This window comes from Stenotrophomonas sp. SAU14A_NAIMI4_5 (assembly GCF_003086795.1).
GTDB lineage: Bacteria > Pseudomonadota > Gammaproteobacteria > Xanthomonadales > Xanthomonadaceae > Stenotrophomonas.
In genome coordinates this window covers 1,712,246-1,768,672 of sequence record NZ_CP026003.1, presented here as the reverse complement: position 1 = coordinate 1,768,672, position 56,427 = coordinate 1,712,246, and the positions used below count along the sequence as shown (strand labels likewise).

Below are 56,427 nucleotides of genomic sequence, written 5' to 3'. Positions count from 1 at the left end.
GTGAAGGACAGCCGCCGGCCGCGCCGCAGGCCCACGGCCAGCGCCTGTGCCGCCGTTGCCCAACGCGTGGCCACGTCGCCTGCCTTGTCTTCGATCCAGCTGGTCAGCTGGCGGCCACCCTGCGGCAGATACAGCTGCAGGCGGCCTTCGCCGATCACCACCATCGCACCGGCCCGGCGCACCGGACGCGGCCCGGCGATGGGCTGGGGCCACGGCAGCAGGCTGCCGAACGGATTGGCGGGATCCAGCGCCGACAGCGCAACCCAGCCGTCAGGTCCACGTGTCTGCTCGGCGCTGGCACGCAGGCGGTCGATGTCGTCGCGCTGGGCGAACTGGGCACCGCCCATGCCTTCCACGAAGCGACCGCGCAGCAGCTGGCCCGCATCCTCCATGCTGCGCAGCACCGGGCGCAGTGCCGGAAATCCACCGGCCACGGCTTCGCTCATCGCTGCGCTACGGGTGACCACCGTGTAGCGGTCCAGCAGCGCCTCGGTCTGCGCCAGCGCGCGCAGGGTGTCACTGGCGCGCTCGCGCGGCAGCAGCGACCAGCGTCCCGCCAGCGTCGGCCCCGTGCTGCTGGCCAGCTCCAGTCCTGCGGTGTCCGTCGTCAGCGGAACGAAGGCAAAGCCGCGACGGCGGCGCGACACCGGCGTCGGCCGCGCCCGTGCAGGCCGCGCTCCGCCCAGCGCACGCAGCGGCGCCCACAGGTCACTGCTGATCTGTCCACGCCAGGCCAGCTGCCACAGCGCCGTCTGGAAGTCCTCACCCGCCGTGTCTGCACCGGCCAGTCGCGGCTGTACCTGCATCGCCAGTTGCCGGGCGAAGAACGCACCGCCGTCGGCCAGCACCTGCAGGATGGCCTGCTGCATCGGTGAGTCTTCGACCTGCACCGGTGTGACCGGCAGGGTTTCAGCGGCACGCTCACGCAGGTGCAACGACACCAGTCCATCGTCGTCGCCCAGCCGGCCATGGCCGACCCAGAGCACCCTGCCGGTGGCCAGCAGTTCATCCAGCAGCGCAGGCGTGTAGCCGGGCACGCGCGCGGGCAGCACCTGCTGTTCCCACAGCGATGCCGGCAGTGGCAGCCCCGCCAGTTGTTCGATCACCTGCAGCACGCCTTCGCTGTCACGCAGGCGTGCGCCCCCAGGCAGCACGCCCTGCCCCTGCAGCAGCAGACCGACATAGGCCTGCACCGGGACCGGGCGGGTCGCCTCGCGGGCGGCCTGCAAGGAGCGCAGCCGCAGCCGTTGCAGCACCTCCGTGCCCACCCACTCATGGCCTGCACGCGGTGAAGCCGCCGCTGCGACTTCGTCTGCCGCGCGACGATCCAGGCCGAACCGGCCGCGCACGACCCGGCCCTGTTCCTGCAGCACGTGCAGGGCAGCATCCACCACCGCCACACCAAGACCGAAACGGGCGGCCACGCTGCCACTGCTGAAGGGCCCATGGGTGCGCGCGTGGCGGCCGAGCAGATCGCCCAGCGGATCCGGTACCGGGGCCAGGAATACCTCGGCCACGTCCGCAGGCGGGATGATGCCCAGGACATCGCGCAGGCGCACGGCATCCTCCACCGCCGCCCACTGCTGGACCCCTGCGACGGGAACACGGATCGCACGACCCGCCGCCTGCAGCGCCTGCAGCCACGCATCCGCCTGCGCGGGCTCGGTGATGCGCTGTGCGACCTCCACGGCCGGCAGCGGGCCCAGCTCACGCAGCAGGTCGGCCACGCCTTCGCTGCCACGCGCGTGGCGGGCCGGATCCAGGCGTTGCAGCTCGCGCTCCACGGTGGCCACCACGGCATCGTCCAGCAGTTCGCCCAGATCCACCTCGCCGAGCAGTTCCGCCAGCAGCCCACTGTCGAGCGACAGCACCGATGCACGCCGTTCGGCCAGCGGTACATCGGCTTCGTACATGAACTCGGCGACATAGCCGAACAGCAGGTTCGCCGCGAACGGCGATGGCACGGCCGTATCCACCTCGACCACCTGGACCTGACCGGCCTGCACGCGCAGCATCAGCGCATCCAGTGCATCAAGGTCGTAGACGTCCTGCAGGCACTCGCGCGCGGTCTCAACCAGGATCGGGAACTCATCGTGGCCACGGGCGATCTCCAGCAGCTGCCCCGCACGCAGGCGCTGCTGCCACAACGGCGAGCGCTTGCCCGGCGTGCGCCGCGGCAGCAGCAGCGCGCGCGAGGCACACTCACGAAAACGTGCGGCGAACAACGCGGAACCGGCGACCGAGCGATTGATGACCTGGCGCAGGTGGGACGCATCGAACAGGAACAGTTCCGCGCCAGGCGGTGTACCGCTGCGGTCGGGCATGCGTACGATGATGCCGTCGTCGCTGGCCACCACGGCCGGATCGATGCCAGCCTGCTCGCGCAGGCGCGCAGCCACCGCCAGCGCCCAGGGATCGTGCACGCGGCGGCCGTAGGGCGAATGCAGCATCACCCGCCAGTCGCCGAGTTCATCACGGCAGCGCTCGACGACCAGGCGCAGGTCGGTGGGCAGCACACCGGTGGCCTGCTGCTGTTCGGCCACGAGCGCCAGCATGTTGCTGATCGCGCGTTCATCCAGGCCGCGATCGCGCAGCCGGGCGAGCAATGCCGGCGACGGCTCGGCAGCGCCGCCAGGCTCGGTCTCGAGTTCCGCCAGGAAGGCGCCGGTGGCCTGCCCCAGCTCGGCCGGGCGGCCGATGCCTTCGCCGCGCCAGAACGGCAGCCGCGCCGAGCGCCCCGGCGCTGGCGTCACCACGACCTGGTCAAGGGTGATCTGGTCGATGCGCCAGGACGTTGCGCCGAGGGTGATCACATCATTCACCCGCGACTCGTGGACCATCTCTTCATCCAGCTCGCCGACACGGCGCGATCCCGCCTGTTCTTCGCCTTCGGGCAGCACGACGGCATACATGCCACGGTCGGGAATGGTGCCGCCGCTGGTCACCGCCAGCTGGCGGGCGCCAGGACGTGCGGTCAACGTGCCGGTCTTCCGGTCCCAGACAAGCCGCGGGCGGAAACCGGCGAACTCATCGGACGGATAGCGGCCGGCCAGCATGTCCAGCACTGCGTCGAAGGCACTGCGCGGCAGCGTGCGGTACGGCGCAGCCCGGCGCACGCGTGCGAACCAGGCCTCGACATCGAGTGGCTCCATCGCTACCGCCGCCACGGTCTGCTGGGCCAGCACATCGAGCGGATTGCGCGGCGGATCGAGGGCTTCGATGCGTCCATGCAGCATGCTGTCCACCACCACCACAGCATCGACCAGATCACGGCGCGTACGCGGATACAGCAGGCCGCGTGACATGCCGCCCACCTGGTGACCGGCACGGCCCACCCGCTGCAGTGCACTGGACACCGAAGGCGGCGCCGCGACCTGGATCACCAGGTCCACTAGGCCCATGTCGATGCCCAGCTCAAGACTGGAGGTGGCGACCACGCAGCGCAGGTCACCCGACTTCAGCGCCTGCTCGATGGCGGCGCGCTGTTCCTTGGACACCGAGCCGTGGTGCGAGCGCGCGATCACCGAGGCCGGCGTGGTGACACGGTTCACCGTGCTGCCGGTGAACGATCCGTAGGCGGCTGTATCCGCAGCATCCGCTTCGCCCGCAGGCTCGACGCCCGTGCGCTCGGCATGCAGCTCGTTGAGTCGTGCAGTCAGCCGTTCGGCCACGCCACGCGAATTGGCAAACACAATCGTGGAGCGATGCCGCATCACGTTGTCGAGAATGCTGGCTTCCACATGCGGCCAGATCGAACCGGTGCGTGCGCCGGCCCCACGTCCTTCCGCGGGACCGTGCACGACCAGATCGGTCATGTCTTCCACCGGCACCACGATCTTCAGTTCCAGCTGCCGCTGCGAAGGCGGCTGCACCACCTGCACCGGGCGATCACCGCCGAGGAAGGCGGCAACGCCCTCGACCGGGCGCACCGTGGCCGACAGGCCGATGCGTTGTGCGGGTGCCTGCAGCAGCGCATCGAGCCGCTCCAGGCTCAGCGCCAGGTGCGAGCCACGCTTGCCGCCCGCCACCGCATGGATCTCATCGAGGATCACCGTATGCACATCGCGCAGGATCTCCCTCGCCTGCGAGGTCAGCATCAGGTACAGCGACTCTGGCGTGGTGATCAGGATATCCGGCGGGCGCCGCACCAGGCGTGCGCGGTCACTGCTGCTGGTATCGCCGGTGCGCATGGCCACGGTCAGGGCCACCGCCGGATCGCCGCGCTCGCCGCGGCGGGCGCTGATGCCCTTCAGGGGCACCTGCAGGTTGCGCTGCACATCGCTGCCCAATGCCTTGATCGGCGACAGGTACAGCACGCGCGTGCGCGGTACGGGCTTAGCCGCCGGGTCGCGGCGTGCGTCGCCATCGCGCTCGGCGAAGACCTGGTCGATCGCATGCAGGAACGCAGCCAGCGTCTTGCCCGATCCGGTCGGCGCCACCACCAGGGTGTGCCGGCCTGCGGCGATCGACGCCCACGCCTCGTCCTGCACCGGCGTCGATGCGGCGAACGCGGAACGGAACCAGTCGCGGGTGGCGGGATGGAAGTGCTGCAGGGAATCCAAGACAGGGCCGGTCGCCATCGATGATGGCTTCGATGATACGGCGAAGAAATCGTTTGTCGTTACGAATAGTTACGTTATAACATTTCACGCCAATTTTACGGAGCGTGTCATGCGTCGCCACCTGCTAGCTGCAGCCATCCCCCTCGCCCTTCAGTCCGTCGCCCTCCATTCCGCCAGGGCGGCGGACGCGCCCACCCTTCCCACCCTGCAGGTGGAAGCCAGCCAGCCCTCACGCATCGACAGCCGGGTCACCGTCGACAACCCGCAGGCCCAGAACCGCACCCTTGGCGGCCTGCTAGAGCATGTCTCCGGCGTGCAGAGCAGCGCCTTCGGGCCCAACGCCGGCGCGCCGGTCATCCGCAGCCTGAGCGGCAACCGCGTGCAGATCCTGCAGGACGGCCAGTCCATCCTTGGCATGAACGCGATCAGCGGCGACATCAACATTCCATTCGACCCGCTGTTCGTGCGCAGCGTCACCGTCAACAAGTCCTCCGACACGGTGCGCTACGGCGGCAACGCCATCGGCGGCAGCGTCGAGGTCGACTCCGGGCTGATCCCGCGCTCGATGGAAGACAAGGACCAGTCGATGGAACTGGTGCTGCGCAAGGGCTTCAACGCCGCCGATGCGCAGGGCTTCCGGATGAACTTCAACAACCAGCGCAACGTCTCCACCAACCTGCAGGTCTCGCGGCAGCGCATCTCGCACTACGACATTCCCGGCAACAGCAAGGCGGCCGCCTGCAACAGCCAGCTGTTCCCGGCCGCCGGCGGGGTCAACTCGGCGCTGGCCGATGCCTGCCAGAAGGAGGCCCGGGTGCAGCAGGTCTACAACAAAGCCTCGCAACCCTACATCGACCAGTTCATGACCGAGAACCCGGACTGGGCCGATGGCGAGTTCTCCTTCTACACCAACAGCCCGACCTCGGTCTGGCAGCACCAGACCTACGTCAATCCGGTCAATCCGGACTACGTCGCCGGCACGCCGTCCTATGTGCAGAAGCGGATCAACAACGACGTCACCCCGGACTACCACCACCGCCTGGGCAACAGCTACTCACGCAGTTCCCAGGTGGCTCTCGGCTCGACCCTGTTCTTCGACCGCGGCTACGTGGGTGTCAGTATTGATGCCAAGGACAGCGAATACGGCGTGCCGGGCTTCTCGATGCAGAACCTGTCCTTCGGTTCCAACTACGCCGACGGCCTGCCTGTGGGCGTGGTCATCAAGCAGGAGCGCTATGCGCTGGAAGCCCTGCTGCGCGACCCGGTGCCGGGCATCGAGCGTGCCGAGCTGCGCGTCTCGCAGCTGGACAACACCTCGGGCGAACGCCTGGGTACCAGCAAGGCCAACGATTACGACTTTGAATGCACCCAGGCCGAACTGCTGCTGGCCCATCGCCGCGTCGGCCCGCTGAGCGGCCTGCTCGGTCTCAGCCAGCAGTCGCGTGACGTCACCGGCAGCGGATCGCTGCGCTACCTGCCCAACGTCGATACGCGCAGCCAGGCGGTGTTCCTGAAGGAAACACTGGACTTCGACTGGGCCTCGTTCGATGCCGGCGTGCGCCACGAACGCGTAGACCACACATTGCGGCCGAGCAGCTTCAAGACGGCGCGCAATTCCGCCAACACCACGCTGCAGGACCGCGACTTCCGGCTCAACAGCTACAGCATCGGCGCCTACGTTGAACTCGGCCCGCTGTTCGCCGCCAAGGTGCGTTACTCCTCCTCGCAGCGCGCACCGGAGATCAACGAGCTCTACGCCAGCAATGCGCATTATTCGGTGATGACCCAGGAGGAAGGCAACCAGAACCTGGACCCGGAACGTGCGAAGAACCTCGAGCTGACCGGCCTGTTCCACCTGGGCGGCTTCCAGCTGTCGGCCACCGCTTACCGCATGCGTTACGAAAACTACCTGTACCTGGGCTACTCCGGCCTGCAGACCGCCAACCGCCTGCCGCTGAAGTACTGGAAGCAGACCGATACGACGGTGAAGGGTTTCGAGGTCGATGCCTCGCAGTCACTGATGCTCGGTCGCTTCGGCAGCCTGGAGGTATCGGCCTTTGCCGACCTGGTGAAGAACAAGGCCGACCACCCCGATTCGCTGCGCGCCCATAACGATGGCGAATACCTGCCCAACATGCCGACCAACCGTTACGGCGCCACCGTGCAATGGCAGCGCGAGGGCTGGAAGGCGCAGCTGTCGAGCACCTACTACGACACGCAGAAGTACCTGGGCCGCAACGTCAGCGAAGAAGTACCACTGGATGCGTTCAACCTGGTCGACCTGCAGCTGAGCCGGGAGATTCCCTTGCGCACGACCGCCGTGGCCGGGATGGAGGTCTTCATCAACGGCAGCAACCTGCTCAACGAAGAGGCGCGCCCGCACAACTCGCCACTGAAATACATCGCGCCACTGCCGGGGCGTGGCTTCCAGGTGGGCGTGACCGTGCGGCTCTGAACCAGAGCCGGCAGCACAGCGCCTGCGGAACGTGAACCGCGGGCGCGATTGCGCGCACGACAGGCTTGATTACCGTTACCCCTTCGGTCAACCATCGACGAAAAGGAGGATTCAATGAACTGGATGCATGCAATTTCCTGTGCGCTGCTGTTGGGCGTTTCGTCCACTGCAGGCGCGGCCTCGGCCATTGCCTACGATGCAGATGGCGCCTACGGCTACTCGATGAACCAGGCGACGGTGAGCGCCTCGATGCAGAACGCGGTGAAGTACTGTGCCGCCCGCTCCCGCAACTGCGGCCAGTCGGCCGTCGCCACCGGCGAGGGCTACTCGGCCATCTTCACCGGAACGGTGTCCATGGGCTTCGCCCTGGCCGAGGCCAGTCCGGAAGCCGCGCAGCGCAAGGCAGAAAAGATGTGCCGGGAACGCGCCAACGACTGCACGCTGGCGGTGATGTGGCGCGAGCAGCCGTCGCAGGTGATCGAGCGGCCGTGGCACCCCGGTGCACCGGCACCGGCACCGGTTCCGGAGCCCCGCCGCATTTACTAGTACCGGTTTTTGATCGGCGAGACAGCCGCCCAGCGTCGATGACGTTGGGCGGCTGGCGCGGGCGCGTATATGGGAATGGCCAAGCGTTATTTAGCCGGGGCGATCCGACGTGAAACAGTGGGCACTCGTTCATGTTCGCCCTCGGAGCCCATTCCTTTCATGTCCCTCGCCCTCCCCCGGACCGCGTTGACGTTCATCGGCGCCGCCGCGCTGTCCTCCCTGCTGTTGCTGTCCGCGCCCGGCGCGGTTGCCGCTGAAGATGCGGTCTCTCCGCTGCGCGCCTATGTCGCTGCCAAGCGCGCGGCCATCCAGGCGCAGTCAGCGCAGCCTGCAGTCCCGACCACCATCCATGCCAAGGTGACTGCCGAGAGCCGCTCAGGGGTCAGGCGCCTGCGCATCGGGCCAACCGGCGAGTTCCAGTACATCAGCGACAGCGGCCGGGACTACGCCGGCTACAACCTGGGTGCCGGCTCCTGGGACTCGCTGGTCGGTACGCTCGCCAGCTCGGTGGCTGACGAGTACGTCGTGCAGGCGGCGGTGCAGGACATTCCGCTGGATGCGCTGGATGTGGTGTTCACCAGCATTCCCGAGCGCAAGAGCGCAAGCCTGGCCTATCCCAACAACCTCTCCTACGTCGTCTACATCGATTCGCCGGCAACCGATGCACAGCTGCAGGCGCTGAAGCGCGCGGTGCACGAGAATTCCTCGGCGATCGATCTGGTGACGCGACCCCAGCAGGTCAGCCACGCCGACGTGGACTACGTCCAAAGCTCATCCACGCGCAATCCGAAGCTGCCCCCAGGCCTGCGCGACTTCATCACCGAGGAGAAGCGCCCGGCGGTACTCGCCCGGCAGGCGCCACGCGATCCGAAGGATGCACCGAGGGAACCCGAGACCCTTCTCGCCCGCGCCCACGTCGAACCCCACACCGGCCTGCGCCACGTTTTCCTGGGCAAGGATGGCTACCACCAGCAGCTGCATGACAGTGCGCCGGGGCTGCTTGGCTACGGCCTGGCACCCACGGTGGAGGAGCACCTGCTGGGCGTCACCGGCACCTGCCTGACCCACATCTTCGAAGTGCAGGCAGCCTCCCGCAACGTGTTGCTGGACTCGCTGGAGCTGACCGTTGATGGTCAACTGAGCCCGCGCTTCGGCAAGGGCGTCACCACGCCGGCACGCTACAGCGGCATCCGCTATCGCGTGCGCATCGAGTCGCCTGCATCGGCCCAGGAGATCGATGCCCTCCGGCAGTCGGTCGAGGCCACCTGCCCGCTCTACAACTTGGTCAAGGACGAGCAGAAGCTCGAAGGCCGCATCGTTCGCGGTCCCTACGCAGACGCCGCGCAGTAGCCGCAGGCGTTGCATGGGTTGACCTTGCGGTGGCGGTCTCCCCGGCCCACAGCGGCCCGGGAGACGCCCCTTCACTCCGGTTGTCAGCATCTCTCTGGGGATATTCGATGAAGCTCGTCCTGCGCTCGCATTCGAGCGTGCAACGCCCGTGGTACAACCTGCGCCCGCAGCGAGCGCGCCGCCGCCACCTGGCCCTGGCGCTGTGCACCCTGCTTGCGCCCGCGGCAGAGGCCGCCGAGGAGAAGCAGGCCTCCGCCGCGCACGCGCATGAGGGGAATGCACGCCTGCTCGACAAGGTCTCCGTTCTCGGCTCGCAGATTGCCGGCGGTGGCGCCCAGGCGGCGCTGCCGGTGGTGGCGGTGGACCGCGAACAGATCGAATCGACCGGCGCCACCAACGGCAACGAGCTGTTCCGCAGCCTGCCGCAGTTTGGCGACGTCGCCGTCACCGAGAAAGGCACCACCAACGCCGGGCGCAATTCGAATGTCGCCCGCGGCGACGTCGGCTCCATCAATCTGCGCAACCTTGGCGCGAAGTACACACTGCTGCTGGTCAACGGCCGGCGCACCGTCCAGCATCCCATCAGCAACAGCGGCGACGATACGACCTACAACGCCAATGCCATCCCGACCTTCGGTCTGGAACGCATCAACCTGCTGCTTGACGGCGCAGCCTCCATCTACGGCTCCGACGCGGTGGCGGGCGTGGTCGACCTCGTAACGCCGGCCAACCTGCAGAACGGCGGAGGCGTCCGCCTGGACTACGGCAAGGTGTCCGACGGCCATCGTGAGGACGTCTCGCTGGATGGCTACCTGGGCAGCGACTTCGCCGATGGACGCGGCAACATCTCGCTGCTCTACGGATTTTCCACGCGGACGGCGCAGCGCAACTCCGACGCCTGGTTCACGGCGACCGATGGCCGTCGTCCGCTGAGAGATGGCACCAGCGTGCCCGACCCGAACGGCAGCACCGGCTTCAGCACGCGGACGCCGTGGGGCCACTTCGATACCTATGCCAATGGCAGGCGCACCGGCAGCTGGAGCATCGATCCTGCGACCGGCGCACTCGTCTCCGGTACGGTGCCGACCCGCTACCACTATGACTCGGCCGCCGAGCCGGGCATCACCTCGGCGCCCGCCATCCGCAAGGGCAATGTGTTCGCCAGCGGCCGGTTCGACATCAACGACTCGCTGCAGCTGTTCGGCGAGCTGGCCTATTACCGGGCCAGGTCCGAGTCGTGGGTGAGCAGTGAGTCCGGCTTCGGCGGCGAGGGCTTCCTGCTGCACATCCGTCCCGATGCCTACTGGGTGCCGGAAGCGCTGCGCGGTGCCGATGCGATCCGACTGCTGAACTATCAGTTCGCGGACTCGGGGATCCGCCGCGTCACGGTCGACAACGAGCAGTCGCGCGTCCTGCTGGGCGTGCGTGGCTGGACCGAAGGCGGCTGGAACTGGGAAAGCGCACTGCTGTACTCACGCGCGCGCAGCACCGATGTGCAGCAGGGCGGGCTCACCGATGCCTTCATCGAGGCGGTGAACCGCACCGATGCCAGTGCCTACAATCCGTTCAGCGGAGGTGATCCCGCCAGCATCCGGGTTGGCGATGCCACGCCCTATGACACCTCCTCGTTCATTGGCGAGGCGACGCGCGTAGGCACCAGCGAGCTGGCGTTGTGGGATTTCAAGATCGACCGCTCCGATCTACTGACGTGGTATGCCGGCGACATCGGCGTGGCGGCGGGCGTGGAGTACCGTTACGAAAGCCGCAGCGATGACCGCGATGGGAACATCGATGGCAGCCACCCCTATACCGACTGGTACACCGGAACGGTGGCGCCCAGCAATTTCTTCACCCACAGCCCGCGGCCCGACGTGCATGGCAGCCGCAACGTCACCTCCGCGCTGGTCGAACTGGCCATCCCCCTGGTGTCCGCCGCGCAGGGCGTGCCGCTGGTGCAATCGCTGGACCTGCAGGTGGCTGCGCGCTGGGAGGACTACAGCGACGCCGGCAAGGTCGCCAAGCCGAAGCTGGCCGCTGCGTGGAAGGTCAATGACAGCCTGCTGCTGCGCGGCTCGGTCAGTGGCGGCTTCCGCGCGCCGGGGCTGGAACTGGTCAATTCACCGCCCACCTACGGGTTCGGCTTCAACAACGACGCCATCCGCTGCCATGCACTCATCGCCAAGGGTGCACAGCCGAACTACAGCGCCTGCCTCAACGCTTACAGCAGTGGTTCGGCGGTCAAGCCATCGGTCAGCTCGGTGACCTCCTACGGCGATGACGTCAAACCGGAAACGACGCGACAGTCTTCCTGGGGCGCAGTGTTCGAGCCACGCTTCCTGCCCGAACGCTTCGGCTCGATCAGCCTGAGCGTGGACACGTGGCGGGTGAAGGTCGAGAACCCGATCAGCACCATGGGCGAGGAACTGCTCTACGACGCCTACCTGCGTGTCGTCGAAGGCACCAGCAACCCCAACGTCGTGCGTGCGCAGGCAACTGCAGAAGACATCGCCCTGTTCGCGGGCACCGGGCTTGAGCCGGCCGGCGTCGTCACCAACATCTACAACCGCTACCAGAACCGCAGTCCGCTGACGGCCTCCGGCATGGATTACAACTTCAACTGGCGGCTACCGGACACCGCATGGGGGCGCTTCGCGCTGCTGGTCAGCGTCAGCCAGTTGAAGGAGTACACCCAGCAGAAGCCGGCCGAAGTGCAGGAGGTCGCCGCCGCGATCGCCCGCGGCGCGTTGAACATCATCGCGCCCGACCTTGGTGCGGCCAACGAAGTCGGCATCAACGGGGCAAAGCCGGAGTGGCGGGCCAGCGCCACCTTGATCTGGAACCTGAAGGACTGGACCGTGCGGCTGCGCGACGACTACATCGACAGTGTCAGGGCCGGCGCGTACGCCGATGGCCGGCCGTACGTGGTCGCCTCCACCCAGCGCTGGGCCTTGTCGGTGAAAAAGGAGTTCCACGCGGGGCTGCTGCAGGGCGCCGCCGTGGAAGTGGGAGCGCGCAACCTGTTCAACAAAGAGCCGCCCCTCAACGCCTCGGGCAATTACCTGAGCGCGCTGCACGAGACCTACGGGCGCTACATCCACCTCGGCATTTCAAAGAACTGGTGAACCGCATGAAGAGACTGACCCTCGCGTTCCTGCTTGCGGCGGCACTGGGCGTGGCCGCGTGCAGCCCACGGCAACCCGTGGATGCGCAGGCCGCGACTGGAACGCCCGCAGCGTCGGCGTTCCAGACAGAGCACGCCGAGTGGGTGCGCCAGCGCGCCGCGGACCTGGGCAAGCCGGATGGCTGGACCAGCCTCACCGGTCTGCACTGGCTGGAAGCCGGTACGCAACGCGTGGGGGGAAGCGAGGACAACGACATCCGGCTGGCCATTGCACCCGCTCGCCTGGGCCAGATCGAGCAGCGTGGCGACGCCGTGTTCTTCCAGCCTGCCGATGGCGTGGCCGTTACCACGGAAGGCACACCGGTGCTGGGCAGCACTCGCCTGGCGCCGGAGGGCCCTGGCGGTGGCACCACGCTCACCTATGACGACGGCAAGGGAAAAATCAGTGTGATCCGCCGTGGCCAACGCCTTGCGCTGCGGGTCCGGCATGCCGATGCACCGGCTCGCCTGGCCTTTTCCGGTCTTGATTTCTTCCCTGCAGACGAAGGCTGGCGGCTGCAGGCGCGCTTCGTGCCACACCCTGCCGGCAGGACGCTGCCCATCGCCAGTGTCATCGGCGAGGTCACCGACACGCCCAATCCTGGATACGTCGTCTTTGAAAAAGAGGGTCGACAGTGGAGGCTGGAAGCATTGGGCGATCCGGCCAAAGGACTGAACCTGATGTTCCAGGATCAGACGACGGGCCGGCAGACCTATGGTGTCGGTCGCTACCTGCGCACCGATGCGGTCGCCGCGGATGGTTCGGTCGCGCTCGATTTCAATCGCGCCTACAACCCACCGTGCGCGTACACCGAATTCGCGACGTGCCCACTGCCGCCGCCGGAGAACCGGCTCGCGCAGCAGGATGCAGACCACACGCTCGTTCGGCTGGCAGTGCTTTCTGGCGAACGGAAATATTCCGCGTCCCACGATTGATCGGCAACTGCCGTTCCGCACCAATCACGCACAACGAAAAACGCCCGCAAATCGAAGATCTGCGGGCGCTTTCTTGTATCTGGCGGAGCGAGAGGGATTCGAACCCTCGATAGAGCTTTTGACCCTATACTCCCTTAGCAGGGGAGCCCCTTCAGCCACTCGGGCATCGCTCCGGGGTTTTCTCCGCGTCTGGTGCGGTGCACCTCAGCGGGGCGTGAATCATAACGTTAATCAGACGCGAAGGTAAAGCTTTTATTCGCCGGAATTTTCACTTCCGGTGCTGCCGGCTTCGTCACCACGCTGGATGCGCTGGTAGATCTCTTCGCGATGCACAGCAACGTCCTTCGGCGCGGTGATACCGATGCGCACCTGGTTGCCCTTGACGCCGAGCACGGTGACGCTCACCGAGTCTCCGATCATCAGGGTTTCGCCGACGCGGCGAGTCAAGATCAACATTTTAGTAAGTCTCCATGGAACCGTGTGGAAGGGTATCCCCCACCGGCTTGACGCTCCGTCAAGAAGCGTCCCCACGACAAAGGGAAAAGATTTCGCAATGGTACCGTCAGCCGTCCCGCTCCTACAAGGAGGGGGACGGCAGGGGTTCACATCACAGGCGGGGGCTGACCCATTCGACAACCGCGGCCAGAGCGGTAGCAAGGGCGGGCCCGTCCTCGCCACCACCCTGGGCGAGGTCCGGGCGTCCGCCGCCCTTGCCCCCGATCTGACTGGCGATATGGGACAACAGTTCCCCGGCCTTGACCTTGCCCATTGCACTGCCGTTCACGCCCGCGACCAGCGCGGCCTTGCCGTCCTGGGTGCCGGCCAGCACGATCACGGCGTTGCCCAGCTGCTGCTTCAGGCGGTCCATGGCATCACGCAGGGCCTTGGCGTCAAAGCCTTCCAGGCGGGCGGCCAGCACCTTCACACCGGCAACCTCGACGGCCTGGCCGGAGAGATCGGCGGTAGCGCCGGCGGCGACCTTGGCCTTCACGGCCTCCAGCTCACGCTCCAGCTGCTTCTGGCGCAGGCCCAGGGCGCGGATCTTCTCGACCACGTCGGCGGCGCTGCCACCCAGCAGTTCGGCTGCTTCGGCCAGGCGGGCCTCTTCGGCCGCCACATAATCCAGGGCGCCCTGGCCGGTGACCGCCTCGATGCGACGCACGCCGGCCGAGACACCGCCTTCGGAAGTGATCTTGAACAGACCGATGTCGCCGGTGCGGCTGACGTGGGTACCGCCACACAGTTCGGTGGAGTAGTCACCCATCTTCAGCACGCGCACGTTCTCGCCGTACTTCTCGCCGAACAGGGCCATCGCGCCGAAGTCCAGCGCTTCCTGCATGCCCATGTTGTGCACTTCGGCGGCGTTGTTGGCGCGCACCTGCTGGTTGACCTTGCGCTCGATCACGGCCAGTTCTTCGGCGCTGATCGACTGGAAGTGCGAGAAGTCGAAACGCAGGCGGTCCGGTGCGACCAGCGAACCCTTCTGCTGCACGTGGGTGCCGAGCACTTCGCGCAGGGCGGCATGCAGCAGGTGGGTGGCCGAGTGGTTGAGGATGGTAGCGCCGCGGCGCTCGCCATCGACCTGGCCGGACAGCACGTCGCCGACCTTCAGGCCGCCTTCGGACAAAGTGCCGACGTGGCCATGGAACTGGCCCGCGAACTTCTGGGTGTCGCTGACCACCAGGCGCACGCCGTTGCCCGCCAGTACGCCGGTATCACCGACCTGGCCGCCGGATTCGGCGTAGAACGGGGTCTGGTTGGTGATGACGATCACGGCGTCGCCGGCCTCGGCCGACTGCGCCGGACGGCCGTCCTTCAGCAGGGCCAGCACGGTCAGGCCGTCAGCCTGCAGGCGGTCGTAGCCCAGGAACAGGGTCGGGGTCAGGGTCGCCACCAGCTCGGCCGGCAGGGTCACGCCGCCACCGAACTTGCCGGCGGCACGCGCGGTCTCGCGCTGCTGCTCCATCGCCGCATCGAAGCCGTCGGTATCAACGGTCAGCTCGCGCTCGCGGGCGATGTCCTGGGTCAGGTCCAGCGGGAAGCCGTAGGTGTCGTACAGGCGGAACGCGTCGACGCCGGGGATCACGCCATTGCTGGCCTTGGCCGCCACGTCCTCGAAGATCTTCATGCCGGCGTCGAGGGTTTCAGCGAAACGCTCTTCCTCGGCCTGCAGCGCACGGACCACGGTGTCGGCCTGGGCCGGCAGTTCCGGGTAGGCCTCGCCCATCAGCTCGACCAGGGTCGGCACCAGCTTGCTGAAGAACGGCTGGCGCACGCCCAGCATCCAGCCGTGGCGCAGGGCGCGGCGGATGATACGGCGCAGCACGTAGCCGCGACCTTCGTTGGACGGCAGCACGCCATCGACGATCAGGAACGAGCAGGCGCGGATGTGATCGGCGATCACGCGCAGCGACTTGTTCTCCAGGTCGGCCATGCCGGTCAGCTCGGACGCCTTGCGGATCAGCGCCTGGAACAGGTCGATCTCGTAGTTGGTGTGCACGTGCTGCAGGATCGCCGCCAGGCGCTCCAGGCCCATGCCGGTGTCCACGCACGGTGCCGGCAGCGGCACCAGGGTGCCGTCGGTCTGGCGGTCGAACTGCATGAACACCAGGTTCCAGATCTCGATGAAGCGGTCACCGTCTTCATCCGGCGAACCCGGGGGGCCGCCGGCGATATGGTCGCCGTGGTCGTAGAAGATCTCGGTGCACGGACCGCAGGGGCCGGTGTCGGCCATCTGCCAGAAGTTGTCCGAGGCGTACGGGGCGCCCTTGTTGTCGCCGATGCGTACGATGCGCTCTTCCGGGATGCCGACCATGTCGCGCCACAGCGCGTAGGCCTCGTCATCGGTCTGGTAGACGGTGACCAGCAGGCGCTCGGCCGGCAGCTTCCAGACCTGGGTCAGCAGTTCCCATGCCCAGGCGATGGCGTCCTTCTTGAAGTAATCACCGAAGGACCAGTTGCCCAGCATTTCGAAGAAGGTGTGGTGACGCGCGGTGTAACCGACCTGGTCGAGATCGTTGTGCTTGCCACCGGCGCGCAGGCAGCGCTGGACGTCGGCCGCGCGCACGTAGCTGCGCTTTTCCGCGCCCAGGAACACGTCCTTGAACTGGACCATGCCCGAGTTGGTGAACAGCAGGGTCGGATCATTGCCCGGCACCAGCGGCGCCGACGGCACGATGGTGTGGCCTTTGCCCTTGAAGAACTCAAGGAAATCGCTACGGATCTGGGAAGTCGTGAATTTGGCGGGTGCGTTCATTGAGGGGGCTGGCAGTGTGCGGGCCGGCAGCCCCGAACCGCCGGCCTCACTGGCCAGGGTCGTAACGGACCGCCGAAAACCTAAAGGGTATCAGGCCCGGCGCCGTCAGTCTCAGTCATCCGGGTCGAAGCGGGTCGCGCGGCGGATGGTGTCCCCGTCGAAGCCCCGCCGGGCCAGCAGATCGGCGGCCTTGCGCCGCTGTGCCAGGTCCTGCGGGCCGTCCTCGCCGAAGCGGCGGCGGACCAGATCGCGGGCGTTTTCCTGCCAGTCGCCTTCGTAGGTGTCCATGGCAGCGGCAATGGCGGCACTGTCCAGCCCATGGGTGCCGAGCTCGGCACGGACGTGGATGGGCCCATAGCCGGTGTTGGCACGCATCCGGACGAGATTCTCCGCAAAGCGCGTGTCGTCCTGCCAGCCGGCCTCGGTCAGCTTGGCCACGGCGGCCTCGGCCGCCTCGCCCTCGATGCCTCGGGCGGTCAGCTTTCGGGTCAGCTCCTTGCGCGAATGCTCACGCCGCACCAGCAGGCCCAGGGCTCGCTGTACGGGGGTCTGTTCGCGCGGCCGGCGCTTGCGGCCGGTGGGGGCGTCGGCATCGGACATTGCTTACTCCAAGGGTGGCGCCGTCCCTGGCACCCTGCCCGTCCGTGGGCGGTTCGAACCTGCGGGACAGGGCGACGTCACTGACGGCGCCGCCCTGCCCCACAGCAAGTCTTACTCGTCGTCGCCGTCGTCGTCGCCTTCCTCGCGGGCGGCTTCGGACGGCTGGAACTTCTCGCGCAGCTCGGCTTCGAGCTTGGCGGCAACGGTCGGGTTGTCGCGCAGGTAACCGCGGGCGTTGTCCTTGCCCTGGCCGATGCGCTCTTCACCGTAGCTGTACCAGGCACCGGCCTTCTCGACCAGCTTGGCTTCCACGCCCATGTCGATCAGCTCGCCTTCGCGGCTGATGCCTTCGCCGTACAGGATCTCGGTGATGACCTGCTTGAACGGGGGCGCCAGCTTGTTCTTGACGACCTTGATCTTGGTCTGGTTGCCGATGATCTCGTCGCCCTTCTTGATCGCGCCGATACGGCGGATGTCCAGGCGCACCGAGGCGTAGAACTTCAGCGCGTTGCCGCCGGTGGTCACTTCCGGGCTCTGGCCCGGCATCATCACGCCGATCTTCATGCGCAGCTGGTTGATGAAGACCACCAGGGTGTTGGAGCGCTTGATGTTGCCGGTCAGCTTGCGCAGGGCCTGGCTCATCAGGCGGGCCTGCAGGCCCGGCAGCTGGTCACCCATTTCGCCTTCGATTTCGGCCTTGGGGGTCAGCGCAGCGACCGAGTCGACCACCAGGATGTCCACCGAACCCGAACGGACCAGCATGTCGGCGATTTCCAGCGCCTGCTCACCGGTATCCGGCTGCGACAGCAGCAGGTCGTCCACGTTCACGCCCAGCTTGGCGGCGTAGATCGGGTCCAGCGCATGCTCGGCGTCGATGAAGGCAGCGGTGCCGCCCATCTTCTGGCATTCGGCGATGGCCTGCAGGGTCAGGGTGGTTTTGCCCGACGACTCCGGACCGTAGATTTCAACGACACGACCCTTCGGCAGACCGCCGATGCCCAGTGCGATGTCGAGCATCAGCGAGCCGGTCGGGATGGCTTCGACGGGTTCGACCACGCGGTCGCCCATGCGCATCACCGAGCCCTTGCCGAACTGCTTTTCGATCTGGCCCAGAGCAGCAGCCAATGCGCGCTTTTTGTTCTCGTCCATCGTGTTGCTCCTAGCAGAGGTCATGTCGTTGGGGGTGCTGTCTTTGGGGGTCTTCTTTGCCATGGGTTCACTTTAAGTCGGATGTATCGCACAGGCTGAGATTCTGCCCGGCGCTCAGAAAAGAATTATCGGACATCCGTACCAACCTCAGTGGAACCAGAGAATCGCCACAAAAGACCGCGGGGTAATGCTGGTGGAACAGGACTGCTGCCAGGGGCTCAGCGGTTGGGCCGCAGCAGGCCGCAGTACAGGCCCTCGATCGCGAAATCCTGGTCGGGCAGGACCTCGATCGGCTTGTAGTCGGGGTTGCGCGGCAACAGGCGGATGCGGTCCTTGGCGATCTTCAGCAGCTTGACGGTGATCTCGTCGTCGATGCGGGCCACCACGATCTGCCCGGAGTGGGCGTCGCGGGTGCGGTGCACGCCGATCAGGTCACCGTCGAAGATGCCCTCGTCGATCATCGAATCGCCCTGCACCTTCAGCAGGTAATCCGGCGCCGGCGAGAAGAACACCCGGTCCAGGACCACGAAATCGTCCGAACCGATGTCGGCGCCGATCGGCAGGCCGGCGGCGACACGGCCCAGCACCGGCAGGCGCAGGACGCTGTCGGGCAGGCCCGGCTCGGCCAGCTTCTCGATCGGCGGCGCCTGCACCAGGCGGATGCCGCGGGCCTGGCCGGGGATGCGACGGATCGCACCGGCCTGCTCGAGGGCCTCCAGGTGGTACTGGGCCGCGCGCACGCCCTTGAAGCCGAAGGCGCGGGCGATTTCAGTCTGCGACGGCGGTGCGCCTTCGCTCTCGATACGCTCGGCGATCAACTGCAGGATCGCCTGCTGGGTGTCGGTCAGGTCCATGGTTAGTAGTATTACTACTAACTGATGGGTGTGCAAGTGCCTGGGGCGGGTTCTGTAGTGCCGAGCCGATGCTCGGCAGATGGGGGATGCGCGAGCGCAGAGGAAAGAGCAGCCGACCAGCGGTCGGCTCTACAGGAATCGCGCAGCGATTCCGCGGTTCCCGGTGGGAACCGCTGCGGTAAGCACGTTACGCGTGCTTACCGCTTCTCCATATGGAAAACAGGATCCACACGCCGCAGAAGCCGGCGCCGACGAAGCCGCAGACGCCCAGCGCCAGCAGCCAGCGGCTGGAGATGCCGCCGACGCTGTGCATGACGATGGACGAGCCGATGATCAGCGCGGCGGTGACAATGCCCATCACCAGGCGGTTGGCGGCGCGGTTCACCTGGTCGCCGAAGCCCTGCAGCGCGCTGGTTTCCACCTTCAGCTGCAGGCGTCCGCGGCGCGCGGCCTGGACCAGTTTGCGCAGGTCGCGCGGCAGTTCGCCTGCGAAGTCGATCATGCCCAGCAGGCTGCGCCGGCCGCGCTTGAGCAGCGCACGCGGTGCGTAGCGCTGCAGCACCACCCGCTCCAGGAACGGGCGCGCGGCGCTGGCCATGTCGAAATCCGGGTCGAGCTGGCGGCCCATGCCCTCCAGGGTCAGGAACGCCTTGATCATCAGCGCTAGGTCGGCCGGCAAGGTCAGGCTGTAGCTGCGCAGCAGCTGGGTGATGTCGCCCAGCATCAGGCCGATGCGCAGGTCCTTCAGCGGCACGCCACGGTACTGGTCGACGAACTGGCTGATGTCGTGCTGCAGCCGGTTCTCATCGACTTCCACGCCACCGGCCCAGTCCAGCAGGACGTCGGCCACGCCCTGCGGGTCCTGTTCGACCAGGCCATGCAGCAGCTGTGCGACCTGGAAGCGGCGCACTTCGGACAGCGCACCGACCATGCCGAAATCGATCACGCCGATGCGGCCGTCGCGCAGGTAGATGATGTTGCCGGGGTGCGGATCGGCGTGGAAGCTGCCGTCCTCCAGCACCATCTTCAGCACGATGTCGGCACCGCGCCGGGCCAGCTCACGGCGGTCCAGCCCCGCCGCATCCACGCCGGCCAGATCGCGACCGGGAATGCCGTCGACGAAATCCTGGACGTTCAGGCTCTCGCAGGTCCACTGCCAGTGCACTTCGGGAATCAGGATGTCGTCGCGGCCCTGGAAATTACGGCTGATGCGCTCGGCGTTGCGGCATTCGGCGGCGAAATCCAGCTCGCGGCGCAGCGACACGGTGAACTGCTGGACCACTTCGGCCGGGCGGTAGCGGCGCAGGTCCGGCAGCCGCGCCTCGACGATCTCGGCCAGCCGCGCGAGCAGGCGCAGGTCGGCCTCCACCACGTCGCGGATGCCGGGGCGGCGCACCTTCAGCACCACCTCGCGGCCGTCATGCAGGCGCGCGCGATGGGCCTGGGCCAGCGAGGCGGCGGCCATCGGGGTTTCATCGAGGAAGGCGAACACCTGCGACGGCGACGCGCCCAGGTCGGATTCCAGCTGCTCGCGGATGGCCGCGTACGGCAGCGCCGGTACCGCGTTCTGCAGTTCGGACAGCTCGGAAATCCATTCCGGCGGCAGCAGGTCGACGCGGGTGGCCAGCACCTGGCCCAGCTTGACGAAGGTCGGGCCGAGATCCTGCAGGGCACTGCGCACGCGCACCGGTGCGGTCATGCGCAGCATCTGCTGGCTTTCCTCGTTCCAGTGCAGCAGGCGGCCCGCGCGCTCAAGCACGGTGGCCAGGCCGATGCGCCGGACCACGTCGCCGAAGCCGTATCGGATCAGGACGGCCGCGATTTCCTGCAGCCGGCCCAGGTCACGGACGGTACCCAGCGTCTCCCACATCGATGCCTACTCCGGTTCCATACCGGGCCAGCATGTCACAGCTGGGCGTCGATGCCGTGCAATGCCGCTGCCACGGTCTGCCGCCGTATGGCTTCGCGGTCGCCGTCGAACTGGAACAGCTCGGCGCGGGCATAGCCGCCGCGGCGCTTCCAGCCGATCCAGACGCTGCCCACCGGCTTGTCCGGGCTGCCGCCGCCGGGCCCGGCGATGCCGGTCACCGCCACCGCGATCCCTGCACCGGAATTGATCAGCGCGCCGGACACCATTTCCAGCACGGCCTCGCGGCTGACCGCGCCGAACTGTTCCAGGGTCTGCGCGCGCACGCCCAGCAGGCGCTGCTTGGCTTCATAGCTGTAGACCACCATGCCGCAGTCGAAGAACGCCGAGGAGCCGGCGATATCGGTCATGCACTTGGCGATCCAGCCACCGCTGCAGCTTTCGGCGGTGACCAGTTGCAGCGCGGCCTGCTGCAGGCGCTGCCCAAGCGCGGCGGCCTGGGCATGGAGATCGGCGTCGGAGGGGAAGGACATCGGCATGGATCGAGGTAGCAACGGTCATCTTGTACCGCAGATCGGCAGCGCTGTCCTCCCCTTCCCCTCAGTGGTCATGGTGCAGGTAACGGGCCTGGCGCGGCAGGCGCAGGCTGACCAGGAAGGCCACCACCATCATCACCGTGACGTACCAGAAGAACAGCTGCTCATGGCCCAGGCTCTTCAGGCCCAGCGCGGCGTACTCGGCGCTGCCGCCGAAGATCGCGTTGCCGATGGCGTACGCCAGGCCGACGCCGAGCGCGCGCACCTGCGGCGGGAACATCTCCGCCTTCACGATGCCGGAGATGGAGGTGTAGAAGCTGACGATGGCCAGCGCCAGCACGATCAAGCCGAACGCTGCCCACGGGCTGCTGACGTGCTGCAGGGTGATCAGGATCGGCACGGTGGTGAGCGCGCCCAGCGCACCGAACAGCATCATGCTGGTGCGGCGGCCGATGCGGTCGGACAGCATGCCGAACAGCGGCTGCATGCACATGTAGAGGAACAGCGCGCCGGTCATCACGTAGCTGGCGGTCTTGATCGGCAGGTGCACCGTGTTGACCAGGAACTTCTGCATGTAGGTGGTGAAGGTGTAGAAGATCAGCGAGCCGCCGGCGGTATAGCCGAGCACGGTGAAGAAGGCGGCCTTGTGGTCACGGAACAGCGCGGACAGGCTGCCGGCGTCCTTGTCATCGCGGTCGGCCTCGCTCTGCGTTTCATGCAGGGTACGGCGCAGCAGCAGCGCGACCACGGCGGCGACGGCGCCGAGCACGAACGGGATGCGCCAGCCCCAAGCGCGGATTTCCGCCTCGCTCAGCAGCGCTTCCATGATGACGATGACCAGCACCGCCAGCAGCTGGCCACCGATGAGGGTGACGTACTGGAAAGACGAGAAGAAGCCGCGCTGGCCACGCAGGGCGACCTCGCTCATGTAGGTGGCGGTGGTGCCGTACTCGCCGCCGACCGACAGGCCCTGGATGAGCCGGGCGACCAGCAGCAGGACCGGGGCCATCGCGCCGATGGTGGCGTAGGTCGGCAGGCAGGCGACCATCAGCGAGCCACCGCACATCATGCTGACCGAGATCAGCAGCGATTTCTTGCGACCAAGGCGATCAGCGATGCGGCCGAACAGCCAGCCGCCGATGGGCCGCATCAGGAAGCCGGCGGCGAACACGCCTGCCGTGTTGAGCAGCTGCACGGTCGGGTTGGAGGCGGGGAAGAACGCGCCGGCGAAGTAGATGGCGCAGAAGGCGTAGACGTAGAAGTCGAACCATTCCACCAGGTTGCCGGACGAGGCCGACATGATGGCGAACACGCGGTGGCGTTTCTCCGCCGCGGTGTACTGGGGGAGTGCGTCGGGGCTGACGTGGGACATGGAAGGGACTCCGGGGTGCCGTGGGGGCAGACCTTCGGATCATCCGCCCGGCGGGCGTGAGGGGGTGTGCACTATCGGGCGGCTGGAGTGCGGTAATCGGCCGGGAGTGCGATATGGAGTGTTCCAGCAGGGCTTGCAGCCCTGCACCCGCAAAAGCGGTAGTGCCGGCCGCTGGCCGGCACCTTCAGAAGCAAAAGCCTGCATTCCGAGGGATGGCGGGGTGGGTCCGGTCGAGGGGGACGCCGTAAACCCGTCCATGGGGGCTTGGTCGCGGCATCCATGCCGCTCACACCCCCTCAACCGGACCCACCCCGCCTTCGACAGTTTCCCGCGATCTGTCGGAACCTGCTGCTGATGGTGGGTGCCGACCGTTGGTCGGCACGGGGTCAGATCCCTTTGCGCAGCAAAGAGCTCTGACCCCACCCGTCGTGGTTTACCACTCCGGCAATTTTTCCGGCAGCAGGGCGCGGATCGGGCCGCCGTCGGGGCTGGCGGCCAGCTTCTCGGCTTCGGCGATCGGGATGTCGACCTGCAGCAGCCAGCCGTCTTCGTCGGCCGCTTCGCTGCGGATCACTTCCAGCTGGTGCAGGCGCGCGCGCAGGCGGCCGGCGCTGGGCGGCAGACGCAGTTCGCCGCTGACGTGCTGCAGGCCCAGGCGCTTGCCCAGCACGCTCTGCAGCAGTTCCAGACCTTCGCCGTCACGGGCCGAGATCCAGACCCGCTCGCGGCGCGAGGGATCAGGGATACCGTCCTGGCCGTCGTGGCGCACTTCGGCACCCTCGATGCGGTCGATCTTGTTGAACACCAGCAGCTGCGGCAGGTCACCGGCACCGACGGCGGTCAGGACCTCGTCGACCTGGGCGATGCGCTCCTCGCGGTGCGGATCGGCGGCGTCGACCAGGTGCAGCAGGAAATCGGCCTCGCGCGCTTCGGACAGGGTCGAGCGGAACGCGGCGACCAGGTCATGCGGCAGATCGCGCACGAAGCCCACGGTATCGGCCAGCACCACGCTGCCGCCGGGCACGGCGATGCGGCGCACCGTCGGGTCCAGGGTGGCGAACAGCTGGTCGGCGGCGTAAGCCTCGGCACCGGTCAGCGCATTGAACAGGGTCGACTTGCCGGCATTGGTATAGCCAACCAGGGCCACGCGCGGCAGCTCGCTGCGCAGGCGTGCGCGGCGCATCTGGGTGCGCTGCGTTTCAACCTTTTCCAGCCGCTTCTGCAGCTGCTCCACCCGCTTCTGCAGCAGGCGGCGGTCGGTTTCCAGCTGGGTTTCACCCGGGCCGCGCAGGCCGATCGAACCGCCGCGCTGACGCTCAAGGTGGGTCCAGCCGCGCACCAGCCGCGTGGCCAGGTGGCGCAGCTGCGCCAGCTCGACCTGCAGCTTGCCTTCGTGGCTGTGCGCACGCTGGGCGAAGATGTCCAGGATCAGGCCGGTACGGTCGATCACCCGGCGCTCCAGGAACCGTTCCAGGTTGCGTTCCTGGCCCGGGCTCAGCGAATGGTTGACCAGGATCAGGTCCGCGCCGGTTGCGTCAGCCGCAGCCTTGATCTCGTCCAGCTTGCCGCTGCCGATCAGGGTCGACGGGTTGGGACGGTCCAGGCGCGCGGTGATGGTGGCGGCGATGCTGGCCCCTGCCGAGCGGGCCAGATCACCGAACTCTTCCAGCACGTCTTCTTCCAGCTTGCCGAAATGGGGCTGGATCAACAGGGCGTTTTCGCCCTTTTTCGAGCGGTCAAACATTCACCGCTCCGGAATTACTCGTCTGCTTCATCACCCGCCTGTCCATCAGTTTCACCTGACTGCACGTAGCCACCACCCGGCCCGACCTTCACGTTACGCGCCGGCACCACGGTGGAAATGGCGTGCTTGTAGACCATCTGGCTGACGGTGTTGCGCAGCAGGACCACGAACTGATCGAACGATTCGATCGTGCCCTGCAGCTTGATGCCGTTGACCAGGTACACCGAAACCGGCACGCGTTCGCGCCGCAGTGCGTTCAAGAAAGGATCCTGCAGCGATTGCCCCTTGGACATTGCTAACTCCTGATTATTGTTCTTATTGGGTTGCCGGCGGATGCCCGGCCCCCCGAGCCGCCCGCCGACCCATGATGGTACACGGCCGGCGGCGGTTCAGCGTGCGACGAAGGTCGACACCGCGCCGGACAGGCGCTCGTGGTCGATATGGGGATCGAACCAGCGGGCATCAAGCTCGCCACGCAGCCAGGTCAGCTGGCGCTTGGCCAGCTGCCGGGTGGCGAAAATGGCCTTGTCACGGAAGCGGGCGGCGTCGCCCTGCCCGTCGAGGAATTCCCAGGCCTGGCGGTAGCCGACCGCGCGCACCGCCGGCAGGTCCAGCGGCGCGGGCACGGCCGCCATCTGCGACAGGGCCCGCAGGGCGCGCACCTCGTCCAGAAAGCCCTGCCCCAGCATGGCGTCGAAGCGGGCCTCGATGCGCTGGTGCAGCACGGCCCGGTCGCGCGGGGCCAGGATCAGTTTCAGGGTCCGCACCGGCAACGGCGCCACGCCGGGGCGGCGCTGCCATTCAGTGATCGGGGTGCCGGTCAGCCGGTAGACCTCCAGCGCCCGCTGGATGCGCTGCGGGTCGGTGGCGTGGATGCGGGCAGCGGCGGCCGGGTCGACCTGCGCCAGCTCGGCATGCAGGGCGGCCCAACCGCGTTCGGCGGCCTCGGCACTGAGCATCTCGCGCATTGCCGGGTCGGCCTCGGGCATCGGCGAGAGTCCCTGCAGCAGGGCACGGAAATACAGCCCGGTGCCGCCAGCCAGGATCGGGGTCTTGCCGCGGGCGACGATGTCGGCCACCACGCGGCCGGCATCAGCGGCGAACTCGGCCGCCGAATAGGTCTGCCAGGGATCGCGCAGATCCAGCAGGTGATGCGGTGCCTGCGCACGCTCGGCGGCGTCGGGCTTGGCCGAACCGATGTCCAGGCCACGGTAAACCAGCGCCGAATCGACGCTGACGATCTCGCCGTCCAACTCCTGGGCCAGGCGGATCGCCGTGGCGGTCTTGCCACTGGCGGTCGGGCCCATCACCGCGATCGCCAGCGGACGCTGGTCGACAGCCATCAGTCTTCGTCCGGCCAGCGGATCGACGGGGCAGCATCGACGCGGGGTGCGGGCACCGCGTCCACGGCCTCCCAGATCTTCAGGGCATCGACCGTGGCGGCCACGTCATGCACGCGCACGATGCGGGCGCCGCGCTGCACGGCGATCAGGTGCGCCGCCACCGACGCGGCCACGCGCTCGGTCGCCACCTCGCGGCCGGTCAGCTCGCCCAGGCTGCGCTTGCGCGACAGGCCGGCCAGCATCGGCACGCCCAGCTCGAGGAAGCGCTCGGAACGGGCCAGCAGGGTCATGTTGTGCGCGGTGGTCTTGCCGAAGCCGAAGCCCAGGTCGATCAGCAGATTCTTTTTGGCGATGCAGGCCATTTCGGCAGCAAACAGGCGCTGCACGAGGAAACCGTGGACCTCGGCGACCACGTCGTCGTAATGAGGGTCGGCCTGCATGTGGCCGGGCTCGCCCTGCATGTGCATCAGCACCACCGGCACCCCGGTATCGGCGGCCGCCTCCAGCGCGCCTTCCTGACGCAGGCCGAAGATGTCGTTGATCATGCCAGCGCCGGACGCCACGGACGCGCGCATCACCTCCGGCTTGAAGGTGTCGATGCTGATCGGCACGGTGGTGCGCGCAGCAAGCTGTTCGATCACCGGCAGCACGCGCTGCAGTTCTTCTTCCACCGACACCGGCGCGGCACCCGGGCGGGTCGACTCGCCGCCGATATCGAGCAGGTCGGCGCCCTCCTCCACCAGCTTCAGGCCATGGGCCACGGCGGCGTCGGTGCTGTCGTGGGCGCCACCATCGGAGAACGAATCCGGGGTGACGTTGACGATGCCCATGACCCGGGCACGGTCCAGGCGCAGGATGCGGCCGGCGCAGTCGAGCTGGGGGGAGATATCGAACATGGGCAATCCTGCGGGCAACGGCGGCTAGTTTAGTGCGGCAGGGCTGCGCCCTGCACCCGCAGAGGCAACTTCAACGTCAACGTCAAAAGCCGAAGCAACAGCAACGGCGGGCTATCCGTGGGTTGGCGAGGTGGGTCCGGTTGCGGGGGACGCTGCAAGTACGTCCATGTAAGCTCGGTCGCCGCATCCATGCGGCTCACGCCCCCTCAACCGGACCCACCCCGCCTTCGACAGACTTCCGCGATCTGTCGGGGCACGGGGTCGGATCCCGTTGCTGCGCAACGGGCTCTGATCCCAGATGGATTTCGATATCTGACAGATGTGTCGACCAAGGTCGACACCTACCAACAGCCGCGCGTCCCAGTAGATCCACGCCATGCGTGGATGAATTCATTCGATATCCGACAGATGTGCCGACCAACGGTCGGCACCCACCAACAGCAGGTTCCAACAGCCGCGGGGATCAGTCAGAGGTGGGGCGGTGTGGGTGGGCAGGACCGTTGGCGCCATGGATGGCGCCATCGAGCCCCCATGGATGGGTTTACGGCGTGTCCTGCCCACCCACACCGCCCCGCCATCCCACGGAATGCAGGCTTCTGACGTTGACGTTGACGTTGCTTCTGCAGGGCGCAGCCCTGCCAAGAGAAAACCCTCAACGCTGCCGGCGGCGCTTCCGGTCCACGTACAGCGTCTTGATGATGCTCAGCAGGATGCCGACAGCGATGCCGACACCGCAGCCCAGCAGCAGGTTGTCCACGCTCAGGCCCACGGCGACACCGACGATGGTCGCGATGACCATTTCAACGGTATGGGAGATCGGTTGCGGCGGGGGAACGGACATGCAGGCTCCAGCGTAAGGCGGTGAATTCAATCGGGCCTCGCGGCCCGGAAACAACGAGGCCGGGTTTCCCCGGCCTCGTCTGCGATCAGCAATGGCGGGCCGTCAGTGCGACTCGGCCGGGCCGGCGATCGGCGGCAGCGGACGAGCATCGCCGCCCTTGTCGTTGCCACCACCGTCCTTGTTGGACTTGTTCCAGCCCGCCGGCGGCGGCGGATCGCGGCCTTCCATGATGGCGTCGATCTGCGGCGCGTCGATGGTCTCGTACTGCAGCAGCAGCTGCGACATCGCGTGCAGCTTGTCCAGGTTGGCCGTCATCAGCTCGGTGGTGCGTGCGTAGGCCTCGTCGAGGATGTTGCGCACTTCCTCGTCGATGCGGCGCGCGGTGTCGTTGGACACGCTCTTGTGCTGGGTGACCGAACGGCCCAGGAACACCTCGTCATCCTCTTCGCCATAGGCGATCGGGCCGAGCTGATCCGACAGACCCCACTTGGTGACCATGTTGCGGGCCATCTTGGTGGCGCGCTCGATGTCGTTGGACGCACCGGTGGTGACCTTGTCGGCGCCGAAGATCAGCTCTTCGGCCACACGACCGCCGTACAGCGAGCACAGCTGCGACTTGATCGCCACGCGGTTCATCGAGTACTTGTCGCCTTCCGGCAGGTACATGGTCACACCCAGCGCACGACCGCGCGGAATGATCGTGACCTTGTAGACCGGATCATGCTCGGGCACCAGGCGGCCGACGATGGCGTGGCCTGCCTCGTGGTAGGCGGTCAGGGTCTTCTCTTCCTCGCTCATGGCCATCGAGCGGCGCTCGGCACCCATCAGGATCTTGTCGCGGGCACGGTCGAAGTGGTCCATGCGGACTTCCTTCTCGTTGCCACGTGCGGCGAACAGGGCGGCCTCGTTGCAGAGGTTGGCCAGGTCTGCACCGGAGAAGCCCGGGGTACCACGCGCGATCACCATCGGCTCGACGTCGTCGGCCAGCGGCAGCTTGCGCATGTGCACCTTCAGGATGTGCTCGCGGCCCTTCACGTCCGGCAGGCCGACCACGACCTGGCGGTCGAAACGGCCCGGGCGCAGCAGCGCCGGGTCCAGCACGTCCGGACGGTTGGTCGCGGCGATGACGATCACGCCCTCACCACCCTCGAAGCCGTCCATTTCGACCAGCAGCTGGTTCAGGGTCTGCTCGCGCTCGTCATGACCGCCGCCCAGGCCGGCACCACGGTGGCGACCGACGGCGTCGATTTCGTCGATGAAGATGATGCACGGCGCGTGCTTCTTGGCCTGCTCGAACATGTCGCGGACGCGGCTGGCGCCGACGCCGACGAACATTTCCACGAAGTCCGAACCGGAGATCGAGAAGAACGGCACCTTGGCTTCGCCGGCGATGGCCTTGGCCAGCAGCGTCTTGCCGGTACCCGGCGGGCCCACCATCAGCACGCCGCGCGGGATCTTGCCGCCCAGCTTGGTGAACTTGGACGGGTCGCGCAGGAAGTCGACCAGTTCGCCCACTTCTTCCTTGGCCTCGTCGCAGCCGGCGACATCGGCGAAGGTGACCTTGATCTGGTCCTCGCCCTGCAGCTTGGCGCGCGACTTGCCGAAGGACATCGCGCCCTTGGCACCGCCGCCACCGCCCTGCATCTGGCGCATGATGAACAGCCAGAAGCCGATGATCAGGATGACCGGCAGGAAGTTCATCAGGATGGCCGCGAAGGAAATGCCGCTGGACGGCTCTTCCTGCACGATGTCCACGTTCTTGGTGCGCAGCACGTTTATCAGGTCGCGATCAGCCGGCGCGGCGATGGTGGCCGTCTGGCCGCCACGGGTGGTGTAGGTGAGCTGGTTGGTCAGGCCGCGCGAATCGCCACCGAAGGTGACCTTCTGCACGTTGCCGCTGTCCACCTGGTCCAGGAACTGCGAATACGTCGCGCCCTGCGCCCCGGCCCCGGAGGACTTGGGCGAGAAGCTCTGGAAGACCACCATCAGCACGACGGCGACGACCACCCATAGCAGGAGGTTCTTGGTCAAGTCGTTCATCCTCATTGGCTCCGGCGTTCCTCTTAGTGCGGGTCTTGCGTTGGGGTCGAGCGTACTCGGCGAGCTTACTTCATGTGGGCGCGTTTTCCCTGTCCCAAGGCATACACCTCGGGCGAGCGCTTGCGCGATGCTTCCGGCTTGCGGATGGAGACCTTGTCGTACCGGCGGCGCATCTCGCGCACGTAGTCGTCAAAGCCTTCACCCTGGAACAGCTTGATCAGGAACGCCCCACCGGTCTTGAGGTGGTTGTCGGCGAAGTCCAGCGCAAGCTCGGCCAGGTGCATCATCCGCGGCTGGTCGACCGCACCCACCCCACTCTTATTGGGGGCCATGTCCGACAGCACAAGGTCTACCGGCTGATCCCCGAGCATGGCTTCAAACTGCGATAGGACGGTTTCTTCCCTGAAGTCACCGTGAAGGAACTCCACGCCGGCCAGCGGCGGCATGTCCAGGATGTCCAGCGCGAGCACGCGGCCGGTGTCGCCAATCTGTCTACGGACCTGCTGAGACCAGCCGCCCGGGGCCGCGCCGAGGTCGACGACCACCATGTGCGGCTTCAGCAGGCGGTCACGTTCGAGGAGCTCCTCGAGCTTGTAGGCCGCGCGCGAGCGCATGCCTTCGGCCTGCGCCTTCTTCACGAAGGGGTCGGAGAAGTGTTCCTTGAGCCAGCGCTGGCTGCTTTTGCTACGGGTGGCCATTGGAAATAGGGGCTGATGGGGTCGTCATGATACCCTGATCGTCCCATTCAACCCCCTTTTCCTGCATGTCCATCGCACTGACCGCCTCCCAGACCCGTTTCCTGCGCGGCCACGCCCACGACCTCAAGGCCCTGCTGCAGACCGGCGGCAAGGGCATCACGCCGGCCTTCATCGCCGAGCTGAACGAAGTCCTGGAGCGCCACGAACTGGTCAAGGTGAAGGTTGCCGCCGAGGACCGCGACGCCCGTGACGCGATGATCGCCGAGATCGTCGAAGCCACCGAGGCGGCGCTGGTGCAGCGCATCGGCCACGTTGCCGTGCTGTACCGCCCGAGCAAGGAACAGCGCCAGATCGTGCTGCCGCGCGGCTGATCGCCCTGCCCCCATGCAGCTGAACCACGAACCGCCCGATTACGCCTACAGCCTGCGCGCTGCCGACGGCCGCTCGGCCAAGGTCAACGACCAGGTACTGGGGCAGAGCTTCTTCCTGACCCCCGACCAGCTGGTCGCGCAGTGGCCGGTGCGCCAGGCCGCGGACCTGCAGCTGGCCGACATCGAAGCGATTCTTGCGCTGAATCCGGCGCTGATCGTCCTGGGCACCGGCGACCGCCAGGTGTTTCCGCCGGCCGCGGTGATGGCCGCCTGCCTGTCGCGTGGCATCGGCCTGGAAGTGATGAACAACCCGGCCGCCGCGCGCACGTTCAACATCCTTGCCGGCGAAGGCCGCAAGGTCGCCGCCGCCTTCATTCTGGAAGGTTGACGCAGGAGCCGCCGGGCATGGCCCGGCGCTACCCTGGATTGCAGGCTGTCTGCAGCGCCCGAGCTGATGCTTGGGCGTTTTCGTTTGCACGCGAAGAGCAGCCGGGCATGGGCTCGGCTCTACAGGTGAAGCCGCCGGGCATGGCCCGGCGCTACCTCATCAACGTGCCGGCAGGTATTGCTGCGGGTCGACCGGCTTGCCGTTGTAGCGAATCTCGAAGTGCAGCATGTCGCGGTTCGCACCGGTGCGGCCCATCTCGGCGATCTGCTCGCCCGCCTTGACGTTCTGGCCTTCGTTGACCAGGCGCTTGCGGTTGTGGCCATAGGCCGACAGCCACTGGTCGCTGTGCTTGATGATGATCAGCTCACCGTAGCCGACCAGGCCGGCACCGGAATACACCACCACGCCGTTGGCGGTGGCGCGCACGGCGGCGCCGCTGGTGCCGGCGATGTCCACGCCCTGCTTGGTCGCGTCACCGGCCACGTAGCGGCCGACGATCGCGCCATCGGCCGGCCAGCGCCAGTCGATGTTGCTCTTCACCGGCCCTACCGGGGCCGTCGCCACCGGCGCAGGCGCCGGGGTGGTCGTGCCTGCGCTGCCGCGCGGCGGGGTCACCACCGTGGTCGGCGCGCGACCGCCGGTGGCACCGGCCGGGTACAGGCGGATGACCTGGCCCGGATAGATCTGCGACGGGTTGTCCAGGCGGTTCCAGGCGATCAGGTCGGCCGGAGTGATGTCATGGATGCGGGCCAGCGCATAGATCGTGTCGCCCTTGCGCACGACCACGGTCTGCCCGGGCTTGGGCACCGAGGCCTTCGGCGTGCTGACAGTGCTGCCACCGCTGCTGCCGCCGGGGCGGACGACGGTGGCGGTGCCACAGGCGGCCAGGGTGGATACCAGCAACGCCAGCGCGCCGACGCGCACTCCCTTGCTCAGACGATCTGCACTCATGCGAACTTCGACCTCCATACAAGCCAGGCAACCAGCCCCACCACCAGTACGGTGGCGATCCAGCCCAGCGGTTCAATCCAGCGACGCAGCGCCGCTTCGGCACGCGCACCGCCGATGCGGATGACCGCAGCCAGCACGTACACGCGCTTGCCGCGGCCGATCAACATGCTCAGCAGGTACTGTGGCATCGGCACGCCGACGATACCCGAAGCCCACGTGAAGACCTTCATCGGGATGGGCATGAAGCCGCCCAGCACCAGGAAGGTGAACACCGCCCACGGCGACTCGGCCATCTTGGCCTGCACCGTGGCGATGCCCTGCTCGATGGCCGGCAGCATGCCCAGCGCCTCGAACAGCGGCTTGATCGCTTCGAACGCGAAATGACCCAGCGCGTAGCCGACCACCGCGCCGACCATGGAGCCGGCAAGGCTGAGCGTGGCGAACCACCAGCCGCGCTTGGGCTGGGCCACGCACATCGGCGCCAGCATCACTTCCGGCATGACCGGGAAGATGATGGCTTCGAAGAAACTCAATACCGTCAGGTAGGTCGGCGCGCGTTCGTGCGCCGCCCACTTCATCGCCCGCTCGTACAGCGGCCCGAAAATCTTCATGCAACCCTGCTCCGTGGATTCAATCGAGCATGCCAGACAGCAGCGGCACGAACGTGACCGGTGCCAGCACGCGTTGTTCGATGCTGCCGTCTTCCCTGCGGTCCAGCTGCACCAGCGACTGCCCGCCCGGCCCACCGACCGGCGCCACCAGGCGCCCACCGACCGCCAGCTGCTCGACCAGGGCATCGACCAGGGCCGGTGCCGCGGCAGTGACCACCACCGCATCGAAGGGACCGTGTTCGGCCCAGCCGACCCGGCCGTCGTCATGCTTGGTGCGGATGTTCATGCCCAGCGCGCGGAAGCGCTTGCGCGCCTGGCGCAGCAGATCGCCGATGCGCTCGACGGTGTAGACCTCCAGGCCCACGGCGCCGAGCACGGCGGCCTGGTAGCCCGAACCGGTGCCCACTTCCAGCACCTTCTTCGGCGCGACCTGCAGCACCGCTTCGGTCATCCGCGCCACCACCCACGGCTGCGAGATGGTCTGGCCATGGCCGATCGGCAGCGCGGTGTCTTCGTAGGCGCGCGAGGCCAGCGCCTCGTCGATGAACAGATGGCGCGGCACCACCCGGATCGCGTTCAGCGTGGACTCGTCGACGATGCCGGCTTCGCGCAGGCGGTCGACCAGGCGGTCGCGCACGCGCTGCGAAGTCATGCCGATGCCGACCGCTTCCGGTTGCAGGCGCAGGCGCGGGCTCATGCCGGCTGGTCCAGCGCGGCGCTGAGGCCGCCGACCCAGCTGGCCACCTTCTCCAGTGCCTGGTAGCGGGTCAGGTCGACCTGGATCGGGGTGATCGAGATATGGCCGGTGCGCACCGCATGGAAATCGGTGCCGGGGCCGGAATCCTGCTCGCGGCCGGCCGGGCCGATCCAGTACACCTCGTTGCCGCGCGGGTCCTTCTGCGCGATGCAGCCTTCGGCGCGATGGCGGTTGCCCAGGCGGGTCACTTCGAAGCCCTTGACCTCATTCCACGGCAGGTCGGGCACGTTGACGTTGAGGATGGTGTCGGCCGGCAGCGGATCGGCCTTCAGCCGGGCGACGATCTCCACCGCGGCACGCGCGGCGGTCTCGAAGTGCTTCGGGTCGTGGTTGCGGGTGACCAGCGACACGGCCACCGCCGGCAGGCCGAGGAAGCGACCTTCCATCGCCGCCGAGACGGTGCCCGAGTAGATGACGTCATCGCCAAGGTTGGCGGCGTTGTTGATGCCGGAAACGACAATGTCAGGTTCGAATTCGAGCAGGCCGGTCAGCGCCAGGTGCACGCAGTCGGTCGGGGTACCGGCCACCGAGACGGTGTAGTGGTCGATGCGCTTGAGCCGGATCGGCAGGTCCAGCGTCAACGAATTGCTGGCACCGGAACGATCGCGGTCGGGTGCGACCACCGTCACTTCATGGCCGGCCTCGCGCAGCACGGCGGCAAGCATCCGGATGCCTGCGGCGTCGACGCCATCATCGTTACTGACCAGGATGCGCATCTTCGATTTAACCGCTTGATTTTCCAAGAATTCGATTCCGTCACCTTGTCGCGTGGGCGGGACCGGCCGCGCCCCTCTCGGGAACCGGCGATCGCGCAAGTGCGTCGGGTATTGTGCCGCAAGCGGGCCGCCGGTCCTACCCTGCCAGTGGTGATGCGCGTCATCGAATCGACATAGGCAGACCCGCGCGGGCGGTTTACCCTGTGCGCATGTCGCACCCTGAAGATGAAGATCCGGCCGCCCTGTTCCGCTCGGCCATCGGCGAAGTGAAGCCGCTGCGCAAGGAGGTCGAGCCGGCACCGTCCGCGCCGAAACCGAAGCCACGCGCACGCATGGCCGAACGCGACGAAGCCGAGGCCGCGGGCGAGTTCGCCCGCCTGCTGCGCGACAGCAGCCCGCTGGAAGCCGGCGACACCGCCAGCTACCGCCGCGACAACCTGCCGCCGCGGATGTTCCAGCGCCTGAAGCGCGGCCAGTATTCGGTACAGGACGAGCTGGACCTGCACGGCGCCACCGCCGCGCAGGCCGAAACGCTGCTGCGCCAGTTCCTGCTGGAAGCGCACGCGCACGAGTACGGCTGCGTGCGCATCATCCACGGCAAGGGCCTGCAGTCCGATGGCGGCGCGCCGGTGTTGAAGAACCTGGTCGACCGCCTGCTGCGGCTGCGCAACGACGTGCTCGCGTTCCACTCGGCACCGACCGGCCAGGGCGGCACTGGCGCAGTGCTGGTGCTGCTGGCACGGCGCTGATCGCCTCATCCACGCATGGCGTGGATCTACGACCCCGCGGCCCTCATCCACGCATGGCGTGGATCTACGACCCGGCGGCCCTCATCCACGCATGGCGTGGATCTACGATTCCTCGCGGCGTCCCTCATCCACGCATGGCGTGGATCTACCACCCACCGCGTGGATCCATGCGATGCCGCAGTAGATCCACGCCATGCGTGGATACCCCCACCCCACCCGCCCGTCAGGCCTGCGAGGCGTCTTCGACGGGGCCGAGCTCGTGCAGCACGGCCGTGGCGTAGCAGCCCGGCGGCAGGGCGAACGACAGCTCCAGCACGTCAGCCGCCAACCACTGGTGCTGCAGCAGGGCCGGACGCAGGCGCAGCGCGCGGCGCTCCTGTTTGAGGCGCGCGCCCTCCAGGCCGGTACGCAGGGCCTGCGATTCCTCATCGTCCAGCGCGGCCAGTTCCAGCGCGCGGGCGGTGTCGGTGCTGCGCAGCTCGCCCTCGCCCCACAGCGGCGCGCTGGGGTGGATGTCGAAGCGGGCCAGGCGTTCGGCCAGCACATCGGTGTACGGCTCTGGGCCGAACACGCTGCGGCTGCCGTCGAGCATCCACACCTCGCCGTCCAGCGGCTGGTCCCAGCTGCCCTGCTCCACGCGCGCGGCCAGCACGCGATTGAACAGCGCCGAGCGGGCAGCCGACAGCAGCAGCGAACGCTGGTCCTGGCGCATGCGCCGGCCACCGAACATCGCCAGCGCGGCCGGCACGTTGCCACCGTCGCGACCGAAACGCTGTTCGCCGAACCAGTTCGGCAGGCCGCGCGTGGCGATCTGCTGCAGGCGCTCATCGATGGCCGCGGCATCGCCCTGCACGTCGCGCAGCACCAGCTTGAAACGGTTGCCGGCCAGCGCACCGCGCTGCAGTTTGCGGTTGTGCCAGGTCGCCTCGAGCACTTCGATCTCGTCGCTGGCCAGCGTGGCCAGGTCCGGGGCGATGCGCTTGGGCAGGTGCACGCTGAAACGCTGGGTGGTGACCGCGTTGCGGTCCTTCATGCCGGCGTAGCTGACGCCCATTTCCGGCAGGCCGGCCCACTTCGCCAGCACCTTGGCCACGTGCACCGTGTTGGCGCCGCGCTTGCGGATGTGCAGCAGCAGGTGCTCGCCCTCACCGGTGGCTTCGAAGGCCGGCAGTTCGTCGACCTGGAAATCCTCCGGCGTGGTGCGGATGCGCGCGTTCAGCAGCGGCGCGCCAAAGGCCAGCGGCAACGGAATCATGCCGCCACCAGCAGGACCACGGCCTGCGCGGCGATGCCCTCGCCACGGCCGGTGAAGCCGAGCTTCTCCGAGGTGGTGGCCTTGACGCTGACCGCGTCCAGCGGCAGCTGCAGCAGGCCGCCGATGCGTTCGCGCATGGCCAGCGCATGCGGGCCGACCTTGGGCCGCTCGCAGATGACGGTGATGTCGGTGTTGCCGACGCGCCAGCCGCGTTCGCGCAGCAGGCTGTCGCAATGGCGGACGAAATCACTGCTGTCGGCGCCCTTCCAGCGGTCGTCGCTGGGCGGGAAGTGCTGGCCGATATCGCCCAGCGCGATGGCGCCGAGCATGGCATCGCACAGCGCGTGCAGGATGACGTCGCCATCGCTGTGGGCCAGCACGCCGCAGCTGTGCGCCACGCGGATGCCGCCGAGCATGATGTGGTCGCCTTCACCGAAGGCATGGACGTCGTAGCCCTGGCCGATGCGGACGGGCGGGAACGGAGCGGTGCTCATGGATGCAACCCTTGCAGCAGGGCCGCGCGGGCGATCAGCCGGCGCGGCGGGAAAGTACGAATTCGAAACGGTCGAGGTCGGCCGGCGTGGTGACCTTGAAATTGTCCTCGCTGCCTTCCACCAGCAGCGGACGCTGGCCCTGGCGCTCCATGGCCATGGCATCGTCGGTGACGTCGACACCGCTGGCGGCCGCAGCGGCCAGCGCGCGGATGAGCTGGTGGCGACGGAACAGCTGCGGGGTCAGCGCGCGCCACAGGCGCTCGCGCGGTTCGGTGCCATCGATGCCACCATCGTCGCCGGCACGCTTGAGGGTATCGCGCACGGGTGCGGCAAGGATCGCGCCGACCGGATCGGCACGCCCCACTTCCAGCAGGCGACCGAGGTCAGCCAGCGACAGGTTGGGCCGCGCGGCATCGTGCACCAGCACGAACTCGTCGGCACGCACACTGTCCGGCAGGGCCTGCAGACCGGCCAGCACCGAGGCGGCGCGGGTCGCACCACCGATGCAGGTCAGCACCGGCTTGCCTGACCACTCGGTCCAGCCCGGCCAATCCGCATCGTCCTCGCCGATGACCACCATCGCCCCGGCCACCGCCGGGTGCGCCAGCAGCGCACCCAGGGTGTGGGCGAGCAGGATCTGCCCGCCCGCCTGCAGGTACTGCTTGGGCAGCGGCGCGCCGAAACGGGTGCCGCGACCGGCAGCCGGGACGACCGCCCAGATGGCCGCGCTCACGGCACGTCCGCCGGGTGGTCGCCGACCTGCGCCGCGACCGGTGCAGCCTGCGCCGGACGAACCGGCGCATCCTCCACCACGCGGTAGAACTTCTCGCCGGGCTTGATCATGCCCAGCTCGCTGCGCGCGCGTTCTTCGATGGCGGCCTGGCCTTCCTTGAGGTCCTTCACTTCAGCAGCCAGCGCATCGTTGCGCTGCTGCAGACCTTCATTGTCCCGTTCCTGGTTGGCGACCTGGGCTTCGAGCATCATCACTTCACCCGAATTGCCCGGGCCGAACCAGAAACGGTACTGCAGCCATGCCAGCAGCAGGGCCAGCAGCAACAGCAGCCAGCGCCAGTCGCGCATGGGCTCAGCGCTTCAGCGACACGAACGCGTCACGACCGGCGTAACGCGCGCTGGCGCCGAGGGCTTCCTCGATGCGCAGCAGCTGGTTGTACTTGGCCACGCGATCGCTGCGGCACAGCGAACCGGTCTTGATCTGGGTGGCGGTGGTGGCCACCGAGATGTCGGCGATGGTGGTGTCTTCGGTTTCGCCCGAACGGTGCGAGACCACGGCGGCGTAGCCGGCACGGTCGGCCATGGCGATCGCTTCCAGGGTTTCGCTCAGGGTGCCGATCTGGTTGACCTTGATCAGGATCGCGTTGGCGGTGCCCGAGTCGATGCCTTCCTGGAAGATCTTCGGGTTGGTGACGAACAGATCGTCGCCCACCAGCTGCACCTTCTTGCCGATGCGGTCGGTCAGCAGCTTCCAGCCGGCCCAGTCGTTCTCGGCCAGGCCGTCTTCGATCGTGATGATCGGGTACTGCGCGGCCCAGTCGGCGAGGAAGTCGACGAACTGCTCGGAGGTCAGGCGCTTGTTCTCGCCCACCAGGTTGTACTTGCCGTTCTCGAAGAATTCGCTGGAGGCCACGTCCAGGCCCAGCAGCACGTCTTCACCGGCGGTGTAGCCAGCCTTGCCGATGGCTTCGAGGATGGTGTCCAGCGCTTCGACGTTGCTGCGGAAGTCCGGCGCGAAGCCGCCTTCGTCGCCCACGGCGGTGCTCAGGCCGTGGCTCTTCAGCACGGACTTCAGCGAATGGAAGATTTCGGTGCCGGCACGCAGGGCTTCGGAGAACGAGGTGAAGCCCACCGGCAGCACCATGAATTCCTGGAAGTCGACGTTGTTGTCGGCGTGGGCGCCGCCGTTGATGATGTTCATCATCGGCACCGGCAGCGACGGGGTCGCACCGGTCTTGGCGGCCAGGTACTGCCACAGGGCCTGCTTGCTGGAGGCGGCGGCGGCATGTGCGGCGGCCATCGACACGGCCAGCAGCGCGTTGGCGCCCAGGCGGCCCTTGTTCTCGGTGCCGTCCAGATCGATCAGGCGACGATCCAGGCCGGCCTGGTCGACGGCTTCGAAGTCCTTCAGTGCGTTGGCGATGGCGCCGTTGACGTTCTCAACGGCCTTGCGCACGCCCTTGCCCAGGTAACGGGTCTTGTCGCCGTCACGCAGCTCGACCGCTTCCTTGGTGCCGGTCGAGGCGCCGGAGGGAACCGCGGCGCGACCGAACGAACCGTCCTCCAGGATGACTTCGGCTTCCAGCGTGGGGTTGCCACGGCTGTCGAGGATTTCACGGGCGTGGATGCTGCGGATCGTACTCATGAGCGGACCGGTTACCTGTCTGGAGGAGGGAATGCGACAAATGTGAAATGCCGCGTGATTATCCCCGGCTGCCCGCCGCTTGCCAAATGGTGTCGTCGGCCACGACCGGATCGGCCCCCTGCACCAGCAGCGGCACCGCGATCAGCAGGCCGAGCAGCGCCAGCAGCAACGCCGCCACCGCAGCCATGCCACGGCCACGCTGCGTGCGCCAGGCCAGTACCGAGGCCACGCCGCTGCCGAGCGCGGACAGCGCCAGCACGGCCATCGCCAGCATCAGGAGCCACTGCTTCGAGGCCAGCGCGTGGTTGCCGTCGCCCGGCATGCCGATCGCAGACAGGAAAACCATGAGCCCTGCCCCCAGGGCGGCCCAGGCGAGCATGGCAAGACCCAGCGCGCAGGCGCCCCAGGGCCAGGGTCGGCGCGACACGCGCGCGGAAGAGGTCAGGCTCATCGGGAGCACGCTCGTCATCTGAATGGGTACCGCATGAATGGGCGCAGGGGCCACGGACGAAACATCACAGCTGGGCAAGCAGCGTCCATGCCAGCAGGATGGAAGGCACGACCAGCAGCACCGCGGCCAGCGCAGCGGCGACGCGCGCGCGTTGCAGCCGCCAGCCCAGCACGGTGCTTGCGGTACTGGCCGCATACATCACGACAGCCGCGCAGAAGGCAACCTTGAACATCATGGCCTGCCAGTGCGGGGCCGCACCATCGCCCGGCATGCGCATGCCGGCAGCGCCCAGCAGCACGGCGTAGCCGAATGCCGCCCAGGTGAGCAGGCCCAGCGCCAGCGCCAGCCAGCCCCACGGCCAGCGGCGCCAATGCCGCCGGCGACGCTGGGCTTCCAGCGCCGCCCACGGGTCAAGACTCACGCAAAGCGCGAGAAACCGTGCTTCTTGGTCACCGCGTCGAGCTCCATCAGGGTCTCGAGCAGGGCTTCCATCTGGTCCAGCGGCCACGCGTTCGGGCCATCGGACAGTGCCTTGGAAGGATCCGGATGGGTCTCGGCAAACAGGCCGGAGATGCCCACTGCCACCGCCGCGCGTGCCAGCACCGGCACGTGTTCGCGCTGGCCACCGGAACTGGTGCCCTGCCCGCCCGGCAGCTGCACCGAATGGGTGGCATCGAACACCACCGGGCAGCCGGTATCACGCATCACCGCCAGCGAACGCATGTCGCTGACCAGGTTGTTGTAGCCGAAGCTGGCGCCACGCTCGCAGACCATGATCTGCTCGTTGCCGGTGGACTTGGCCTTCTCGACGACCGGCTTCATGTCCCACGGTGCCAGGAACTGGCCCTTCTTGATGTTGACCGGCTTGCCGGCCGCGCACACCTTGCGGATGAAATCGGTCTGGCGGACCAGGAACGCCGGGGTCTGCAGCACGTCCACCACCGAGGCCACTTCGTCCATCGGGGTGTATTCGTGCACGTCGGTCAGCACCGGCACGCCGATCTGCTTCTTCACTTCGGCCAGCACCTTCAGGCCCTCTTCCATGCCCGGGCCGCGGAAGGCGGTGCCCGAAGTACGGTTGGCCTTGTCGAAGCTCGACTTGAAGATGAAGTTGACGCCGAGGCGATCGGTGATCTCCTTCAGCTTGCCGGCGGTATCGAGCTGCAACTGCATCGACTCGATCACGCAGGGGCCGGCGATCAGGAACAGGGGCTGGTCCAGCCCGACCTCGAATCCACACAGTTTCATGGCGTTTCCTTGTTGTCCGCTACGCCGGCAGGACCGGCGTGCTGGGGTTGAAGCATGCAGGATGGGGGCCGAAGCCCCCCTTCACAAGTCAGGCGCGGGCTTCGGCCAGCAGCGCGCCGCCGGCCTTGCGCTCGCGCGCGGCACGGATGAAACCGATGAACAGCGGGTGGCCATCGCGAGGCGTGGACAGGAACTCCGGATGCGCCTGGCAGGCCAGGAACCACGGGTGCGCGTCACGCGGCAGCTCGACCACTTCCACCAGGGTGTCGTCCATCGACTTGCCCGAGATCACCAGGCCGGCATCTTCCAGCTGGGTGCGGTAGCGGTTGTTGAACTCGTAGCGGTGGCGGTGGCGCTCGGAGACCACGTCCTTGCCATACAGCTCACGGGCCAGCGTGCCCGGCTTCAGGCGCTGCTCCTGCAGGCCCAGGCGCATGGTGCCGCCGAGGTCGCTCTTGTCGTCACGCTTCTCGACATCGCCGGTGGCGGTGCGCCATTCGGTGATCAGGCCGATCACCGGGTCCGGCGACTGGCGGTCGTTCTCGGTGCTGTTGGCGTTTTCCAGGCCCAGCACGTGGCGCGCGTAGTCGACCACGGCGGCCTGCATGCCGTAGCAGATGCCGAAGTACGGCACGCTGTTCTGGCGGGCGAACTGCGAGGTCAGCACCTTGCCTTCGAAACCACGGTCACCGAAGCCGCCCGGCACCAGGATGCCATCGACATCAGCCAGCGCGGCCATGTCGGTGCCTTCCAGGTCCTGCGCTTCCAGCCACTTCAGGTTGACCTTGGTGCGCTGGCGCAGGCCGCCGTGCTTGAGGGCTTCACCGACCGACTTGTAGGCGTCCTGGTGGTCGACGTACTTGCCGACCACGGCAATGGTCACTTCATCCAGCGGATGCAGGGTCGCGTCGACCGCGTCCTCCCACATCGACAGGTCGACCGGGCCGACCTTGTCGGCCAGCTTCAGCTGGTTGACCACGATCTCGTCCAGGCCCTGCGCGTGCAGGCCCGACGGAATGCGGTACAGCACGTCGACGTCCGGCACGCTGATGACGGCGCGCTCGGAAACGTTGGTGAACTGGGCGATCTTGCGGCGCTCCGAATCCGGCACGGCCTGCTCGGAACGGCACAGCAGCACGTCCGGCTGGATGCCGATCGAGCGCAGCTCCTTCACCGAGTGCTGGGTCGGCTTGGTCTTCAGCTCACCGGCGGCGCCGATGTACGGCACCAGGGTGAGGTGCATGAACAGCGCCTTTTCCGGGCCGCGCTCGGTGCGCACCTGGCGGATCGCTTCCAGGAACGGCAGCGATTCGATGTCACCCACGGTACCGCCGATCTCGACCAGGGCCACGTCGTAGCCTTCGGTGGCCTCGTCGATGCAGCGGCGGATTTCATCGGTGATGTGCGGGATGACCTGCACGGTGGCGCCCAGGTAGTCGCCGCGGCGCTCCTTGCGGATGACGTTCTCGTAGATGCGGCCGGTGGTGACCGAGTTCTTGCGGCTCAGGCGGGTACGCACGAAGCGCTCGTAGTGGCCCAGGTCGAGATCGGTCTCGGCGCCGTCGTCGGTGACGTAGACCTCACCGTGCTGGAACGGGCTCATGGTGCCCGGGTCGACGTTGATGTACGGGTCGAGCTTCATCATCGTGACCTTCAGGCCACGCGCTTCGAGGATGGCGGCCAGTGACGCAGCGGCAATACCTTTGCCGAGCGAGGACACCACGCCGCCGGTTACGAAAATCAAGGGAGTCATGGCTGCAAGCATCCTGTCTGGAAATGGAAAACGGCAGCGCCACGCCTGCCCGAGGGGCGGGCGTGGAGCAGAAAGGGGGTTTTCCGGTTCGCTGGGGCAGCGAGGGAGGTGCGGGACCGGTCGGCGGCAGGCGCCGGACGGGGACCATCGTGCGAGGTCGGGGCGGCCGTGCCGGTCAATTCGACCGTCACCTGCGACCCGCATTGCTGGAGGCCACGCATGGCCGGTCCAGCCCATTCGCAAATGGTGGACACGCACTACTCCCGGAAAGCCATAGTTTACAGATAGATGGCCGCCAACCCAAGGGGCAGATGGCGTCACCACTAAAAGAAAACGCCCCGCAGTGCGGGGCGTTCAGGGGCCAGAGCCTTGCGGCAGAAGCCTCGGCGGCGGACGCCTTACTTCTTCTTCCGCGCTTCCTCTTCTTCTTCCTGCTGCGGGACCGGCTGGCCTTTGGCCTTCATTTCGGCATTGGCCTGGGCGCGGCGCTTGGCCTTGGCATCCGCCTCGGACTGCGCGGCCTTGTCCGCCTGGTCACCCTGCTGCGGGGCCGACGGGCCTGCGTTCTGCGCCATCACCAGCGGCACTGCAACGGCGGCAGCGGCCAAGATCGCAATGGTCAGCAACTTCTTCATGGAGTCCTCCTCGCGTATGGCTTGGACATGGGGGCGCCGGCGTTCAGATTCCAGCGACTGTCATTTTACCCCCTCCCCGGCGCCGAGGCTGAACCGCAGGCGTGCAAAATTCCCGTCCACGCCGCACACTTGCGCGTCGCTCCGCGCTTTGAAGATAGATGAACGCACGCTATAACGCCGCCGATATTGAAGTCCTGTCCGGCCTTGACCCGGTCAAGCGCCGTCCTGGCATGTACACCGACACCGCGCGCCCGAACCACCTTGCGCAGGAAGTGATCGATAACTCGGTGGACGAGGCCCTCGCCGGCCACGCCCGCTCGATCGAGATCACCCTGTACAAGGACGGCAGCGTGGAGGTCAGCGATGACGGCCGCGGCATGCCGGTGGACATCCATCCGGAAGAAAAGATCCCGGGCGTCGAGCTGATCCTGACCCGCCTGCACGCGGGCGGCAAGTTCAACAACAACAACTACACCTTCTCCGGCGGCCTGCACGGCGTGGGCGTCAGCGTGGTCAACGCGCTGTCCACCCTGGTCGAAATCCACATCAAGCGCGACGGTGCCGAGCATCGCATCACCTTCCGCGATGGCGACCGCGCCTCGCCGCTGGAAGTGGTCGGCACGGTCGGCAAGAAGAACACCGGTACCCGCCTGCGCTTCTGGCCGGACCCGAAGTACTTCGATACGCCCAAGTTCGCCGTGCGTGCGCTCAAGCACCTGCTGCGCGCCAAGGCCGTGCTGTGCCCGGGCCTGACCGTGAAGCTGACCGACGAAGCCACCGGCGAAGTCGACACCTGGTACTACGAAGACGGCCTGCGCGACTATCTGAAGATGGAGCTGGGCGACCGCGAATCGCTGCCGGCCGATCTGTTCGTCGGCAACCTGAAGAAGGATACGGAGATCGTTGACTGGGCCGTGGCCTGGCTGCCCGAAGGCGAGCTGGTGCAGGAAAGCTACGTCAACCTGATTCCCACCGCCCAGCACGGCACCCACGCCAACGGCCTGCGTACCGGCCTGACCGAAGCGCTGCGCGAGTTCTGCGACTTCCGAAACCTGCTGCCGCGCGGCGTCAAGCTGGCCCCGGAAGACGTGTGGGACCGCGTGTCGTTCGTACTGTCGCTGAAGATGACCGACCCGCAGTTCAGCGGCCAGACCAAGGAACGCCTGTCCTCGCGCCAGGCCGCCGGTTTCGTCGAAGGCGCCGCCCACGATGCCTTCAGCCTGCTGTTGAACCAGAACGTGGAGCTGGGCGAGAAGATCGCGCAGATCGCCATCGAGCGCGCCAGTGCGCGGCTGAAGACCGAGAAGCTGGTCGTCCGCAAGAAGGTCACTCAGGGCCCGGCCCTGCCCGGCAAGCTGGCCGACTGCATCAGCCAGGACCTGTCGCGCACCGAACTGTTCCTGGTGGAAGGTGACTCGGCAGGCGGCAGCGCCAAGCAGGCCCGCGACAAGGACTTCCAGGCGATCCTGCCGCTGCGCGGCAAGATCCTCAACACCTGGGAAGTGTCGTCCAACAGCGTGCTGGCCTCGGAAGAAGTGCACAACCTGGCCGTGGCCATCGGCTGCGACCCGGGCAAGGAAGACATCGCCGGCCTGCGTTACGGCAAGATCGTCATCCTCGCCGACGCCGACTCGGATGGCCTGCACATCGCCACCCTGCTGACCGCGCTGTTCCTCAAGCACTTCCCGGCGCTGGTCGATGCCGGCCATGTGTTCGTGGCGATGCCGCCGCTGTTCCGCGTCGACGTGGGCAAGCAGGTGTTCTACGCCCTGGACGAGGAAGAAAAGCGCTCGATCCTGGACAAGATCGAACGCGAGAAGATCAAGGGCGCGGTCAACGTCACCCGCTTCAAGGGCCTGGGCGAAATGAACCCGCCGCAGCTGCGCGAATCGACCATCCACCCCGATACGCGCCGCCTGGTGCAGCTGACGGTGGATGATGGCGAACAGACCCGTTCGCTGATGGACATGCTGCTGGCCAAGAAGCGTGCATCTGATCGCAAGGGCTGGCTGGAGAGCAAGGGCGACCTGGCTTCGCTGGAAGCCTGATCTCCGCGCGGGGTCGGATCCCTTTCCGCAGGAAAGGGCTCTGACCCCGATGTTGGTCGTGCCGGGTTACCGGGGTCAGAGCCGTTTTCCCGCGGAAAACGGATCCGACCCCAGGCTGCCCCCTCATCTGCGTGGACCCTCGTATTGGCCAGCCACTCGCTGCTGTTCCCGGGATTGCCGCTGCACAGCGCGCGCCTGGTCCTGAGCCCGATCCGCCGCGATGATGCGGCCGCCCTGTTCGCCCTGCAGTCCGACCCGGACGTGATGCGCTTCTGGAACCATCCGGCGTGGACGCGGCCGACCGAGGCCCGCGCGCAGATCGACGACGACCTCGCCGCGCACACCACCGGCACCCAGCTCAAGCTGGCGGTGCGCGAATCACTGGACGGCCCGCTGCTGGGCATCTGCGTGGTGTTCGCCCTGGACCGCGACGCAGCCCGCGCCGAGATCGGCTACCTGCTGGCCCCGGGCAAGCAGGGCCAGGGCTACATGCACGAGGCGCTGCAGCAGGTGGTTACCTATCTGTTCGACACCCTGGGCCTGCACCGGGTTGAAGCGGAGATCGACCCGCGCAACCGCCCGTCCGCGCACGTGCTCGACCGCCTCGGCTTCCACCTGGAAGGCGTGCTGCGCCAGCGCTGGCGCATCCAGGGGGAGCTGTCCGATTCGGCGGTGTACGGCCTGCTGGCCGACGACGGCGACCGCAGCGTCCTTCCCGCTTGACCGAATCTGGCTGCAACCGGCGATCCGCCGCGGCCATGCCTTTGGACACATCCGGCACGCGCGGCAGCGGCCTAGCATCAGGACCCTCTTCCGCTACCGTCCTGGTGCCATGAAGTCCCTGCTGCACATCGCCACGCTCTGCGTCGGCCTGCTCGTTGCCCCCGCCTGCGTCGTCACTGCGTCGGCCGCCGAATCCAAGCCCGATGCCAAGGAGGAGAAGACCGAGGCGCCCGCGTTGCCGGCCGATGCCTCCGTCCGCCAGAGCATCCGCCTGGCCGGCCGCACCCTCGACTACACCGCCACCGTCGGCACCCTGCCGGTGCGCGATGACAAGGGCAAGGTGATCGCCGATGTGGTGTTCACCGCCTACACCATGCCCGGCAAGGACCGGCCGGTGACCTTCGCGCTCAACGGCGGCCCGGGCGCATCGTCGGTCTACCTCAACATGGGCGCGATCGGGCCCAAGGTGGTCACCTTCGGTTCCGAAGGCGACAGCGCCTCGGCACCGGCCACCCTGCACGACAACCCGGGCACCTGGCTGGACTTCACCGACCTGGTGTTCATCGACCCGGTCGGCACCGGCTTCAGCCGCGCACGCATCGGCGATGACGAGGCGAAGAAGCAGCTGTACAACCCCAGCGCCGACATCGAGTACCTGTCGCGCTCGATCTACGACTGGCTGCTGCGCAACCAGCGCATGGGCGCGCGCAAGTACCTGACCGGCGAAAGCTACGGCGGCTACCGCGGCCCGCGCATCACCCACTACCTGCAGACGCGCCTGGGCGTGGCGATGAACGGCCTGGTGCTGGTGTCGCCGTACCTGAGCCCGACCCTGGAAGACAACGCCGACGTCTCGCCGATGGCGTGGATGCAGACGCTGCCGTCGATCGCGGCGGCGCACCTGGAGCGCCAGGGCAAGCTGACCGATGCGGCGATGCGCGAAGTGGTCGAATACACCCGTGGCGACTACGCCACCGCGCTGATGAAGGGCCGCAGCGATCCGCAGGCGACCGAGGCGATGCTGCGCCGGGTGACCGAGCTGACCGGGCTTGACCCGCAGTTCGTGCGCCGCGCCGGTGGCCGCCTGGAAACCCAGGCCTACCTGCGCGAGGTGTTCCGCGACAAGGGCACGCTGGGCAGCCGCTACGATTCCAACGTGACCGCGTTCGATCCGTTCCCGAACGATCCGGAACAGCGTGCCAATGATCCGCTGCTGGACAGCATCATCGCGCCGACGACCACGGCGATGGTCGACTTCGTCACCCGCGTGGTCGGCTGGAAGGTCGATGCGCGCTACCAGGCGCTGAACTACGACGTGAACCGGCTGTGGGACCGCGGTGGCGAGCTGCGCCAGGGCGCGGTGACCCAGCTGCGCCAGGCGGTGGCGATCGACCCGCACCTGCAGGTGCTGATCGTGCATGGCTGGAATGACCTGTCGTGCCCGTTCATGGGGTCGATCCTGACGGTGGACCAGATGCCGACGATGGGCAGCAACCCGGACCGGGTGCAGGTGCGCAGCTATCCGGGTGGGCATATGTTCTACAGCCGGGCGGACAGCCAGGCCGCGTTCCGGAATGACGTGAAGGCGCTGTTCCAGCGCAACTGATTGGTAGTGGTGGTGGCCGGGCCTGCGGCCCGGCACCCGCTGGATCAACTGCCGCTGCAACTGCAGAAGCTGGGATTCCTTGGGTTGGCGGGGTGGGTCCGGTTGCGGGGGACGCCGTAAACCCATCCATGGGGGCTTGGTCGCGGCATCCATGCCGCTCACACCCCCGCAACCGGACCCACCCCGCCTTCGACAGTTTCCCGCGGGCTGCTGGAACCAGCTGCTGATGGAATCTGCTGCTGTTGGAACCTGCTGCTGTTGGTGGGTGCCGACCGTTGGTCGGCACGATGGGTACAGAAAAATTGTTTCTCCCATGAAAAAAGCCCGCCGGAATCCGGCGGGCTTTTTCGTTTACCGGGGTCGGATCCCTTTCCCGCAGGAAAAGGGCTCTGACCCCAGGGCCGTTGGCATCAGGTCCAGCCGAACAGCTCGAACAGCTTCAGGATCAGGTACGCACAGCCGCCGGCGGCGGGGATGGTCAGGATCCAGGCCCAGACGATGCGTTCGATCACGCCGAACCTCAGCGAGCGCGGGTTCTTGGCGAAGCCCACGCCCATGATGGCGGTGGAGATGCTGTGGGTGGTCGAGACCGGCATGCCGAAGTGGGCCGCCAGGGTCAGGATCGTGGCCGAGCTGGTCTCCGCGGCGAAGCCGTGGATCGGGTGCAGCTTGACCATCTTGTGGCCCAGGGTCTTGATGATCTTCCAGCCGCCCGAGGCGGTACCGGCAGCCATCACCACCGCGCAGGTCAGCACGATCCACATGGCGATGCCGTCACCGGCGTGCGCGTCCGGGTGCATGAAGGCCAGCCACGACGGCAGGTCATTCAACGCGCCGGTCGCTTCGGCACCGATCAGGGTCATGGCGATGATGCCCATGGTCTTCTGCGCGTCGTTGTGGCCGTGGGCGAAGCCCATATAGGCCGCCGAGGCGATCTGCGCCTTGCCGAAGAAGGCGTTGACGATGCGCGGGCGCGCCAGGCGGCCGATGGCGCCGCCGATCTTGGCCAGACCGGCGATGATCGCCCACAGCAGCACCATCACCACGATGCCGAGCAGGAAGCCGGCGATCGGCGAGGTGATCATCGGCACGAACACCTTCCACAGCAGGCCCTTGTTCTGCGCCCAGCTGCCCAGGCGCTCGGACCAGATCAGCGCGTCCCAGTTGTTGTGGGCCGCGGCCAGGCCGGCGCCACACAGGCCACCGATCAGGGCGTGCGAGGAGGAGGACGGCAGGCCCTTCCACCAGGTGATCAGGTTCCAGATGATGCCGCCCAGCAGCGCGCAGAGGATCACCTGCGGGGTGACATCCACGACGTTGGTGTTGAGCAGGCCCGAGGCGATGGTGAGTGCGACTGCGGTGCCGGTCAGCGCGCCGAGCAGGTTCATGCCCGCCGCCAGCATCACCGCCCAGCCGGGCGAAAGCACTTTGGTCGCCACCACGGTGGCAATGGAATTGGCAGTGTCGTGGAAGCCGTTGATGAACTCGAAGACGAGCGCGGCCAGGATCACCACCAGGACAAGGGTCAACATGCGGCGGCGTCCGTCAGCTGTTCTTCAAGACGATCTGGTACGCCACGACGCCCGCCTCGCGGCAGCGGTCGATGGCCTTTTCCAGGATCTCGAAGAATTCCTTCAGCAGGAACATCTGCAGGTTGTCGAGGCGGCCCGAGTAGATGTCGCGGTACAGCTCGAGCATCAGGCGGTCGGCCTCGTTCTCCAGCGAGCGCAGCTTCTCGTTCAGCGCGGTCATGCGGTCCAGGTTCATGTGGCGTAGGTCGGCCACCATCTCCACCACCACGCCGGCGGCCTGTTCCAGCATCGCCGCGCGCGGCGCGAAGTCGATGTGTTCCAGGTGGGTCGTGGCCAGCGAATAGCGATCGGCGAACTTCTCGATCTGCTTCGGAATCTTGTACAGGGCCGAACCCAGCGCCTCGATGTCCTCGCGCTCGATCGGGGTCATGAAGCTGTCCACCAGCGCCTGGCTGATCTTGTCCGAGGCCGCCCGCTCGCGCAGGCGGGCCAGCTTGAAGGCGTCCAGCGCCGGCTGGCGGTCGGCCTCGCGCAGCATCGAATGCAGTGCCTTGGCGGCGTCGTTGGCCGCGACGGCGGCCTCATCAAGCAGGGTGTAGAACTGTTTGCCGGAACCGAAAATGGTCTGCAGAGAGAACATTGAGAAACCTGTCAGCCGTCGCGGGAAGGACGGCACCAGGACGAATTATGACGGCTAGATGACCATTCCGGGTATCCCCGCCCCCCAAGAGGGGGTGGAAACCCCCAACCTGAACAGGTAGTTGCCACCCTGCCGTGGGCCTTTGCTAAGATGCCAGCGCGCCCCCCGGGCGCACCTTATGGACGACGACCCTTACCCCCCTGCGCCGCGCCGGACCCCGTTCCTGAGCGCCTGCCGCCACTGCAAGCACCCGCCCTCCCTGCCACCAACCGGGGACGACGCCCGTGTTTGAAATGATCCTGATTGTTTTCGCGCTTGTTCTTCTGAACGGCTTCTTTGCCATGTCCGAGATGTCGGTCATGACCTCGCGCAAGAGCCGCCTGAAGCAGATGGCGGCCACCTCCAAGCGCGCAGCCAAGGCGCTGGAGCTCTCCGAGAAGCCTGAAAGCTTCCTGTCCACCGTCCAGATCGGCATTACCGTCATCGGCGTCCTGACCGGCTATCTGGGCGGTGAGGCACTGGGCGAAGCCTTCGGCGGCTGGATCGAGGGGCTGATGCCCGGCTTTGCCTATGCCGGCAAGATCGGCACGGTGCTGGCCGTCAGCCTGATCACCTTCATCACCCTGATCTTCGGCGAGCTGGTGCCCAAGCGCCTGGCCCTGACCCGGTCCGAGGCCATCGCCGGCCTGGTGGCCATGCCGATGAGCTGGCTGGCCAAGCTGGCCCTGCCCTTCGTCTGGCTGCTGTCCAAGACCACCCAGCTGATGCTGAAGGTGATGGGCCTGGGCCAGGACGAGGCTGCCCAGGTGACCGAAGAAGAGATCCGCATGCTGGTGGCCGAGAGCCACGAGGCCGGCGTGATCGACACCCACGAGCGCGACATGATGAACCGTGTAATGCGCCTGGGCGACCGCACCGCCGACAGCCTGATGACCCCGCGCAACCGCATCGCCTGGCTCGACACCCAGGCCGGGCTGGAGCGCAACCTCGAAATCATGGCCGAGCACGAGTTCTCGCGGTACCCGGTGCTGCGCGACAACGACATGGACGTGGTCGGCATCCTGGAACTGAAGTCGCTGGCCACGCGCATGGCACGCGGCGACAACGCGCTGTTCCAGACCCTGCGCGAGCCGCTGTACGTTTCCGAATCGACCCACGCGATGAAGCTGCTGGAGATCTTCCGCGAGGAACAGCAGTCGATGGCGCTGGTGGTGGACGAGTACGGCGAGATCCAGGGCCTGGTGACCATCAGCGACCTGATGGGCGCGGTGGTCGGCCGCCTGCAGGCGGTGGAAAACGCCGACGAAGACGCGCTGGTGGTGACCCGCGAGGACGGCTCGCTGCTGGTGGATGGTTCGCTGCAGATCGAGGACCTTCGCGAACTGATCGGCAGCAACGAGCTGCCCGATGCCGAGGACGGCGACTACTACACGCTGGCCGGCATGTGCATCCACTACTTCGGCCGCATCCCGCATGCAGGCGAATACTTCGATTGGGCCGGCTGGCGCTTCGAGGTGGTCGACCTGGACGGCGCACGCGTGGACAAGCTGCTGCTGCGCACCCTGTCCGACGAGCAGGCCGATGAGCTCACCGCCTGAGTCAAACCAGGCGCCGCACGACGGATCGGGCGAGGAGCGCCCGGTCTACCGCAACGAGGGCATCCGTACCCTGCTGGCGATGTTCGCTTCGGGCGACCCGGCCGAGCACATGCCGCTCGGGCAGATCCTGAAGGACCTGCAGCAGAGCGCTTTCGGCGTATTCCTGTTCGTCGCCATCCTGCCCTCCTTCATCCCGATCCCGGGCATGGGCGGCGCGGTCAGCGGGCCGCTGGTGGTGTTGATCGGGCTGCAGATGCTGTTCTGCCGGCGCAAGCCGTGGCTGCCGGGTTTCATTGCCCGCCGCGGGCCAAAGCGCGGCACCATGCACAGCTTCCTGGATCGCATCGACCGCCCGCTGCGGCGGTTGGACCGGATGCTGTCGCCGCGCATGCCGCAGCTGCTGATCCCGCTGCCGGCGCATGCGTTCACCGGCCTGCTGCTGGTGCTGCTGGGCGTGCTGCTGTCGCTGCCGATCCCGTTCACCAACTTCCTGTTCGGCTTCCAGCTGCTGTTGTTCGCACTGGCGCTGCTGGAGCGCGATGGCGCGTTGATGCTGTTCAACTGGGTTGCCGGGCTGGTGGCGATCGCCTTCTTCGGTTTCAGTTCCGGGCAGCTGGTGGGGTATACGGTGGAGCTTTTCCAGCGCTGGTTTTGAGTACCGGCATCCATTTCAACGCGCTGGTAGAGTCGGCCGCTGGCCGGCTGCCACGGTGCCGGCCAGCGGCCGGCACTACCCTCTGCGGATGACATGATCATCCACGCATGGCGTGGATCTACTGGATCGCGCGCACGACATGGACCCATGCGGAAATCGCTCGGGCGGCGTGGACCAATGCGTAAGCAGTAGATCCACGCCATGCGTGGATGAAGCAGCGGTAGCGCCGGGCCATGCCCGGCGGAATTGCTCACCGCAGGTCAATGAACCCGTTGTCGCCCAGCTGCGCCGGCTCGTCCTGCACCGCCGACAGCACGAAGCTCAGCGCCTTGCCCAGCAGCGTGCCGGGGCCATCCCAGTACTCCGCCGAATCGGCGCGCACGTGGATCAGCCGCAGGTTCGGATCATCCTTGCCACCCGGGAAGAACAGCTTCATCGGCGGCGACCACAGCTCCTCGATCTTCTCCCGGTCATCGACGATGCGCGCACGTCCGGCCACCGACACGTACGTGTTCTTCGATGGCGAGGCATAGGCCACGTTGACCCGCGGGTTGAGCGCGATCTCCGCCACCTTCGGGCTGTCTGCAGCGGTGGCGAACCAGAGGTCGCCATCGAAGGCGACCTGCTGGGTGCCCAACGGGCGGCTGTACAGGCGGCCGTCGACGCCGACGGTGGTGAACATGGCCACCTCCACGTCCTTGATCAGTTCGGCCAGCTGGGCAATGTGTTCGGCGCGGGAATCGGCCATGGTGGGGGCTCCGGTTGCAGGAGCCCCCATCAGACCCGGCGCGGCTGCAATGCGCCGTGATGCCGATGTTCAGCCCGCGTGGCGGGCGTGCCAGGCCTGCATGGCCAGCTCGAACGAGCGCAGGCGCGCGCGGTGGTCGTACAGGTTGGCGGTCAGCATCAGTTCGTCGGGCTTGTGGCGGTCGACGAAGGCGGCAATGCCCTCGGCCACCTGCTGCGGATCCCCCAGCACGGTGCAGGCCAGCGCGCGCTCCACGCCCAGCTTCTCGTGCGGTTCCCAGAAGGTCTCGATGTCGTCGATCGGCGCCGGAATGCGGCCCGGGCGGCCGCGACGCAGGTTGACGAAGCTCTGCTGCTGGCTGGTGAACAACCGGCGCGATTCGGCTTCGCTGTCACTGGCGACGACATTCAGCGCGAGCATCGCGTGCGGCTGCTTGAGCGTGGCCGAGGGGCGGAATTCGCGGCGATAGACCGCCAGCGCTTCATCCATCGAATCGGGTGCGAAATGCGAGGCGAACGCATACGGCAGGCCCATCGAGGCGGCCATGCGCGCGCCGAACAGGCTGGAACCGAGGATCCAGGTCGGCACCCGCAGGCCACCACCGGGAACGGCCTGCACGGCCTGGCCAGGCTGCACCGGTTCGAAGTAGTGCAGCAGCTCGCGCACGTCCTGCGGGAACTGGTCGGCGCTGTCGAAGTAGCGGCGCAGCGCGCGCGCGGTGGGCTGGTCGGTGCCGGGCGCGCGGCCCAGGCCGAGGTCGATGCGGTCGGGGTACAGCGACGCCAGCGTGCCGAACTGCTCGGCCACCTGCAGCGGCGCGTGGTTGGGCAACATGATGCCGCCGGAGCCGACGCGGATGCGCTGGGTGCCGCCGGCCACGTGGCCGATCAGCACGGCGGTGGCCGCGCTGGCGATGCCGGGCATGTTGTGGTGTTCGGCCAGCCAGTAGCGGCGGTAGCCCAGCGCATCGGCGTGCTGGGCCAGTTCCAGCATGTTGGCGAAGGCGGCAGTGGTATCGCTGCCCTCGCAGACCGGGGCCAGGTCGAGGATCGACAACGGGATCATCAGGCGTATTTCCGTCACAAGATGTCCCCTGCATGGGGTCGGGACGGGGCCACGGCCAGTGACGGTGGCAGGATGCTGATTCCTGCGGGGCGGGTTCAGGGCCTGCTGGGTAGTGCCGGCCGCTGGCCGGCAGACAGAGATCTCTGGCAGCCGGCCAGCGGCCGGCTCTACCAACGCGCGGTCAGAACGCGCTGGGGCGCGGCTCCGCCAGCGGTTCGTCGACCATTGGCTGCAGCGCCGCATCCAGCGCCACGCGCTCATCGAACACGAAACAGCGGCCTTCGTAGCCCTCGCCGCCCACTTCCTCGAAGTAACCGAGGATGCCGCCGTCGAGCTGCAGCACGTTGTCCATGCCGTCGTTGACCATCCATAGCGCCGCCTTCTCGCAGCGGATGCCACCGGTGCAGAAGCTGACCACGGTGCTGTCCTTCAGCGCCTCGCGGTGCGGCGCCAGGGCCTCGGGCAGGTCGGTGAACTTGTGGATGGGCAGCACCAGCGCGTCCTTGAACGTGCCGTACTCCACTTCCTGCAGGTTGCGCGTGTCGAGCATCACCACCGGCTTGCCGGCATCGTCGTGGCCCTGGCGCAGCCAGCGCTGCACGGTGGCCGGGTCCACGGCCGGCGCGCGCGGGTACTCCAGCGGCTGGCCGTCATCGCGGCGGAAGCTGATGATCTCGCCCTTGACCTTGGCCTTCAGGCGCGCGAACGGCTGGTGCTCGCTGAAGCTGGTCTTGACCCGCATGTCGGCAAAACGCGCATCGGCATGCAGGGCGGCGTAGAAACCCTCGATCGCCGCCGGTGCACCGGCCAGGAACAGGTTCAGGCCCTCGCCCGCCACCAGGATCGTTCCACGCAGCTCCGCGGCCTCGGCACGCGCCAGCAGCTGGTCGCACAGGACCTGGGGGGCGTCGATGACGGCGAAGTGGTAGGCGGCGGTATTGGCGATCATCCCGCCATTTTAGCGCCTCGCGCCCGCACAGGCAGATTCAGGGGTCAGAGCCCTCCGCGCAGCGGAGGGATCCGACCCCTTGCCGGCCAGCGGCCGGCACTACCGCGGGGCTCAGCCCCGCAACAGCACGAACGGCAGCAGCACCAGCGCCGCCGCCACCACCATCCCCAGCAGCACCAGCACCACGAACACCGGCCGCCGCCGCAGCAGGCTGCCGAACGTCTCGGCCGTGCCCTCGCGCAGCGCCTGCTCGCGCTCGGCACGCACGCGCACCCCGCGCGCCGCCTGGTACTCGGCCATCAGCGCCTTCGCCCGCGGCTGGTCGGCATCCTCGCTCAGCCACAGGCCGCCGTTGGAAATGCCCCACGGGCTGGGTTCGGTGCGGTACCAGGCGATGCCATGCTGGTCCAGCAGCGTGCAGACATCGGCGTATTCGTCGTCACCGACATTGCGGAGATTGAGCAGGAGTTTGGCCATGCGACCATGATACCCGGCACCGATGCGCTACCCTTGCCGCCCCCGACACCACCCATCCCGGAGACGCCCGATGCGCCGCCTGCTGCTACCCCTGCTGCTGTCCCTTGTCGCCGCCGGCTGTGCCCGCGAACCGGCCGGCCCGCCCCCGGGTGGCACCCTGACCACCTTCGAGCGCATCGACACCCAGGTCGGCACCGGCGCCGAAGCCGTCCCCGGCCAGAAGGTCTCCGTGCACTACACCGGCTGGATCTACGACCAGCGCACCGAAAGCAAGCACGGCAAGACCTTCGACAGCTCGGTCGGCCGCGGCGAACCCTTCACCTTCACGCTCGGCGCCGGCCAGGTCATCCGTGGCTGGGATGAGGGCGTGGCCGGCATGAAGGTGGGCGGCAAGCGCACCCTGATGATCCCGCCGGCCTATGGCTATGGCGACCGCGGCATCGGCCCGATCCCGGCCGGTTCCTCGCTGGTGTTCGATGTCGAGCTGCTCGATGTCAAACCGTAATGCCGCTGCACCGCGCCGGGTCGCCGTCATCGGCGGCGGACCGGCCGGCCTGTTCGCCGCCGAGCGCCTGCGCGCGGCCGGTCTGGACGTGGACCTGTACGAGGCCAAGGGCTCGCCCGGCCGCAAGTTCCTGATCGCCGGCAAGGGTGGGCTCAACCTGACCCATTCCGACCCGCGCCCGCTGTTCGACAGCCGCTACCGCGAACAGGCCGATGCCGTCGGCCAGTGGCTGGATGGCTTCGACGCCCAGGCGCTGCGCGAATGGGCCGCCGGCTTCGGCGTGGAGACCTATGTGGGCAGCTCCGGCCGCGTGTTCCCGGTCGACCGCAAGGCGGCGCCGCTGCTGCGTGGCTGGGTGCGCCGCCTGAAGGAACAGGGCGTGCGCCTGCATGCCAACCATCGCTGGACCGGCTGGAACGAGGACGGTGCGCTGTGCTTCAGCACCGAAGACGGCCTGGTTGAGGTGCAGGCTGATGCCACCTTGCTGGCCCTCGGCGGCGGCAGCTGGCCGCAGCTGGGCAGTGATGGCGCCTGGGTCGCGCCGCTGCAGGCGCGCGGCGTGGACGTCGCTCCGCTGCAATCAGCCAACTGCGGCTTCGACGTGGACTGGACCCCGTTCTTCGCACAGCGCAACGCCGGCGCACCGCTGAAGCCGGTGGTCGCGCACTGGATCGACCTGCAGGGCCAGCCGCACTCGCTGCAGGGCGAATGCGTGGCCAGCGAGTACGGCATCGAAGGCAGCCTGGTCTACGCGCTGGCCGCCGATCTGCGCGAGACCCTCAACCGCGATGGCCACGCCACCCTGTGGCTGGACCTGGTGCCGGGCCGCGATGAAGCGCGCCTGCTCGCCGACCTGTCGCGCCCGCGCAAGGGCCGCAGCTTTGGCGAACACCTGCGCCGCCAGGCCGGACTGGATGCGG

General features: G+C 67.4%; 51 protein-coding genes and 1 tRNA gene (2 of these 52 only partly in view). 15 read left to right on the top strand and 37 right to left on the bottom strand.

Features of this window, described 5'->3' with window-relative positions; genetic code table 11:
• Positions 1–4,562 carry the 5' portion of an ATP-dependent helicase gene (locus C1925_RS08415; RefSeq protein ID WP_254051410.1) on the bottom strand. The gene continues 106 nt to the left of window position 1, outside the view, so the window shows 4,562 of its 4,668 coding nt (coding positions 1–4,562); the start codon lies at positions 4,560–4,562; its stop codon lies beyond the left edge, outside the window.
• 109 nt (positions 4,563–4,671) lie between these two features.
• On the opposite strand from C1925_RS08415, the gene C1925_RS08410 reads away from it, so the two are divergent.
• The 5 genes from C1925_RS08410 to C1925_RS08390 all read left to right on the top strand — a co-directional run bounded on the left by C1925_RS08410 (position 4,672) and on the right by C1925_RS08390 (position 13,009).
• Positions 4,672–7,017 (top strand): TonB-dependent receptor, encoded by a 2,346-nt coding sequence (locus C1925_RS08410; RefSeq protein WP_108768487.1) that lies wholly within the window; start codon positions 4,672–4,674, stop codon positions 7,015–7,017.
• A 114-nt stretch (positions 7,018–7,131) separates the two neighbouring features.
• Positions 7,132–7,563, top strand: a complete 432-nt coding sequence (locus tag C1925_RS08405) for a DUF4189 domain-containing protein (protein ID WP_108768486.1) — start codon at positions 7,132–7,134, stop codon at positions 7,561–7,563.
• Between the two features lie 159 nt (positions 7,564–7,722).
• On the top strand, positions 7,723–8,913 hold the full coding sequence (locus C1925_RS08400; protein ID WP_159097500.1) for an OsmC family protein: 1,191 nt from the start codon (positions 7,723–7,725) through the stop codon (positions 8,911–8,913).
• A gap of 107 nt (positions 8,914–9,020) precedes the next feature.
• On the top strand, positions 9,021–12,035 hold the full coding sequence (locus C1925_RS08395) for a TonB-dependent receptor (protein WP_108768484.1): 3,015 nt from the start codon (positions 9,021–9,023) through the stop codon (positions 12,033–12,035).
• A 5-nt stretch (positions 12,036–12,040) separates the two neighbouring features.
• On the top strand, positions 12,041–13,009 hold the full coding sequence (locus C1925_RS08390) for a DUF1684 domain-containing protein (RefSeq protein ID WP_108768483.1): 969 nt from the start codon (positions 12,041–12,043) through the stop codon (positions 13,007–13,009).
• 80 nt (positions 13,010–13,089) lie between these two features.
• On the opposite strand, the gene C1925_RS08385 is transcribed toward C1925_RS08390, so the two are convergent.
• The 16 genes from C1925_RS08385 to rlmE form a co-directional block, all read right to left on the bottom strand.
• Positions 13,090–13,182, bottom strand: a tRNA-Ser gene (locus C1925_RS08385).
• Between the two features lie 79 nt (positions 13,183–13,261).
• A complete protein-coding gene (csrA, locus tag C1925_RS08380) occupies positions 13,262–13,465 on the bottom strand; it encodes a carbon storage regulator CsrA (protein ID WP_079221459.1) in 204 nt (67 codons plus the stop codon).
• Between the two features lie 151 nt (positions 13,466–13,616).
• Positions 13,617–16,265, bottom strand: a complete 2,649-nt coding sequence (alaS, locus tag C1925_RS08375; RefSeq protein WP_108768482.1) for an alanine--tRNA ligase — start codon at positions 16,263–16,265, stop codon at positions 13,617–13,619.
• Positions 16,266–16,376: 111 nt separating this feature from the next.
• Positions 16,377–16,865, bottom strand: a complete 489-nt coding sequence (recX, locus tag C1925_RS08370) for a recombination regulator RecX (protein ID WP_108768481.1) — start codon at positions 16,863–16,865, stop codon at positions 16,377–16,379.
• Between the two features lie 111 nt (positions 16,866–16,976).
• Complete coding sequence (gene recA / locus C1925_RS08365; RefSeq protein WP_108768480.1) at positions 16,977–18,014, bottom strand: recombinase RecA; 1,038 nt, start codon at positions 18,012–18,014, stop codon at positions 16,977–16,979.
• Between the two features lie 218 nt (positions 18,015–18,232).
• The gene (gene lexA / locus C1925_RS08360) at positions 18,233–18,868 is read right to left on the bottom strand and encodes a transcriptional repressor LexA (RefSeq protein ID WP_079221455.1); all 636 of its coding nucleotides are present in this window, start codon (positions 18,866–18,868) and stop codon (positions 18,233–18,235) included.
• Between the two features lie 187 nt (positions 18,869–19,055).
• Positions 19,056–20,738: a 2-polyprenylphenol 6-hydroxylase gene (gene ubiB / locus C1925_RS08355; protein WP_108768479.1), complete on the bottom strand. Its 1,683-nt coding sequence runs from the start codon at positions 20,736–20,738 to the stop codon at positions 19,056–19,058.
• Between the two features lie 35 nt (positions 20,739–20,773).
• A complete protein-coding gene (locus C1925_RS08350; RefSeq protein ID WP_174213499.1) occupies positions 20,774–21,274 on the bottom strand; it encodes a CinA family protein in 501 nt (166 codons plus the stop codon).
• Positions 21,275–21,335: 61 nt separating this feature from the next.
• The gene (locus C1925_RS08345; protein WP_108768477.1) at positions 21,336–22,643 is read right to left on the bottom strand and encodes an MFS family transporter; all 1,308 of its coding nucleotides are present in this window, start codon (positions 22,641–22,643) and stop codon (positions 21,336–21,338) included.
• Between the two features lie 433 nt (positions 22,644–23,076).
• A complete protein-coding gene (gene hflX / locus C1925_RS08340) occupies positions 23,077–24,387 on the bottom strand; it encodes a ribosome rescue GTPase HflX (RefSeq protein WP_108768476.1) in 1,311 nt (436 codons plus the stop codon).
• A 14-nt stretch (positions 24,388–24,401) separates the two neighbouring features.
• Complete coding sequence (gene hfq / locus C1925_RS08335; protein WP_108768475.1) at positions 24,402–24,680, bottom strand: RNA chaperone Hfq; 279 nt, start codon at positions 24,678–24,680, stop codon at positions 24,402–24,404.
• A 96-nt stretch (positions 24,681–24,776) separates the two neighbouring features.
• A complete protein-coding gene (gene miaA / locus C1925_RS08330) occupies positions 24,777–25,730 on the bottom strand; it encodes a tRNA (adenosine(37)-N6)-dimethylallyltransferase MiaA (RefSeq protein ID WP_108768474.1) in 954 nt (317 codons plus the stop codon).
• A complete protein-coding gene (folP, locus tag C1925_RS08325) occupies positions 25,730–26,626 on the bottom strand; it encodes a dihydropteroate synthase (RefSeq protein ID WP_108768473.1) in 897 nt (298 codons plus the stop codon). The genes miaA and folP overlap by 1 nt, the downstream gene beginning before the upstream one ends.
• Positions 26,627–27,278: 652 nt before the next feature.
• Positions 27,279–27,467 (bottom strand): hypothetical protein, encoded by a 189-nt coding sequence (locus C1925_RS08320; RefSeq protein ID WP_108768472.1) that lies wholly within the window; start codon positions 27,465–27,467, stop codon positions 27,279–27,281.
• 102 nt (positions 27,468–27,569) lie between these two features.
• On the bottom strand, positions 27,570–29,507 hold the full coding sequence (gene ftsH / locus C1925_RS08315; protein ID WP_174213498.1) for an ATP-dependent zinc metalloprotease FtsH: 1,938 nt from the start codon (positions 29,505–29,507) through the stop codon (positions 27,570–27,572).
• Between the two features lie 65 nt (positions 29,508–29,572).
• The gene (gene rlmE / locus C1925_RS08310; RefSeq protein ID WP_008265654.1) at positions 29,573–30,205 is read right to left on the bottom strand and encodes a 23S rRNA (uridine(2552)-2'-O)-methyltransferase RlmE; all 633 of its coding nucleotides are present in this window, start codon (positions 30,203–30,205) and stop codon (positions 29,573–29,575) included.
• A gap of 65 nt (positions 30,206–30,270) precedes the next feature.
• Here rlmE and yhbY point away from each other — a divergent pair, with 65 nt between their 5' ends.
• Both yhbY and C1925_RS08300 read left to right on the top strand, forming a co-directional pair.
• Complete coding sequence (gene yhbY / locus C1925_RS08305; protein ID WP_079221444.1) at positions 30,271–30,576, top strand: ribosome assembly RNA-binding protein YhbY; 306 nt, start codon at positions 30,271–30,273, stop codon at positions 30,574–30,576.
• Positions 30,577–30,589: 13 nt separating this feature from the next.
• Positions 30,590–30,964: an Mth938-like domain-containing protein gene (locus tag C1925_RS08300; protein WP_108768470.1), complete on the top strand. Its 375-nt coding sequence runs from the start codon at positions 30,590–30,592 to the stop codon at positions 30,962–30,964.
• A gap of 159 nt (positions 30,965–31,123) precedes the next feature.
• On the opposite strand, the gene C1925_RS08295 is transcribed toward C1925_RS08300, so the two are convergent.
• From C1925_RS08295 to surE, 4 genes are read right to left on the bottom strand one after another with little or no spacing between them, the layout of a single operon-like run.
• Positions 31,124–31,915: a peptidoglycan DD-metalloendopeptidase family protein gene (locus tag C1925_RS08295; RefSeq protein WP_108768469.1), complete on the bottom strand. Its 792-nt coding sequence runs from the start codon at positions 31,913–31,915 to the stop codon at positions 31,124–31,126.
• Positions 31,912–32,526, bottom strand: a complete 615-nt coding sequence (locus C1925_RS08290) for a YqaA family protein (RefSeq protein ID WP_108768468.1) — start codon at positions 32,524–32,526, stop codon at positions 31,912–31,914. The genes C1925_RS08295 and C1925_RS08290 overlap by 4 nt, the downstream gene beginning before the upstream one ends.
• 19 nt (positions 32,527–32,545) lie before the next feature.
• A complete protein-coding gene (locus C1925_RS08285) occupies positions 32,546–33,223 on the bottom strand; it encodes a protein-L-isoaspartate(D-aspartate) O-methyltransferase (protein WP_108768467.1) in 678 nt (225 codons plus the stop codon).
• Positions 33,220–33,999 (bottom strand): 5'/3'-nucleotidase SurE, encoded by a 780-nt coding sequence (gene surE / locus C1925_RS08280; protein ID WP_108768466.1) that lies wholly within the window; start codon positions 33,997–33,999, stop codon positions 33,220–33,222. Before surE ends, C1925_RS08285 begins: the two co-directional genes overlap by 4 nt.
• 209 nt (positions 34,000–34,208) lie before the next feature.
• Here surE and C1925_RS08275 point away from each other — a divergent pair, with 209 nt between their 5' ends.
• Positions 34,209–34,748, top strand: a complete 540-nt coding sequence (locus tag C1925_RS08275; RefSeq protein ID WP_108768465.1) for a Smr/MutS family protein — start codon at positions 34,209–34,211, stop codon at positions 34,746–34,748.
• Between the two features lie 223 nt (positions 34,749–34,971).
• Here C1925_RS08275 and truD read toward each other — a convergent pair whose 3' ends face one another.
• From truD to C1925_RS08225, 10 genes are all read right to left on the bottom strand, one after another.
• A complete protein-coding gene (gene truD / locus C1925_RS08270) occupies positions 34,972–36,003 on the bottom strand; it encodes a tRNA pseudouridine(13) synthase TruD (protein WP_108768464.1) in 1,032 nt (343 codons plus the stop codon).
• Positions 36,000–36,497, bottom strand: a complete 498-nt coding sequence (gene ispF / locus C1925_RS08265) for a 2-C-methyl-D-erythritol 2,4-cyclodiphosphate synthase (protein WP_079221436.1) — start codon at positions 36,495–36,497, stop codon at positions 36,000–36,002. Before ispF ends, truD begins: the two co-directional genes overlap by 4 nt.
• Before the next feature lie 34 nt (positions 36,498–36,531).
• Positions 36,532–37,230 carry a 2-C-methyl-D-erythritol 4-phosphate cytidylyltransferase gene (gene ispD / locus C1925_RS08260; RefSeq protein ID WP_108768463.1) on the bottom strand — a complete coding sequence of 233 codons (699 nt, stop codon included), beginning with the start codon at positions 37,228–37,230 and terminating at the stop codon, positions 36,532–36,534.
• Positions 37,227–37,577 (bottom strand): cell division protein FtsB, encoded by a 351-nt coding sequence (gene ftsB / locus C1925_RS08255; RefSeq protein ID WP_079221434.1) that lies wholly within the window; start codon positions 37,575–37,577, stop codon positions 37,227–37,229. The genes ispD and ftsB overlap by 4 nt, the downstream gene beginning before the upstream one ends.
• A gap of 4 nt (positions 37,578–37,581) precedes the next feature.
• The gene (gene eno, locus C1925_RS08250; RefSeq protein WP_108768462.1) at positions 37,582–38,874 is read right to left on the bottom strand and encodes a phosphopyruvate hydratase; all 1,293 of its coding nucleotides are present in this window, start codon (positions 38,872–38,874) and stop codon (positions 37,582–37,584) included.
• Between the two features lie 58 nt (positions 38,875–38,932).
• A complete protein-coding gene (locus tag C1925_RS08245; RefSeq protein WP_216821998.1) occupies positions 38,933–39,325 on the bottom strand; it encodes a hypothetical protein in 393 nt (130 codons plus the stop codon).
• 64 nt (positions 39,326–39,389) lie between these two features.
• Positions 39,390–39,746: a hypothetical protein gene (locus C1925_RS08240; protein ID WP_108768461.1), complete on the bottom strand. Its 357-nt coding sequence runs from the start codon at positions 39,744–39,746 to the stop codon at positions 39,390–39,392.
• Positions 39,743–40,573: a 3-deoxy-8-phosphooctulonate synthase gene (gene kdsA, locus C1925_RS08235; protein ID WP_079221430.1), complete on the bottom strand. Its 831-nt coding sequence runs from the start codon at positions 40,571–40,573 to the stop codon at positions 39,743–39,745. The genes C1925_RS08240 and kdsA overlap by 4 nt, the downstream gene beginning before the upstream one ends.
• Before the next feature lie 88 nt (positions 40,574–40,661).
• Positions 40,662–42,326 (bottom strand): CTP synthase, encoded by a 1,665-nt coding sequence (locus C1925_RS08230; RefSeq protein ID WP_079221429.1) that lies wholly within the window; start codon positions 42,324–42,326, stop codon positions 40,662–40,664.
• Between the two features lie 398 nt (positions 42,327–42,724).
• Positions 42,725–42,961: a hypothetical protein gene (locus C1925_RS08225; RefSeq protein WP_108768460.1), complete on the bottom strand. Its 237-nt coding sequence runs from the start codon at positions 42,959–42,961 to the stop codon at positions 42,725–42,727.
• A gap of 158 nt (positions 42,962–43,119) precedes the next feature.
• On the opposite strand from C1925_RS08225, the gene parE reads away from it, so the two are divergent.
• From parE to C1925_RS08210, 3 genes are all read left to right on the top strand, one after another.
• Entirely contained in the window at positions 43,120–45,009 is a 1,890-nt protein-coding gene (gene parE, locus C1925_RS08220; protein ID WP_108768459.1) for a DNA topoisomerase IV subunit B, read from the top strand.
• Between the two features lie 144 nt (positions 45,010–45,153).
• Positions 45,154–45,732, top strand: coding sequence for a GNAT family protein (locus C1925_RS08215; RefSeq protein WP_108768458.1), 579 nt, complete (start codon positions 45,154–45,156; stop codon positions 45,730–45,732).
• A gap of 109 nt (positions 45,733–45,841) precedes the next feature.
• Entirely contained in the window at positions 45,842–47,338 is a 1,497-nt protein-coding gene (locus tag C1925_RS08210; RefSeq protein ID WP_108768457.1) for a S10 family peptidase, read from the top strand.
• Positions 47,339–47,748: 410 nt separating this feature from the next.
• Here C1925_RS08210 and C1925_RS08205 read toward each other — a convergent pair whose 3' ends face one another.
• Complete coding sequence (locus tag C1925_RS08205; RefSeq protein WP_108768456.1) at positions 47,749–48,870, bottom strand: inorganic phosphate transporter; 1,122 nt, start codon at positions 48,868–48,870, stop codon at positions 47,749–47,751.
• A gap of 13 nt (positions 48,871–48,883) precedes the next feature.
• Complete coding sequence (locus C1925_RS08200; protein ID WP_079221423.1) at positions 48,884–49,510, bottom strand: DUF47 family protein; 627 nt, start codon at positions 49,508–49,510, stop codon at positions 48,884–48,886.
• Between the two features lie 293 nt (positions 49,511–49,803).
• Here C1925_RS08200 and C1925_RS08195 point away from each other — a divergent pair, with 293 nt between their 5' ends.
• Positions 49,804–51,108 (top strand): hemolysin family protein, encoded by a 1,305-nt coding sequence (locus C1925_RS08195; protein WP_108768455.1) that lies wholly within the window; start codon positions 49,804–49,806, stop codon positions 51,106–51,108.
• On the top strand, positions 51,092–51,763 hold the full coding sequence (locus C1925_RS08190) for an exopolysaccharide biosynthesis protein (protein ID WP_108768454.1): 672 nt from the start codon (positions 51,092–51,094) through the stop codon (positions 51,761–51,763). Before C1925_RS08195 ends, C1925_RS08190 begins: the two co-directional genes overlap by 17 nt.
• A 250-nt stretch (positions 51,764–52,013) precedes the next feature.
• Here the strand turns inward: C1925_RS08190 and C1925_RS08185 are convergent, their stop codons facing one another.
• From C1925_RS08185 to C1925_RS08170, 4 genes are all read right to left on the bottom strand, one after another.
• Positions 52,014–52,511 (bottom strand): pyridoxamine 5'-phosphate oxidase family protein, encoded by a 498-nt coding sequence (locus C1925_RS08185; RefSeq protein WP_108768453.1) that lies wholly within the window; start codon positions 52,509–52,511, stop codon positions 52,014–52,016.
• 69 nt (positions 52,512–52,580) lie between these two features.
• Positions 52,581–53,576, bottom strand: coding sequence for an LLM class flavin-dependent oxidoreductase (locus C1925_RS08180; protein ID WP_108768452.1), 996 nt, complete (start codon positions 53,574–53,576; stop codon positions 52,581–52,583).
• Positions 53,577–53,757: 181 nt separating this feature from the next.
• Positions 53,758–54,525: a sulfurtransferase gene (locus C1925_RS08175; RefSeq protein WP_108768451.1), complete on the bottom strand. Its 768-nt coding sequence runs from the start codon at positions 54,523–54,525 to the stop codon at positions 53,758–53,760.
• A 111-nt stretch (positions 54,526–54,636) separates the two neighbouring features.
• Positions 54,637–55,002 carry a DUF6164 family protein gene (locus tag C1925_RS08170; protein ID WP_108768450.1) on the bottom strand — a complete coding sequence of 122 codons (366 nt, stop codon included), beginning with the start codon at positions 55,000–55,002 and terminating at the stop codon, positions 54,637–54,639.
• 70 nt (positions 55,003–55,072) lie between these two features.
• Between C1925_RS08170 and C1925_RS08165 the strand changes: the two genes are divergently transcribed.
• Positions 55,073–55,507 carry an FKBP-type peptidyl-prolyl cis-trans isomerase gene (locus C1925_RS08165; protein ID WP_108768449.1) on the top strand — a complete coding sequence of 145 codons (435 nt, stop codon included), beginning with the start codon at positions 55,073–55,075 and terminating at the stop codon, positions 55,505–55,507.
• Positions 55,494–56,427, top strand: the 5' portion of a protein-coding gene (locus C1925_RS08160) for a TIGR03862 family flavoprotein (protein ID WP_108768448.1). 314 nt of this gene lie beyond the right edge of the window; 934 of the gene's 1,248 nt are visible here — the first part of the coding sequence; its start codon is at positions 55,494–55,496; the stop codon falls past the right edge of the window. Before C1925_RS08165 ends, C1925_RS08160 begins: the two co-directional genes overlap by 14 nt.

What these genes read in the sequence shown, in the direction of transcription:
- parE (WP_108768459.1), top strand. Translation starts at nt 43,120, where the DNA reads ATGAACGCACGCTATAACGCCGCCGATATTGAAGTCCTGTCCGGCCTT.
- C1925_RS08195 (WP_108768455.1), top strand. Translation starts at nt 49,804, where the DNA reads ATGATCCTGATTGTTTTCGCGCTTGTTCTTCTGAACGGCTTCTTTGCC.
- C1925_RS08285 (WP_108768467.1), bottom strand. Translation starts at nt 33,223, where the DNA reads ATGAGCCCGCGCCTGCGCCTGCAACCGGAAGCGGTCGGCATCGGCATG.
- C1925_RS08185 (WP_108768453.1), bottom strand. Translation starts at nt 52,511, where the DNA reads ATGGCCGATTCCCGCGCCGAACACATTGCCCAGCTGGCCGAACTGATC.
- lexA (WP_079221455.1), bottom strand. Translation starts at nt 18,868, where the DNA reads ATGGACCTGACCGACACCCAGCAGGCGATCCTGCAGTTGATCGCCGAG.
- C1925_RS08390 (WP_108768483.1), top strand. Translation starts at nt 12,041, where the DNA reads ATGAAGAGACTGACCCTCGCGTTCCTGCTTGCGGCGGCACTGGGCGTG.
- csrA (WP_079221459.1), bottom strand. Translation starts at nt 13,465, where the DNA reads ATGTTGATCTTGACTCGCCGCGTCGGCGAAACCCTGATGATCGGAGAC.
- C1925_RS08350 (WP_174213499.1), bottom strand. Translation starts at nt 21,274, where the DNA reads ATGCCGATGTCCTTCCCCTCCGACGCCGATCTCCATGCCCAGGCCGCC.
- alaS (WP_108768482.1), bottom strand. Translation starts at nt 16,265, where the DNA reads ATGAACGCACCCGCCAAATTCACGACTTCCCAGATCCGTAGCGATTTC.
- C1925_RS08400 (WP_159097500.1), top strand. Translation starts at nt 7,723, where the DNA reads ATGTCCCTCGCCCTCCCCCGGACCGCGTTGACGTTCATCGGCGCCGCC.
- ispF (WP_079221436.1), bottom strand. Translation starts at nt 36,497, where the DNA reads ATGAGCACCGCTCCGTTCCCGCCCGTCCGCATCGGCCAGGGCTACGAC.
- recA (WP_108768480.1), bottom strand. Translation starts at nt 18,014, where the DNA reads ATGGACGAGAACAAAAAGCGCGCATTGGCTGCTGCTCTGGGCCAGATC.
- C1925_RS08205 (WP_108768456.1), bottom strand. Translation starts at nt 48,870, where the DNA reads ATGTTGACCCTTGTCCTGGTGGTGATCCTGGCCGCGCTCGTCTTCGAG.
- folP (WP_108768473.1), bottom strand. Translation starts at nt 26,626, where the DNA reads ATGTTCGATATCTCCCCCCAGCTCGACTGCGCCGGCCGCATCCTGCGC.
- C1925_RS08395 (WP_108768484.1), top strand. Translation starts at nt 9,021, where the DNA reads ATGAAGCTCGTCCTGCGCTCGCATTCGAGCGTGCAACGCCCGTGGTAC.
- C1925_RS08275 (WP_108768465.1), top strand. Translation starts at nt 34,209, where the DNA reads ATGTCGCACCCTGAAGATGAAGATCCGGCCGCCCTGTTCCGCTCGGCC.
- ftsH (WP_174213498.1), bottom strand. Translation starts at nt 29,507, where the DNA reads ATGAACGACTTGACCAAGAACCTCCTGCTATGGGTGGTCGTCGCCGTC.
- C1925_RS08165 (WP_108768449.1), top strand. Translation starts at nt 55,073, where the DNA reads ATGCGCCGCCTGCTGCTACCCCTGCTGCTGTCCCTTGTCGCCGCCGGC.
- C1925_RS08245 (WP_216821998.1), bottom strand. Translation starts at nt 39,325, where the DNA reads ATGAGCCTGACCTCTTCCGCGCGCGTGTCGCGCCGACCCTGGCCCTGG.
- C1925_RS08410 (WP_108768487.1), top strand. Translation starts at nt 4,672, where the DNA reads ATGCGTCGCCACCTGCTAGCTGCAGCCATCCCCCTCGCCCTTCAGTCC.
- eno (WP_108768462.1), bottom strand. Translation starts at nt 38,874, where the DNA reads ATGAGTACGATCCGCAGCATCCACGCCCGTGAAATCCTCGACAGCCGT.
- C1925_RS08170 (WP_108768450.1), bottom strand. Translation starts at nt 55,002, where the DNA reads ATGGCCAAACTCCTGCTCAATCTCCGCAATGTCGGTGACGACGAATAC.
- yhbY (WP_079221444.1), top strand. Translation starts at nt 30,271, where the DNA reads ATGTCCATCGCACTGACCGCCTCCCAGACCCGTTTCCTGCGCGGCCAC.
- C1925_RS08320 (WP_108768472.1), bottom strand. Translation starts at nt 27,467, where the DNA reads ATGTCCGTTCCCCCGCCGCAACCGATCTCCCATACCGTTGAAATGGTC.
- C1925_RS08405 (WP_108768486.1), top strand. Translation starts at nt 7,132, where the DNA reads ATGAACTGGATGCATGCAATTTCCTGTGCGCTGCTGTTGGGCGTTTCG.
- ubiB (WP_108768479.1), bottom strand. Translation starts at nt 20,738, where the DNA reads ATGTGGGAGACGCTGGGTACCGTCCGTGACCTGGGCCGGCTGCAGGAA.
- hflX (WP_108768476.1), bottom strand. Translation starts at nt 24,387, where the DNA reads ATGTTTGACCGCTCGAAAAAGGGCGAAAACGCCCTGTTGATCCAGCCC.
- C1925_RS08210 (WP_108768457.1), top strand. Translation starts at nt 45,842, where the DNA reads ATGAAGTCCCTGCTGCACATCGCCACGCTCTGCGTCGGCCTGCTCGTT.
- C1925_RS08180 (WP_108768452.1), bottom strand. Translation starts at nt 53,576, where the DNA reads ATGATCCCGTTGTCGATCCTCGACCTGGCCCCGGTCTGCGAGGGCAGC.
- miaA (WP_108768474.1), bottom strand. Translation starts at nt 25,730, where the DNA reads ATGGCTGTCGACCAGCGTCCGCTGGCGATCGCGGTGATGGGCCCGACC.
- C1925_RS08230 (WP_079221429.1), bottom strand. Translation starts at nt 42,326, where the DNA reads ATGACTCCCTTGATTTTCGTAACCGGCGGCGTGGTGTCCTCGCTCGGC.
- rlmE (WP_008265654.1), bottom strand. Translation starts at nt 30,205, where the DNA reads ATGGCCACCCGTAGCAAAAGCAGCCAGCGCTGGCTCAAGGAACACTTC.
- C1925_RS08225 (WP_108768460.1), bottom strand. Translation starts at nt 42,961, where the DNA reads ATGAAGAAGTTGCTGACCATTGCGATCTTGGCCGCTGCCGCCGTTGCA.
- C1925_RS08295 (WP_108768469.1), bottom strand. Translation starts at nt 31,915, where the DNA reads ATGAGTGCAGATCGTCTGAGCAAGGGAGTGCGCGTCGGCGCGCTGGCG.
- C1925_RS08200 (WP_079221423.1), bottom strand. Translation starts at nt 49,510, where the DNA reads ATGTTCTCTCTGCAGACCATTTTCGGTTCCGGCAAACAGTTCTACACC.
- kdsA (WP_079221430.1), bottom strand. Translation starts at nt 40,573, where the DNA reads ATGAAACTGTGTGGATTCGAGGTCGGGCTGGACCAGCCCCTGTTCCTG.
- surE (WP_108768466.1), bottom strand. Translation starts at nt 33,999, where the DNA reads ATGCGCATCCTGGTCAGTAACGATGATGGCGTCGACGCCGCAGGCATC.
- ftsB (WP_079221434.1), bottom strand. Translation starts at nt 37,577, where the DNA reads ATGCGCGACTGGCGCTGGCTGCTGTTGCTGCTGGCCCTGCTGCTGGCA.
- truD (WP_108768464.1), bottom strand. Translation starts at nt 36,003, where the DNA reads ATGATTCCGTTGCCGCTGGCCTTTGGCGCGCCGCTGCTGAACGCGCGC.
- C1925_RS08290 (WP_108768468.1), bottom strand. Translation starts at nt 32,526, where the DNA reads ATGAAGATTTTCGGGCCGCTGTACGAGCGGGCGATGAAGTGGGCGGCG.
- C1925_RS08190 (WP_108768454.1), top strand. Translation starts at nt 51,092, where the DNA reads ATGAGCTCACCGCCTGAGTCAAACCAGGCGCCGCACGACGGATCGGGC.
- C1925_RS08345 (WP_108768477.1), bottom strand. Translation starts at nt 22,643, where the DNA reads ATGTCCCACGTCAGCCCCGACGCACTCCCCCAGTACACCGCGGCGGAG.
- recX (WP_108768481.1), bottom strand. Translation starts at nt 16,865, where the DNA reads ATGTCCGATGCCGACGCCCCCACCGGCCGCAAGCGCCGGCCGCGCGAA.
- C1925_RS08300 (WP_108768470.1), top strand. Translation starts at nt 30,590, where the DNA reads ATGCAGCTGAACCACGAACCGCCCGATTACGCCTACAGCCTGCGCGCT.
- hfq (WP_108768475.1), bottom strand. Translation starts at nt 24,680, where the DNA reads ATGTCCAAGGGGCAATCGCTGCAGGATCCTTTCTTGAACGCACTGCGG.
- C1925_RS08175 (WP_108768451.1), bottom strand. Translation starts at nt 54,525, where the DNA reads ATGATCGCCAATACCGCCGCCTACCACTTCGCCGTCATCGACGCCCCC.